Origin of the sequence: Roseibium litorale, from assembly GCF_014842915.1 — a bacterium.
GTDB classification, from domain to species: domain Bacteria; phylum Pseudomonadota; class Alphaproteobacteria; order Rhizobiales; family Stappiaceae; genus Roseibium; species Roseibium litorale.
In genome coordinates, this window is sequence record NZ_JACYXI010000006.1 from 57,392 (window position 1) to 113,512 (window position 56,121).

Here is a 56,121-nt window from a genome sequence, read left to right on the forward strand (position 1 = left end):
TCGGCCAGCTCATGCTCTCGCGGGACGGCATCTACGACGCCCGTCTTCAGGTCACCATCGGCACCGTCAACTACCACTGCAACGAAACCATCGGCGGCCGGATCTGATCCCAGATCTGATCCCGGTTCAGATCCGAAGATCACAAGGAGATAGTCCTATGAAAACCCTCACGATGCGCACCCTCGCCCTTGCGGCAATCGCTCTGCCCCTGGCGGCAGGCAACGCCAATGCCGGCGGAACCTTCTCGATCAGCATCGCACCCCAGTCGGCCGAGCAGGAGCAGGTCATGCGCGCCGGGCTGATGGTCTATGGGCTCGTCAATGAAATTCAGGGCAGCGGCATCCGCCAGCGCGGCACGGGCAACTCGGCAGGCTTGCGCCAGCTTGGGTCCGGCAATGCCGGCATCGTTCATCAGGAAGGCTCCGGCCACAACGGCACGGTCAGCCAGTCCGGCAACAACAATGCCTATGGCCTGTTCCAGTTTGGGCGGAACACCAATGCCCAAGTTTCCCAGTCCGGCAACGGCGCCACGGGAACAACCTTTCAGTTCGGCTGGTAAGCCTTAATCCGGAACCAGCAAGGCAGGCGCAATCGCCTGCTCCTCCGCATTCTGTCAAAAACGGAGAAATCTCAGGACCCAGTCTTCAACCGTTCCCGCTCCAGGAAGCTGAAGACATCCCGCACCTTCCCGAAGCGCGGATCGTCCAGCCCCAGCAGCTTGTGCATCAGGGCGTCAATGTCGCCCGCATTGAAGGGCTTCTTCAAAAATCCATCGATGCCGATAAAAGCCGCCGACCGCTCCAGATAGGTCGTGTCATTGGTCGACATCATGTAGATGGCGATCTTGCTGGACAGCTCGCGGATAGAGCCCGCCAATTCCAGACCATCAGCCCCAGGCATATTGAAGTCCGTAATCACCATTCTGAACTTGCCAGTCTTGATGGCCAGCAAGGCCGTCTCCGCGCTGTCCGCCTCCGAGATCTCGAAATCGAACCGGCTTGTCTCAAGGATCTTGCGGGTCAATTTCCGCATGGTTGCGGAATCATCGACGATCAGAACCGGATAGCATTCATTCATGGTGATGTAGCTGGAAATGATCTCCGCCACATTTTCCGCCCTGAACGGCTTCTGCAGAAAGTGATAGGCGCCGAATTCCTTCAGAACCGATTCCACCCGCGCATTCAAGCTGGAAGACATGACCACTGACGTGCAGCCCTTGGATTGTGTCTGCTGCATCGCAGCAACAACTTCCGGCCCGCTGGCCCCGGGCATGTTCACATCGACAAACGCAATATCAACAGGCTTGCTCTGTAAAATGTTCAGCGCCTGCTGGCCGTTTTCGGCGATGGTCACATCGAAATATCTTTTGGAGCCGAGCAGCTTGATACCGTCTTTGACGACTTCCCGCGCCACGGCGCTGTCATCGGCGACAAGCGCGCGAATCATTTTGTGTAGCATTGTCTGGGTCCCTGCAGTTCCTCACCTCTTTCCCCGAAAACCACTCCAGGTAAAGAACAACACTGATAAAAAACACAATTTATAAAATAACCATTTATGGAGGATGAATCGTTTCTTTACGGAAGACGATCAACCCAGAAAGGAATTAAGTAAGAAAATACATTTAATACAGCCACATAAGCCTGATACAACAGAGCAGTGCGAGAGCGTTTGTTCGTTGGGTATGGCGGTCTCTTTTCCTCCAAGTGAGGCAAAGATGGAATCAGCGCCGCTGAGAGGTTAGCTATAAAAATGACAGCTGGCCTGGCGCCAGACGGATAATGGAAAAACGACGGGGAAACCCTATAATGAATTTTTCGAAAATCGTTTTTGCGCTCATAATCGTTCTGTCCTTCGGCTTGAGCGCTCCCACGCAAGTTGACGCGTCTTACTTGACGGCCGGTTACTTGACGGCCGGAGAGGTAACCGGCGCCGCCACAGGCAACGAAGAATCAATTGTTGCGCAACGCTATCTGCCCCGGCGCTGCCGCGACATTATTGATGATATGAAGGACGATACTTATGCCCTTCTCTATATAGCCTCCTACTCAGATCTCGCCAAGGCATTCGGTAGAAACCCAGCACGGGGGCGGAAGCACTTTGAGGAATATGGCTGCGACGAGGGCCGGGATATCACCTTTGACGGGTTGGTTTACGTAGCTGGATACGGCGATCTCATTCGGGCGATTAGCATGGATGAACGGAAAGCTTTGGACCATTTCTTGTTGCACGGTGCAAAGGAAGGCCGGTCCAATGCAAAGTTCAACGCCGCAGCATATGCGAATCGGTACAGCGATCTCAGAGCCAAGTTCGGCAATAACAGGCGAAAGCTCGCTCAGCACTGTATCCGGTACGGATACCGGGAGCACCGGGAATTCTGCGGCTGATTGCCAGCTATCGTTCTTGATTTCACTTCGCAAGGCATCTGGTTTCCGGGGCAGAAATCCGGTTTCCAGATGTGCCAGATGCGAATTTGACCGGACGTCCAGCGGACTTTGGACGACATCCCGGATCCAGCAACGTACCGCTGAATTTCTCACGATGCGCCCAGATCTAAGCGTGTTAGGCATTTCCTGACAGGCGTACTGACCGACGTCGCTTTGATCCGGGCTGACCGGGATACATATAATTGATTATCCAAAACGAGCTGATAAGCTGGACTCAGCGCCCGAAAGTGGTGCCGCTGATAGGACTCGAACCTACGACCCCATCATTACGAATGACGTGCTCTACCAACTGAGCTACAGCGGCTAATCGGACTTTGGTGTCCGGCCGGGTGCCAAGGCGGCAACCGGTCCCCGGCGCGGCGAAGCGTCAGAGTGGGGGCTAGATAGCGGAGCAAGCCGCCTTATGCAAGAGCCTTCTCGCTCGCGCTGTTGAAGAACCTTCTCAGGCGCTTCAAAAGTCAGAAGGGAACGGGCACATAACCTGCACCCGCCCCTTGCAAGATCAGTTGAAGAAGCGCGGCTTCGGCACGGCCTCCGGCTCTTCCTCTTCGTCCAGGCCCGGATCATCCGGCATGCGCCCCAGAGGAAACGCGATCGGCTTATCCAGCTCTTCCTTAGCCTCTGTTGCCTTGGCCGCCGGCTTTTTTGCAGCAGCCTCAGGCGTCTTTTCCTTGGGCGTTGCCGCAGGCTTTGCATCAGTTGACGGCGCGGCTGGCGGAGAAGTCAGATCCTGAGGACGTTTCATGAACTTCACGTCGTCAGTCGTGCCCTCGTAGCCCTCAGGCTCAGGCAAATCCTCGGCAACGGTTTTCGCGGCCTCAGGTTTCTCTGCAATAGCCGCGTCAGAGACAGATGGCTCGCCCGGCTTGGTGCTGACAACGTCAATCACCTCAGCCCCGGCAGGCGTATCCTTCTTCGCGGAGGAAGGCTTTTCCGCATCCGGCTCCACACGCGGCCCATCGGACTTGCCCACCGGCACCGTGACCACTTGCGCCTTCAAAAGCGCGGGCGCTTCAAACAAGGCCTCTTCCAGAACAGGACCGCCATTGGCTTCTTCCAGTCCTGCCGGAACCTGCCAGACGAAGGCATCAAGCCGCCCGGTGACGGGAGACACCGCCTGCCACTCGCGCGAGACAATGCCATCGGCAACCCAGGCCGGATCCTGCGGAGCACGGACCGCGCGGGCCAGCCACTCCTGCATGCGGCCACGGTCACCGGTCTCTGCATCTTCCAGTTCGGCCATCAGCAGGAAGGCCTGCCGGGATGGCTCAGCCTGCAGCACAGTCTTCAACTGCTCACGGGCGTCAGCGAATTCGCGGGCCTCAAGCGCAGCCTTGGCCACGGCCAGAGCCCCGGTCATGGTGTTGGCCCGCATGGCATCAAGTGCCTTGACCCGCTTGAACCGGTCGGCAGCGGAATCCCCCGTGCGCACGTGGGCATAGGCTTCGGCAAGGTCCGGATGCGGCGAGACCTTCCAGGAGGTTTCGATGATCTTGGCAGCCTTGCGGATTTCATTTTTGCGGGTGGCAAGACGGGCGGCGACCACGGCAGCAGGCACCAGATCAGGCGCGAGGCTGTGCGCTTCCTTGGCGAGTGCAAAGGCGCGGTCAGGCTCACCATCTTCCAGAGACTGGGCAAGCGCGGTCAGGACGACGGCCTTGTGCCGCCGGTAGGTCTTCTTGCCGATCAGCTTGGAGGTGTAGTTTCGCTCAAGCGTCTGAAGGGCGTCTTCCCAGCGCAGCGCAATCGCCTGATAGCCGAGCACGGCCTTCCCGGCCCACTCCAGCTTCGGCGCTTCCTTCACCGCTTCCTGAGCATAGTGAAGGGCTGCCACCGGCTCGTTCTGCCGCTCAGCCTCGACGAAGAGGCCGTGGAGGCCCAGCGCACGGGTCTGCGGATTGTCGAGCATCGCCTCGAACCGGGCCCGTGCCTCATCATCCTTGCCCGACAACTGGGCGGTTTGCGCCAGAAGCAGCTGGGCCGCAGGCTCATGCCGCAGTAGCTTTTCCGCTTCCTGGCCAAATTTCCGCGCCTGCTTCACATCGCCTGCGCCAAGCGCGATCAGGCCCTTGGACAGAGCCGTGTAGCCCCGGTCCTTGCGGCGGCGGCGGAAGAAGCGCGAGGCAATCTTCGGCGAACGCAGAATGCTCAGGATCAGCCAGACAACCAGCAGGAAGGCGATCAGCACGATGGCCAGAAGTAGGGCCGCCACCACGGGCGGACGCTCCCAGACATAGCCAGCCCAGCTGATGGTGACGACGCCGGGCAAATCCGCCATCCAGGCAAACCCCGCCGCAACAACGAAGAGGAGACCAAAAAAGATCAGGACGCGGACCATGTTTCTCGCTCCCAGGTCAACCGGCGCTCAACGCCGGACAGAAAACAGCCGCCGGCAAGATGCCGGCGGAATTGAAATCAGTTGCTCTTCTTGCCGAGTGCGGAAAGGAGCTCTTGGGTGGCTTCCGCCGTCAGCTTGTCGGCAGCGATGCGCGCCTTGGTCTTGCTGACCCAGGGCTCACCGATGGTTCTTGCCGCCTCCGGAAGAGACGGAAACTCCGCGACAGCGGCTTCCAGATCGCCCTTGGCAACGGCATCTTCCATCCGCCGCAACACGGCCTCCGGACCAGTGCCATCCGCATCTCCCGGCCCACGGACCGCGATCAGCGACTTGGCACCCGAGAGCAGGTTGTCCAGCATATCGCCAGAGCGCTCCGGCGCACTGAACGCGTCAAACATACGGCGGGCAACACCCGGGAATTCCGCGATCAGGGCAGTCCGCGATTCAAGCCCCTTTGCCGCATAAGCATCAAGTGCGGAGAGGTCCGTTCCCTCCGGCAGACCTGCCTTCACTGCTGCCAGTTCCGTTTCGAACGGCTGGCCGGAGTCCACAGCAGACCGGAGCGCGGAAACGGAGAGCGCCCGCGCGGCCACTTCCCGCGCCGTAGCATCCCCCATGGTCTTTTCGACAGCTGCAACCCGGGCGCTCAGCGCTTCGATTTCGCCCTTGAGACCGGAGAGAGCTGAATTCTGTTCATCCGAGGACGACTTCAGGCTGGCGGAAAGACCGGACACTGTCTCACCAAGCTTGGCCTGGCTGTCGGCAATGGCCTTTGTGGCCGCATCCGAGGAGGCAACAGCCGCCTGGGCTGCCTTTGCAAGCGTCTCGACACTGGCAATGCGGCTTTCAAGAGCCGAAAGATCGGCTGCGGGCGCGCTTGCCGTCTCTGCAGGCTGCGCAGCGCCAGCTTCCTGCGGTGCCAATGCCTGAGCTTCACCACCCGCCTGGCTAATGCTGCTGCGCAGCTCGCCAAGTGCGCTTTCAAGACCGGACACGGCGCCACGGCTGGCGTTGTCGACGGTTTCAATCTTTTCCTGAAGCTGATCCAGCTTCTTTGCATTTTCGCTGACTGCCGCACCAGTGGTCTCGAGACCCTGAACCTTTTCTTCAAGCCCGGCGACGCGCGACAGAACCGCATCGACACGCTCGTCCGCGCCGCTGCCAAACTTCAGAACACCGGCGGAATGAAGCCCATAGGCACCAGCCAAAACGACAAGACCGCCGAACAGACCGGCAGAGATCATCGCCACAACGCTACTGCCCTGCTCACCGGTAGAGGCAGTGGCCACAGACGGTTTGGTGGCTGAACCCGAAGAAGCAGACGATCCGCTACCAGAGCTGCTACCGCTGCTGCTGGACGACGCCCCGGAGGAGGCGGATGCCGTTGAAGAAGACGCACTGGTGCCCTTGCCTGCCTCACCTGCAACGGCAGCAGCGAGTTTCTCGCCTGCCACAGTCTTTTCCGGCTCCGTAGCGGCGGCCTTGGGGGCACCTGCGCTCTTGTCGCCGGAGGTTGGCGGAACAGATGTCATCGCTGCGCCGGGGGCCGCGGGCTTGGCAGCCGAAGAGGGGGAAGAGGAAGTGGTTGCCTGAGCCTTTGCACCCGCCGTAGCGGCTCCCTGCCCCGTCGCAGAGGTCTGCGAACCGGCAGCAGCCTTGCCGCCAGCGACAGCTTCTGCCTTCAGGTCGATTGTCACCGGGCGCTTGCCTGCAGAGGCCGCGCTTGAAGTCGAAGATGCCGTCCCCGCAGACTTGGTGGCTGCGGGCTTCTCAGTTCCGGAAGCCTTGGGTCCGGTTCCGGTGCCTGCCGCGTCCTTGTCCGTTGCCATCGTGCGTCTCCTCAACCTGTCGCTGGAGCAAGCCAGCCGTCTTCATTCCTACCATACACACTGGCGCCGCGACGGGAACCTGATACGGCAGGTCTTTTTCGCGGTGCGAGACCAACGACTCGCCTGCTTCGGGTTAATTCCCGCTTAAGGCTAACGTCAGCAATGCTTCTTCAGTTGGGTGCGGTGCATGACCGGTCAAGGCAAGGTCGTGAAATACGCTCACCGATTGCCGCGAAATTCCGATAATCCGCATATGAGGCAGCAGAGACGCCAGTCCAGCCCTGTGCAGCGCGTCCTTGAAAATTTCAGCAGTACGGCCCGAATAAATCAGAACCGCATCGACACCACCCGCCTTCAGCTGCCTGATGCTTTCTTCCGGCAGATCTCCTTGCGGCGCCATCCGGTAGACCACCTCGACCCGGCAGCTCAGCCCCTTGGCGGCAAGCGCGCCTTCCAGATCTCCCGCCCGGTCTTCCGCTGCCGGATAAAGCACGGTCGCGCCGGAGACTTCTGCTCCGATCAGCTCCGCCAGGGCCTCAAGATCCCGGTCCGCAGAAGAAACCATAGAAAAACCGGCCTCCCGCAAGGCAGACGCCGTGCGGCCCCCGACAGCGTAGGCCGGCAGTTTGCGAAGCGCCTGGAGCTGAGGATGTGCGGCAAGGCAGGCGGCGGCGCGCACGCTTGTCACCGCAAGCGCTCCAACACCCGCAAGGTCGAACCTGGCGGGTACCGCTGAGACGAACTCCAGCATGGGCGCCAAAAGTGCCTCGTGGCCCAAGGCCTTAAGCTTGCCCGCTGTGCGCGTGCAGTCAGGCTCAGGCCGGGTCACGAGAAACCGCATGGTCAGCCTGCCAGAAAATTCGGTCCGGCCAGGTCCTTCAGCGCAAGCCCCGCCTCACGGCCAATGATTAGCGCATCAGAGGTAAAGCCCTCGCGGACAATTTCATGCACCTCTGACCCGTCCGGCTTCAGCACCTTGCCGCGGAAATGCAGCTTGCCGCCCTCGATGGTCGCCAGACCACCGATCGGCGTGCGGCAGGATCCGTCAAGAACAGCCAGGAAGGCCCGCTCCGCATCCAGCCGGAACTGCGTATCTGCATCATGGATCGGCGCGAGCAGCTCCAGCGTTTCCTCATCGTCCAGGCGGCTTTCAATGCCGATGGCGCCCTGACCGACGGCCGGCAGAAAGTCATCCGTATTCAGCAGACTGGTTACATGCTCCTCAAGGCCAAGGCGGCGCAGACCTGCATAAGCCAGCAGCGTCGCATCCACCTGGCCTTCTGCCAGTTTCTTCAGCCGGGTCTGCAGGTTGCCGCGATACATGACCACTTCGATGTCCGGACGCAGGCGCTTGATCATCGCCTGGCGGCGCAAAGAGCTGGACCCGACCACCGCGCCCTGGGGCAGGTCGGTCAGGGTCTTGGCCTTTGGCGACAGGAAGGCATCGCGCACGTCTTCACGCGGCAAAAAGGCTGTGAGACCCAGACCATCGGGCAGAACGGTCGGCATGTCCTTGGACGAATGAACCGCCAGATCGATGCGGCCATCCAGCATGGCTTCCTCGATCTCCTTGGTGAACAGCCCCTTGCCACCGGCTTCCGACAGCGGACGGTCCTGGATCTGATCACCAGAGGTCTTGATCACGACGATCTCGAACGCCTCCTCGGGAAGATCATGAGCAGCCATCAGACGGCTGCGGGTCTCATGAGCCTGAGCGAGGGCGAGAGCGCTGCCGCGCGTACCGATACGGATAAGTTTGGAAGCCAAGAACTCAATTCCCAGAAATTCGGACCCGGACGGGCCAAGAAACGTGACGACTTTTTGCTCGGTAGATGATAGGCCCTTGGCTTGCAATGGCCAATGCAGAAGCAAGAATGAATTCCGCCGAAACCCAATGCGACATGCAGTCGCTGACCGTTCTGGGCATAGAGACGAGTTGTGACGAGACCGCCGCCGCCGTGGTCCGGGGTCCGGCTTCGCCTGAAATCCTGTCCAACGTTATCCGCTCCCAGATCGACGAACACACCGAATTCGGCGGCGTTGTGCCGGAAATCGCAGCCCGCGCCCACATCGAGGTGCTCGACCGTATTGTCGCGGAAGCTCTTGCGGAAGCCAAGTGCAGCTTCGATGACATAGATGCCATTGCAGCAACGGCGGGCCCCGGCCTGATCGGCGGGGTGATTGTCGGCCTGATGACAGCCAAGGCCATCGCCATGGCGGCTGGCAAGCCGCTGATCGCGGTCAATCATCTGGAGGGTCATGCGCTCACAGCGCGGCTGACCGACGACCTCGGCTTCCCCTTCCTGCTGCTGCTGGTCTCCGGCGGCCACAGCCAGTTTCTGATGGTGCGCGGCATCGGCGACTACGAGCGCCTGGGCACCACCATTGACGATGCCATCGGCGAAGCCTTCGACAAGACAGCAAAGCTTCTCGGCCTGCCCTATCCCGGCGGCCCGGCGGTGGAACAGATGGCCCGCAAGGGCGATCCGAACCGGTTCCGCCTGCCCCGCCCGCTGCTGGACCGTCCCGGTCTCGACATGTCTTTCGCAGGCCTCAAGACCGCACTACGCACACAGGCCCAGAAGCTGGAGCCCGTGGACGACCAGACCGTCGCTGACCTGTGCGCCGCCTTCCAGAAGGCCGTCGCAGGCGTCCTGTCCGCCCGCACCCGCACCGCGCTGGACCTGTTCCGCGAGCGTTATCCGGACATTCAGCCTGCCATCGTCGTTGCCGGCGGTGTGGCAGCCAATCAGGAAATCCGCAGCGCCCTAACGGAAGCCGCAGAGCAGGCAGGCGCCCGTTTTGTTGCCCCGCCCATGCGGCTGTGCACGGACAATGCAGCGATGATCGCCTGGGCCGGGATCGAGCGTCTGCGCCTTGGTCCTGTCGATGACATGAACCTGTCTCCGCGCCCACGCTGGCCTCTGGACCAGATTTCCGGCAGTGTTCTGGGCTCTGGGAAAAAAGGCGCCAAGGTCTGAGCGTCCATTCACACCCGGTTCCGCATTGCTGCCAGACTTGATAGGGATAACCGCATCCAGCAAGAAACGGATTCGGTGATGAAGATTTACCACAAGGCCTATGTCTATCTCACCTGCGGGTCCCGCTTGCTGGTCTTCAGCGAACCGGATCACCCGGAAGTCGCCCTGCAGATTCCGGGCGGCACCATTGATCCGGGTGAAAGCTATCTGATCGGCGCCCGCCGCGAGTTCATCGAGGAAACCGGCCTCGTTCTGGACACGGCCTTCGAACATTTCGCCAGTCAGGACATTCCCTTTGAAACGCTGAAGGACCATCCTCAGTGCCAGACGCCGCCGGATCAGCCCCTGCGTGGCCGGCATATCCGCAAGCTCTTCCATGCGAAGATTGATAGGATCCCGAAGGAAGAGTGGGAGCATTTCGAAATGACGCCCAGCAATGGCGGCGACCCGATCCGGTTCCGGTTGTTCTGGCTTGATCTCTTCGGTGAGGAACTCAACCGTCCGGATGCCTTCTTTTCGTTTTTCAGCGATCCGCTCGAAGCTCTTCGGGCACGGATATCAGGAGGAACGGCATGACATCTGTCGAGCGAATCGGCGTTGCCGGTGGCGGCGCCTGGGGAACCGCGCTGGCTCTGACAGCAGCACGCGCCGGGCGGAACGTGACCCTGTGGGCACGGGATCCGGGCACCGTGTCCGACATCCGCTCCCGCCAGCAGAACAGCCGCTATCTGCCTGGCATCACCTTTGATGAAGAGGTTCGCGCCACCAGCGAACTGGCCGATTTTGCCGCCATGGATGCCATCCTTCTGGTGACCCCGGCCCAGACCACCCGCGCAATGCTGGCTGCTCTGAAACCACACCTGCGCCCAAATATTCCGGTCGTGCTCTGCGCCAAGGGCATCGAGCAGGGCAGCGGCAAGCTTCTGACGGAAGTGATGGCCGAGGAACTGCCGGACGCACAGCCTGCGCTGCTGTCAGGCCCCAGCTTTGCCGATGACGTCGCCAAGGGTCTGCCAACTGCGGTCACGATTGCGGCCGGAACTCAGGAGAAGGCCGACAGCCTTTCGCGCGCCATGGCCTCCCAGGCCTTCCGGCCCTATACCTCGACCGACCTCATCGGTGTGCAGGTTGGCGGCGCGCTCAAGAACGTGCTGGCCATTGCCTGTGGCGCGGTGGTCGGCCGCAAGCTTGGCGCCAGCGCGCAAGCCGCTCTCACCGCACGCGGCTTCGCAGAACTCACCCGCCTGGGTCTTGCCATGGGTGCCAAGCAGGACACGCTCACCGGCCTCTCTGGCCTCGGCGACCTCGTACTTACTTGCTCGACACCCCAGTCCCGCAACTTCTCCTTCGGCATAGAGCTTGGCCGCGGTAAGACGGCCCAAGACCTCATTGCCTCAGGCGGCAAGCTGGCGGAGGGAGCTCACTCAGCCCGCATAGCGGTGGAACTTGCCGAGCGGCTGAAGGTGGATCTGCCCATTTCCACCACGGTGGCTCAGCTGATCTCCGGTAAACTCTCCATTGATGAGGCGATCACGGCGCTGATGTCCAGGCCGCTGAAATCCGAAAGCGCCGGGGCCTGATTTCCCCCGCATTCGCGCGGCCGTCACGCACATATCTGCGCGAAAAATCTTTCCCGATTGAGTTTGCGGGCTGCCTGCTTCTAAAGTGCGCCAACTCAACATGGAGACCGCAATGCTCTTTGCTTTCCTTTGCACCGACAAGCCCGGCGCCCTTCAGCTCCGCCTGGACAACCGCCCGGCGCATATTGAATTCCTCAAAGGCCTCGGTGATAGCCTGAAGGCCGCAGGACCCTTCCTGGATGATGATGGCAATATGGCCGGGTCGCTGGTGATTGTAGACGCAGCGGACAAGGCGGCTGCTCAGGCCATCGCGGACCGGGACCCCTATGCCAAGGCAGGCCTTTTTGCGTCCGTTGAAATCCGCGCCTGGAACTGGGCCGTGAAGAACCCGGAGGCGAAGTAAGTGCGTTACTGGCTGATCAAGTCCGAGCCGGACAAATGGTCCTGGGAACAGCAGAAGGCCAAGGGCGCTGAAGGTGAACCCTGGGACGGCATCCGCAACTATCAGGCCCGGAACAACATGCGGGCGATGGAAATCGGCGACAAGGCGTTTTTCTATCACTCCAACATCGGCAAGGAAGTCGTCGGCATCGTCGAAGTGTGCAGCGGGATTCATCCGGATCCCAAGACCGACGATCCGCGCTGGGAATGCGTTGACTTCCGCGCCGTCCGCGACATGCCCAAGCCGGTCACCCTGGCCGATGTGAAGGCTGAACCGCGCCTCTCCGAAATGTCCCTCGTCACCTCCATGCGTCTGTCCGTCCAGCCTGTGACGGAAGAAGAATGGCGCATTGTGTGCGAGATGGGCGGCCTTAAAGACCCTGCCTAAATGGACCCAGTCAAAGATCCTGCTCACTTCATCCGGACCCAGACACGCATCAAACCAGTGCCGCATGCGGAGGAAATCCGCCTGCATCTGGCCGATGAAGCCATGGATCTTTGGCAATGCACCGAAGACGAGCTGGGCGAGATAGGCCTGCCGCCGCCGTTCTGGGCCTTTGCCTGGGCTGGCGGTCAGGCCCTCGCCCGGCACATTCTGGACAATCCCGGCATGGTCGCGGGCAAGCGGATTCTCGATTTCGCCTCCGGCTCCGGCATTGTCGGCATCGCCGCCATGATGGCGGGCGCTGCCAGCTGTTCCGCCGTCGACATCGACCGCTTCGCCAAGACAGCTGGCGAGCTAAACGCCGCGCTGAACAATGTGGCCGTCAGCTTTTCGACTGAAGACATCACGTCAGGTCCCGCGCCTGATGTGGACCTCGCCTTCTTCGGCGATGTCTTCTACGACAAGCCCATGGCGCTGAAAGTTCTGGCCTTTGCGGACAGGCTGCAGGCCAAGGGCACGAAGGTCTATGTCGGCGACCCCGGCAGATCCTATCTGCCCAGGGAAAGGCTGGAACTTCTGGCAACCTATGCGGTCCCCGTGGTCGGTGCGCTGGAAGACGCGGAAATCAAAAAGTCGAGCGTCTACAGACTCTTGCCCCGATAACAGGCGGTATGATCAAAATTCCGCCAGGACCAGGGATTGCGCGCGCCGGACCTTTTTCCTCTGCATTCAATCCGCTAGTCTGCACCTGACTTGCGGCTCTTTTGGGCCGCCACAACATGCTTCCCGTACGGCTTCAAGGAGCGACCGATGCCCATTCTCAATCGTCTTGCCGACCTTCAGGACGAGATCGCAATCTGGCGGCGTGACTTTCACGAGCATCCGGAACTTCTGTATGAAACCCACCGCACCAGCGCGAAGGTCGCCGAACTTCTGGAAAGCTTTGGCCTTGATGAAGTGACGACCGGCATCGGTCGGACTGGTGTCGTGGGTGTGATCCGGGGCAAGAACGGCGGCGCGGGCAAGACCATCGGCCTTCGCGCCGATATGGACGCCTTGCCGATCGAGGAAATCACCGGCAAGGACTATGCTTCCAAAACTCCGGGCAAGATGCACGCCTGCGGCCATGACGGTCACACGGCCATGTTGCTGGGCGCTGCCAAGTATCTCGCTGAAACCCGGAACTTCGACGGCACTGTCGTTGTGATCTTCCAGCCCGCGGAAGAAGGCGGAGCGGGGGCAAAGGCCATGATCGACGACGGCCTGATGACCCGCTGGCCGATTGACGAGGTCTATGGCATGCACAACATGCCGGGCATACCGGTCGGCGAATTCGCCATCCGCAAGGGCGCAATCATGGCCGCGACGGACGAATTTGTCGTCACGATCAAGGGCAAGGGCGGCCATGCAGCCAAGCCGCATAACACCATCGACCCCATTGTCATCGGCTCCCATGTGGTCGCGGCTTTGCAATCCATCGCAAGCCGGAACGTCAATCCGCTGCAGTCCGTCGTGGTCTCCGTTACCGCCTTTCAGGCAGGTAACTCCTTCAACGTCATTCCGCAGGAAGCCCGGCTTCAGGGCACCATTCGCACGCTGGACGGCGCCATTCGCGCTCAGGCGGAAGAGCGCTTCAAGGCAGTCGTGACTTCCATCGCAGAGGCGTTCGGCGCAGGGGTCGAGCTGGAGTTCCAGCGCGGATATCCGGTCGCCGTCAACCACGACAGCCAGACTGATTTTGCTGTCGAAATTGCCGAGAGCGTCGCCGGTCCCGACCGCGTCGAGCGGAATGTCGAGCCGATGATGGGCGGCGAAGACTTCGCCTATATGCTGGAAGAACGTCCCGGCGCCTTTATCTTCGCGGGCAATGGCGACAGCGCAGGACTTCATCATCCGCTCTACGATTTCAATGACGATCTCATCCCCATCGGCTCGTCCTTCTGGGTGAAACTCATCGAGACGGCTCTACCGGCCCGGTAGTGATCCTTTCCGGCAGGCCGCATGGAACCTTCCTGCGGCCCGCCTAGAACCCATTGATTAATTTAAGATATTATTCACTCGAACTGACGTAGCGTCATTAATCATGAAATAACCACGTCTATCGGCAGTTGTAAAACTGTCATAAATATCAAGGCTGTGATTGCTAAGCTCGTAGGCAGAAGAGAAACGTCCGAAGGACAGCTTACGTGGTTGATATTCAAAATCGCAGGACAAATGGCTACCGGCTGGACCGGAACCCTCAGCTGTTTCTCGTGAATGCCGGCACCGTCCTGGATTACGCCATTCAGCCAATCATCGACGCCCACACCGGCGACGTTTATGGCTATGAGGCGCTGCTGCGGAACGTCGATCAGCTCGGCTGCTCTTCGCCCATGGCCGTCTTTGATCTGGCCCATGATCTCGGTTGCCTTCCGGATCTGGAGCTTCTGCTGCGGCGCAAGTCAGTCGAAAAATTTGCCAGCCTTTCAACCCGCAAGAACGCCCGCCTCTTTCTCAACATCGATGTCCGCCTTCTGAACACTCCCGGATGCCTGCTGGCGGAGACCGCCAACCTTCTGGTCATGCATGGCCTCACACCCGCAAGCGTCTGTCTGGAGATCTCAGAAGCAACGGAGCCGTCGAAAGCCCATCTGATCCAGGACTTCATCGGGGACGCCCGCGCCCTCGACTTCGCGATTGCCATTGACGATTTCGGCAAGGGCTATTCGCATATGAAGAACCTTTATGACTTCGAGCCGGACATTCTGAAGATCGACCGTTTCTTCATTCAAAGTCTCCACAGTGACGGACGCAAACGCCTGCTGGTCAGTTCCATGGTGGATCTTGCCCATGTTCTCGGAATGCGTGTCGTTGCGGAGGGAGTGGAAACAGACGCCGAACTCTCGGCCTGCCGCCAGATCGGCTGCGATCTGATCCAGGGCTATCTGATCAGCCATCCCTTCATCCGTGTTGACGAGGCCGTGGCGCGCTATCCGCAGTTTGCGGCCAGCGCCAGCCACACACAGGGCGGCCTCAAATCCGACGAAGAGCTCATCAGACGCGAGATCCGGCCACTTGTCGCCCTGCGCGACGACGCCCGTATGGATGACGTCCTTGCCCTGCTGCGGGCTGGACGCGCCTATCCGTTCATTCCGGTAGTCAACGCCGCGGACGAACCCCGCGGCCTGATCCAGGAAGCAGACATCAAGAGCCTGATTTACATGCCATTCGGCCAGGATCTTTTGCGCAATAAGGCGGTCAACAATCAGCTGAAGAACTTCCTGCACCGCTGTCCTGTTGCCGATCTGCACTCCCGGCTCGACCATTTGGTGGCGATGATCGCCGATGACGATGACAAGACCGCCGGGGTCATCATCACCCGCAACGGCAAATACGACGGCTTCCTGACGACAAGCTCGCTGCTCAAGATCTCAAACGAGATCCGCATGCGCGAGGCAGAGGACCAGAACCCGCTAACCCGGCTGCCTGGCAACCTATCGGTGACGGCCTTCGTTTCGGATGCGGCTTGTGAAAGCGAAACTGACCGCTGTTTCTGCTACGTCGACTTTGACAACTTCAAGCCGTTCAACGACATCTACGGTTTCCGTATGGGCGACAGGGCACTGCTCATGTTCTCGGAATTGCTCAAGCGCATGCCTACGCGCCACCGCGATTTTGTCGGCCATATCGGTGGTGACGATTTCTTTATCGGTATCCGCAATCTGCCGGCCGGTGAGATCCTCCCGATCATGGCGAGCCTGCGCGGTGAGTTCCGCCATCAGGCAGAAAGCCTCTATGATCCGGAGCACAGGCAGGCAGGGGTGATTTTCGCCAAGGACCGCTCCGGTCATGAGAAGCAATTCCCCCTCCTCAACTGCTCTATCGCGATCCTGCACATGCCCAAGGGCGTGTCCGTCGGAAATCAGGAACTGCTGATGCGCCAGATCGCGGCTCTGAAGAAGGACGCCAAGGCCGCGGCCACCGGCATTGCTGCTGCGACCTTCGGCGAGCAGCAGGAGCACAAGGGTCAACGCGCAAGCGAACCCGCCGGGAGCGCACCCTCCTCCCTGCCGCGTCTGGTCGTGAACGGTATGTGATCCTCACGGCAAGTTCTGCTTGCGATGCCATTGCAGCCGGCCGATAAGAAGTCCTCCGGTTTCTGCTTGGCGACCTTCCATGTTTTCCGACCTTCTTCCGGCAGCCATTTCACCGCTCTCGGCGCTTGTGCTCATTCTTTCCAGCTTTGCGGCATCGGCACTGACTGCAGCCGTAGGACTTGGCGGCGGTGTAGCGCTGATTGCGGTGATGGCCAATCTTATGCCCCCGCTCGCACTCGTGCCCGTTCACGGCCTCGTCCAGCTCGGGTCGAACGGCGGCCGCGCGATTGTTCAGCGGCGCTATATTGATCCAGCCATCGCCGCCTGGTTTGCAGGTGGCGCCATCGTTGGAGCTGCCCTTGGCGGCTATCTCGCCGTCAGCATTCCCGCCGCCTGGCTTCGGATAGGGATTGCCGGTTTCGTGCTTTGGACCGTGTGGGGCCGGGTTCCAAAGCTTGGACATGCCCGCAAGCAAGCGATGGGAATTGCCGGTTTCATCGGCACCAGCCTATCGATGTTCTTTGGCGCAACCGGCCCCATTGGCGGCAGTGTTTTGTCCACTCTGGGTCTGACCCGGCATCAGTTCGTCGCCAATCAGGCTGTCACATCCCTGACGATGCATGTCTGCAAGGTTGCCGCCTTCGGCTTTCTCGGCTTTGCCTTTGGCCCGTGGATAGGCCTGATCGTGCTGATGATCACCAGCGGATTTCTTGGCACCCTTGCCGGCACCAGGATGCTCGGGCGCATGCAGGAAGAGACCTTCAGAAAGGGCTTCAAGCTGGTGATGACGCTGCTTGCGGCCAATCTGATCTGGCAAGCTTTGCCTGGCCTGTCCGGAAGCTAGAGGCGCTTCCACAGCCTGCAGCGCGGTCACCGTGAGCTTTGCTCTACGACGCTTGAACTCTTTGCAAGCCGTTGAACCTTGCCAGATCCCGGCCAAAGCGCTAACCCAACCCCATCAGTTTTTCTTTACAAGAACAGCAGGGCGGACACCCATGGCAACTCACAATCTCCTTCTTCTGCCGGGCGACGGCATCGGCCCGGAAATCATGGTTGAGGTGAAGAAGGTCATCTCCTGGTTCAACGCACAGGGCGGCGACACCTTCGAGACCGACGAAGGCCTCGTTGGCGGCAGCGCTTATGACGCGCATGGCCAGGCGATCTCCGAAGAAGACATGGCCAAGGCCATGGCAGCAGACGCCGTGATCTTCGGCGCGGTCGGCGGCCCGAAGTGGGACAGCGTTCCTTACGAGGTGCGTCCGGAAGCTGGTCTTCTGCGCCTGCGCAAGGACATGGAACTCTTCGCCAACCTGCGTCCGGCCATCTGCTATCCGGCTCTCGCCGATGCCTCCTCCCTGAAGAAGGAAGTCATCGAAGGCCTGGATATTCTGATCCTGCGCGAGCTGACCGGTGGCGTTTACTTCGGCGAGCCGAAGACCATCACCGACCTCCGCAACGGCCAGAAGCGCGCCATCGACACGCAGGTTTATGACACCTACGAAATCGAGCGCATTGCCAAGGCTGCCTTCGAATTTGCCCGCACCCGCAACGGCAAAGTGACGTCGATGGAAAAGCGCAACGTCATGAAGTCCGGCGTGCTGTGGAACGAAGTCGTCACCGCGACCCACAAGAATGGCTATGAAGACGTCAAGCTGGAGCACATGCTGGCCGATGCCGGTGGCATGCAGCTCGTGCGCTGGCCCAAGCAGTTCGACGTGATCGTCACCGACAACCTCTTCGGCGACATGCTCTCCGACGTTGCTGCCATGCTGACCGGCTCCCTCGGCATGCTGCCCTCCGCTTCACTCGGCGCTGCCGACCCGAAGACCGGCAAGCGCAAGGCCCTCTACGAGCCGGTGCATGGCTCCGCTCCGGACATCGCAGGCACAGGCGCTGCCAACCCGATCGCCATGATCGCGTCCTTCGCCATGGCCCTGCGCTATTCCTTCGAGAAGGTCGCGGAAGCCGACATGCTGGACAACGCCATCGCCAACGCCCTGGCCAAGGGCCTGCGCACCAAGGACATCGCATCCGAAGGCTCCAAGGTTGTTGGCACCTCTGAAATGGGTGACGCAATCATCGCCGAACTGGACGCCCTGAGCGCCTGATTGGCCCCTTTGAAAATCAGAACGGCCGCCACTGGGTCTTGCCCAATGGCGGCCGTTTTTCCTTTATAATGCCGCACACTTTCAAGCATCAAAGGCAGTACTCATGAGCGACAAACTCGGCCCGTTCCTCGGCACCTGGATCCTCGATGCGGATGAAAGCGAATTCGATCAGGGCGAGCCGCCGAAAAGCGCGACCCTTCGCATTGAAGACAATTTCGGCATGGCCCGCTTCATCATGAACAGCGTGTCTGCTGAAGGCGAAGTCACCAACGACAGTTTTGAGGCCCTGCCCGATGGGCCAGAGGTCAAGCTGGGCAAGAGCGGCCTGGTCGATGCCATGCGCCTGGTCTTTGATGGTGACCGGAACCTTGTGTCCGAGGCCCGCCGCGGTGGCCTGACCCTGATGAAGGCGGAACGCGAACTTTCCGAAGACGGCACCACCCTGACCGTGACCCAGACCGTTCACCTGCCGGATGTCGCCAGCTTCACCAACACCTCGGTCTACCGCCGCGCGCAATAAAACGCCCGGAAGACCGCTGTCTTCCGGGCGTTCGAGGTCGGTCTTGGGAGGACCGGATCAGTTCAGCTGGGAGGCGGCCCCGAGATCGAAGAACTCGGTTTCGCCCGGTGCGTCGTCCACGCCGTCATTGTCGGTCACCAGGAGCAGGCGGCCGTCGGCGGTCACGGTCAGGCCTTCCGGCTTGTCCAGCACCCAGCCCTTGGAAGCGGAGAGCGCCGGCAGAATGTCCAGAGCCTTACGCTTTTCAACGACCGGCAGGTCTGAGCCGTAAACCGCCGGAGTGATGCCCTTCAGGGAAATCCGGGTCACCTGCTTGATGGTTGCAAATTCACCGCCCTGATTGTCGCGTTCCAGAACAGCGAACTCTTCACCGCCCAGAGACACGATTTCAGACAGGCCAACCCAGCCGCCAGCCGCGCTTGCCGGCTTGTCGAGCGGATAATGGACAAAGCCCCAGGTCTTGGCAGCGGGGTCATAGACCGCCAGCTTGACCATGTTCTTCGGATCGTCCTTCCAGTTGCGCTGAACAGGCAGGATCACGAGGGTCTTGCCGTCCTTCTCGAACTCGGCAACGCCTTCAAAGGAGAAGCGCGTGGACTGGGCAACCAGCTCCGCCGGAAGCTCGATTTCCTGCTCAACCGTGCCATTTGCGGCTGCCTTGATCAGCAGGTGCTTCATGTCCTTGTCCGGATTGCCTTCACACGCCAGCCAGAAGCCGCCATCCTTGGAAACGGCAATGCCTTCCAGGTCGTACTTCGGCGTCTCGGCACCGTGCAGATTGACGTAGGACTTGATCTTCACCGGCATGGACGAAACGTCCAGGGTGTAGATACGGGCCTTGTCGTAGAAGCTGTCGGAGACCGCATAGACCTTGCTTGCGTCCTTAGGATCAGCTGCAAGCCCGGACAGGGCACCCCAGCCGATCGGAGCACCCGTTTCCGGATCAGCTTCGGAGACGACCATCGGATAGGAAGGCGCATCTGCGCCGAAACGGTAGACAGAGACCTGCGAGCGGAAACCATCTTCCGCATTGTCGGCTTCGTTGGCGACGACGAAGAGGCCACGCTGCGGCAAGGCGATGGAGCCTTCCGGAGCAATATGGGTGGGCAGGAACTGGACGAATTCCGGCTCGGCGCCCGTGTCCTTGTAAACAACGACGAAGTTGCCGCGCTCGGAGTTCACGAAGATGTACTTTTCGCCGTTGAACTCACCAACGGCGACGCCTTCCATCTCGGTGCCCTTCTTGGCAGCACGCTTGGCCGGATAGTGGCCATAAGACATGGCCATATGCTCGATCGTGTTGCCTGTGTCGAACAGAACCTCACCCTTGGTGTTCCAGATGGTGAAGCCGCGCGAGCCGCCTTCATAGTCGCCTTCGTTGGCGGTCACGAAGCGGCCGGCATCGAGCCATGCAACCGCGTCCGGCTCCCGCTTGACGTTTTCCAGGCTGCCGGATGCGTCGCTCATCCGCGCCTTGGCAACCGGAATATTTTCAAGATTGACGGTGCCTGCGGAGAAATTCGCGGTGATCTTGCCCGAGGCCAGATCAACCACCACAAGATGGTTGTTCTCCTGAAGCGTCATGACGACCTGATTATTCGCATTGATCGAAACGAATTCCGGCTCCGGGTCGTCACCACCGATTTCGGCAAGGCCAGTGACATCAACGATGCGGGCTGCATCGCAGTTGACCGGCTTGCCATCTTCACCCAGATCGAAAATCGCCAGGTGACCGGCAGGCATCTGCGGCAGCTTGCCGTCATTGAGCTCTTCGTCGCGCTCGTTCTCGACCGCAACAGCAACGAACTTGCCATCGGCAGACATGGCAACGCTGTCCGGCTGGCCTTTCACGTCACACTTGGCAACGGTCTCCAGGGAGCCCAGATCCACCACGGCCAGATGGCCCGACGGAGACACATAGCTTTCTGAGGTGTTCACGCCGGTATAGGCGAAAGACGCGCCGACGGTCACGGAGGTCGGTTCACCGCCAAGCGCGATGCGTGCCTTAGGGGCCAGGGCTTCCGGATTGGAAGCATCAACGAACACCAGGGATTCAGCCGGGCTGTCGGTGAAGACCAGCGTCATGCCGTCCTTGGTCGCGGAGATGATTTCAGCGGAGGTTTCGGTCTTGGGATCGGCGCCTTTCTCAAGGGTCTTATAAACCGGGAAAGTGCTGACCCGCTCAAAGAACGAACCGGCCTGAGCCGATGCGCCAAACCCAATAGAAACGCCCAGGCTGATGCCAGCCAGAAGAATATTACGCAATGTCATTGCAAACCCCCAATCACGGAATAATGCCGGTATTAAATTTGGCGGGACGCTAGGCAGGTCTGATGGAGGCAGGATGACGGTTTTGCGAAGCTTTCATGACGGAGACTGGCACCAATCGAAATTTCCCATCAAAACCAGCCGCGATTCCGCAAGATCTTATGTTGACATCCTGCCCATTCCGCGCAAAAACCACCCCGGTTTCGTGACAACCGGAGAGACGGAAATGGTTCGGCGCATCGCCGACATCGCGGGCATGATGATGACGGCGGCTAAAACCGGCGGCATGATTACGCGCGTCACCACGACCCCGGCCACTACCCTCAAAACCACGACCAAAACCACCGCTTGACGGTGCTGCTCGTCCCGCACTCCCCGGGGACGGGGAGCGCCAGAAAGCCGGCTCGCCCGCACCTTGGGCAAGGCCGGTGAAGCGGGGAGCCGGATGAGGAAAATTCAAGATGGGTTATAAGATCGCAATCGTGGGTGCCACGGGCAATGTGGGCCGGGAAATGCTCGACATTCTTGATGAGCGCGGGTTTCCGGCTGACGAAGTCGTCGCCCTTGCCTCCCGCCGGTCCCAGGGCACCGAAGTGTCCTTTGGCGACCGGACGCTGAAGGTTCAGGCGCTGGAAAACTACGACTTCTCCGACACCGACATCTGCCTGATGTCCGCCGGCGGCACCATTTCCAAGGAATGGTCTCCGAAGATCGGCGCCAAGGGCTGCGTTGTGATCGATAACTCCTCCGCATGGCGCTACGATGCGGACGTTCCGCTGATCGTTCCGGAAGTGAATGCCGACGCTGCTGCGGGCTTCACCAAGAAGAACATCATTGCCAACCCGAACTGCTCCACCGCGCAGCTCGTTGTCGCACTGAAGCCGCTCCACGAGGCAGCCGGCATCAAGCGCGTCGTCGTTTCCACCTACCAGTCGGTTTCCGGCGGCGGCAAGGAAGCGATGGAAGAGCTGTTCAACCAGACCCGCGCTGTCTTCGTGAACGACCCGATCGAACCGAAGAAGTTCACCAAGCGCATCGCCTTCAACGTCATCCCGCACATCGACGTGTTCATGGAAGACGGCTACACGAAGGAAGAGTGGAAGGTTCTGGCAGAAACCAAGAAGATGCTGGACCCGAAGATCAAGGTCACCTGCACCGCCGTGCGGGTGCCGGTCTTCATCGGTCACTCCGAGAGCGTCAACATCGAGTTCGAGCGCGAAATCACGGCCGACCAGGCCCGCGACATCCTGCGCGAAGCTCCGGGCTGCCTCGTCATCGACAAGCATGAAGACGGCGGCTACATCACCCCGTACGAAAGCGCCGGTGAAGACGCCACGTACATCTCCCGTATCCGTGAAGATGCGACCGTCGAAAACGGCCTGAACCTCTGGGTCGTGTCCGACAACCTGCGCAAGGGCGCTGCCCTGAACGCCGTGCAGATCGCCGAGGTTCTGGTGAACCGCGGCCTAATCAAGCCGAAGAAGCAGGCTGCCTGATTTGATCTTGCGGAGCGCGTGTCCCATGCGCTCCGCTTTTCTGCAGCTCCGTCTTTCCACCCCTCGAGCTTCGGCCGCCTGCGCCTGAGGCGGAGACACGGGAGCGGCCCGGCCAGATCCGGCACCCCATTACAAATCCGTAAGATTCTCTTTTTGCACCGCCGGTGAAAATTCGGGGGCGAAGAGTTTTGGAAGGATTCCCGCTCGATTTCTCAAGCGCTTGCAAGTTTTTGCATCTGCGAACGCCTCTTCCGCTCCGGTCGATACCCCCCTACTAAGGTGGCGCCTGCTCTCTCCCGGCACCGGTGCTACCGTTCCTCCGCATGTTGATCTGAGGAGGAATGAACATGAAGACCTGGAAAAAGCCTGCAATGACCGCCGTTGAAGCCGGTTTCGAAATTACCCGCTATATGCCGGCAGAAATCGGCACTTGCGGCCGTAAGAAGTAAGTCTCTCCCTTCCAAAAAGGGGGAAGACCCGGTGGATATCAGGATCCTGGGATCCGCGGCAGGCGGCGGCTTTCCGCAGTGGAATTGCAACGCGACCTACAGCCGGGCTGTGCGCACCGGTTCACCGGGCTTTTTAACCCGAACCCAGTCCAGCCTGGCGGCAAGCGCCAACGGCAAGGACTGGGTTCTCTTCAATGCCTCTCCCGATATCCGCGAGCAGATTGCCGCAACGCCAGAGCTGCAGCCGCGGCCAGATGGCCCCTTGAGAGATAGCCCGATCCGGGCCGTCGTTCTGACCAATGCGGATGTGGATCATATCGCCGGGCTTCTGTCCCTGCGCGAACGCCAGCGCTTCACCCTTTACGCCACAGCCCGCGTTCTGAAGACCCTGGCGGAGAACAGTATCTTTCAGGTCCTGAACCCGGAGCTGGTTCCAAGGCGCGAACTACCGCTTGGGGGCATAACCCATCTGGAGGGACCGGACGGTCCGCTCGGCCTCAGCATCGAAACCTTTGCTGTCCCCGGCAAGGTTGCGCTGTTTCTTGAAGATGCCAGCAAGGACGGTTTCGGCACCAGCGAGGGCGATACAGTCGGCCTCAGAATCACGCAGTCTGACGGCCAATCCGCAAATCTCTTCTATATTCCCGGCTGCGCCGCAATCGACGCGACTTTACGCGCAAGGCTGACAGCCAACGGTACGCTGCTCTTCGACGGCACGGTCTTCACAGACACGGAAATGCCGGACGCATGTGTGGGCGAAAAGACAGGTGCCCGCATGGGGCATCTTGCGATCAGTGGCGAGACGGGAACCCTGGCTCAACTGCAGGACCTCCCGCTGAAGCGCAAGATCTTCGTTCACATCAACAACACCAATCCCATTCTAGATCCGTCTTCTGCGGCATCAAAAGCAGTCCGGGACGCCGGATGGGAGGTCGGATACGATGGTATGGAGCTGACACTATGACCATGCATGCCACCTTGCCCCAAGCGCACGCCGGGACTGCCCCAATCGGCAGCGGCGTTGCTCCGACGCTCGCGGATGATATCCGGAAAGCCGGCCGCCTGCTGCCGCCAAAGGAGCTTGAGGATGCATTGCGGACCGCGGGTTTCGCGCGCTATCACATCCACCATCCCTTCCACAAGCTGATGAATGCGGGCGAGCTGACCAAGAACCAGATGCGGGCCTGGGCACTGAACCGCTATTGCTATCAGTCCGCTATCCCCAAGAAGGATGCCATCATCCTCTCCCGGTCGGAGGATCCCGAGTTCCGGCGGGAATGGCGCAAGCGGATCGCCGACCATGACGGAGAGGATGGTGCCCCGATCGATGGCGGGATCAAGCGCTGGCTGAAGCTGGCGGAAGGGCTGGATCTGGACCTTGAGATGGTCAAGTCGCGCCGCTACGCGCTGCCTGCCACACGCTATGCGGTCGGCGCCTATATCGATCTGGTCTCCTCCTCCTCGCTTCTCGTCGCGGTCGCCTCCTCCCTGACGGAGCTCTTTTCTCCCATCGCGATCGGGGAACGTGTCCCCGCCATGCTGGCGCGTTATGCCTATATCAACGAGGAAACGCTCTCCTATTTCACCCCGCGCCTGCATCAGGCCCCGCGCGACGCGGAGCACGCCCTTGCCCTGGTGACCCTCTGGGCGGACACACCGGACAAGCAGGCAGATGCGATCGAAGCCTTGCTGGCCAAATGCGACATTCTCTGGGCGATGCTGGATGCGCTTCATTCGGCGTACGTTACGCCGGGCAGGATCCCTCCTGGGGCTTTCGTCCCACCGGAGCAGGAGTGAACCATTGCTCTTGAAGGCCCCATTCCGGCCCCCGGCAAGACAAAAGCTGATCATCGGTCCGCACACGCGGCCGGTCCTGCCGAGACATGTGCGCCTGCAACAGGATGAAACGCGTGGCAAGTGGGTTGTCCTTGCGCCCGAAAAGGTCCTCTGGCCAGACGAGATCAGCGTCGGCATTCTCTCAAGGTGCAAGGGGAACCGGTCTGTCGCTGCGCTGTCTCAGGAATTGGCCGCGGCCTATGACGCTCCGATCGATCAGGTCGAAGCGGATGTCATCGAGTTTTTGCAGGAATGGGCGGACCGGCTGTTGATCCGGGAGGAAAGGGAACCGTCATGACCCGCATCGGCCCGCCTCTTGGCATTCTGGCTGAACTGACCCACCGGTGCCCGCTGCAGTGCGGCTATTGTTCAAATCCGCTGGAGCTCCTGAAAGCAAACCGGGAGCTGACCACTCAGGATTGGATCAGCACCTTCCAGCAAGCAGCGAACCTTGGCGTGTTGCAGGTTCATCTGTCCGGCGGTGAACCCACCCTGCGCAAGGATCTCGATCAGATCATCGCCTGTCTGGCCGGAAACGGGATTTATTCGAACCTGATTACCGCGGGAGTTTCCTTCTCCAGAGAAGATCTCGCCCGCTATCAGCAGGCCGGGCTGGACCACATCCAGATCAGCTTCCAGGGCGCGACCGCTGAAACGACGGAGCTTGTCGGCCATCTCAACGGCGCACATGAGAAAAAACGGAACGCTGCGGGCTGGGCCGTAGAGCTTGGCCTTCCCCTCACCATCAACGCTCCCATTCACAAGCTGAACATTCACGAAGTTCCGGACTTCGTTGCCCTTGCCCTGGAGCTGGGCGCGGAGCGGCTGGAGATCGCGAATGTCCAGTATTACGGCTGGGCGCATCTAAACCGTGCGGCGCTTCTGCCAAGCTATGACGCAGTCATGGCGCAGGTTGATTATGTCCATGACATCCGTGAGCGGCTGACAGGTATTCTCAACATCGACTTCGTCACACCGGATTATTACGCTGATTATCCCAAACCCTGCATGGGCGGCTGGGGGGCGGATGCCATGGCGATCACGCCGGATGGACAGGTTCTTCCCTGCCACGCAGCGCAGACCATCACGTCCTTGCAGTTCGAGCGGGTGACAGAAAAGAGCCTGTCAGACATCTGGCATCACTCGGACGCCTTCAACCGCTACCGCGGTGACAGCTGGATGCCGGAAACCTGCCGCAGCTGTGAGCGCAAGGATATCGATTTCGGCGGGTGCCGCTGCCAGGCTTTCGCGGTTACGGGCTCGGCAGCAGAAACGGATCCAGCCTGTGTCAAGTCTCCCTTCCATGCGGAGCTGCGCCGGTTGCCGGAGGAAAAGCCCATCCAGCGCAGAGTGATCGGCAAAAGCCCTCAGCCGGCATAAAGCAGCTCAATCCGGCGGCCGGCTTGCCGATCAAAGGGTCAGGCGCTCTGAACGTTGAGCGCCAGAGCGTCTTCGCTGACAGAGAAAACTTCCGTTTCCGGGTCCATCACGCGCAACTCGCCGGAGCCAATGTCGAACCAGGCGCCGTGCAGTTCAAGCTCGCCCGCAGACACCTGCTCAGCCACGAAGGGGAAAGTCACCAGGTTCTTGAGCGACTGGCGGACACCGGCATATTCCATTGCGAGCTGCGGATCATCGATCTTGTCGACAGGCATGCAAGCCAAGGAAATGGCAGCCGGCTCCAGAAGCTTGATCCATCGGCCAATGTAATCGCCCTTCAGCGCCGGCGCATTTGCGCTCTCGCGGAAGGCCAGAACCCCGCCACATTTCGCGTGGCCCATAACCACGATATGCTTCACTTTCAGTGCGCGCACGGCATATTCAATCGCCGCACTGGTGCCGTGAAGGCTGGTGTCATCTTCTGCTGGCGGCACCAAGTTCGCCACGTTGCGCATGACGAAAAGTTCGCCCGGTCCAGCGTGAAAAATACCTTCCGGAGTCACCCGGCTGTCGCAGCACGATATGACCATCACTTGCGGCTTCTGGCCATAGACGGCCAGGTGCTCGTGGGTTTCCTTGTGACGGACAAAACCCTTCTGCAAGTATTTGCCATATCCGCCCAGCAGCTCTTTAGGAAAACTCAAGTCCGGCCCCCAACTCATCCGTTACCAATCACGTCGGCGGTTATAGGGTATCGGTAGCCAACTGCCTAGCGGCACTCGTATCAGGCCTTTTTGGACGGACATATCTCCCGCACACGCCTTCCCAAGCAGCCGCGCCGGTCAGGTCGCCACATTGACTTCGTGATGCTCGATCTCACCGCCATGTTCCTCATAGGCGTGGCGCACCACCGACGGCGGCTGGACATCCCCGTGAGGCCCTGCCCGCTTCTGATCTGCGGGCTGAGGAACGGGATCCAGCACCTTATGTGCGGTCGCCCTATAGGCAGCGACACCATCAAGGCGATGATCCTCGAAGTGTTCGGTCTCCAGAACCACTGCGGGGTCTTCGTCCTGCGGGCCGGATGTCTCCTCGCGGGCTTCCCTGTCATGGCCTCCGGCATCCTCTGGCCGGGGGAAGGCATGCCTCTGCCGTTCCCGGTCAGGGGGATATTCTGTGGCATGCGGCACGACTTGCGCGCCCTGCGGACGATCTACGGACGTTGGCATGGCGGCCCTCCTGGCCCTTGAAGCTGCACCGCCCTTCTGGCGGTAGGGAATCGTCTCAATAAAGAGTTAACGATTCTTTACGCAAGGTAAACATCCGCAACCATAAGGAGGCCAGAATCGCAATTGCCCATGAAAAAGGCCTCCCGGATGCGCCGGAAGGCCTCGAAATACCGATAGAGACAGAGCCTAAGCGGTTGCAGGGTCCGAATAGGTTCCGATGAGCGCCATCACCATCCGGTAAGGCGCTAGAAGAACCATGGACACCAGGAGCTTGACCATAAAATCACCGAGAGCCCAGGAAATCCAGCGCGGCACATCCAGCGCAAAGGCACCGAAGAGCGGAGCAACTTCCGTGGCAAAATCGTCGTGATAGCCAAGAAGCCCGGAGAACACCGGCGCGAAGGCCAGCGAAAAGAACAACACGGTATCCAGGACCGAGCCGAGCAGCGACGAAATTACCGGCGCCTTCCACCAGCTGCGGCGGCGCAGGCGGTTGAAGACCGTAACATCGAGAAGCTGCGCCGATAGGAAAGCGGTTCCCGACGCAATTGCGATGCGCGGGGTAGCCAGCCAGACCGACAGGACAACGGCGAAGATGAAACCGGTATAGACCACCAGCCGGGCAGCAGACGCCCCGAACCTGCGATTGGTCAGGTCGGTCACCAGAAAGGCGGCCGGATAGGTGAAGGCACCCCAGGTTAAAAGGTCAGCAAGAACCACCGGCCCGAGCGTACCGCTCACCGGGAACTGCACCAGATAATTGGATGCCACAACGACAGACGCCATCGCGGTGGCCGCGATGGCGAACTGTGCCGCGGAGTAACTCCGGGTCTTCATATTTTTCAGTCCCTTGAAGGAGACTTAGGCAGCGGCGGCTTCAGCCTGCTGACGCTTGATGCTTGCCTTGATCTGCAGAGCCTTTTCAGAAAGACCAGCGTCAGAAGCCTTCATCAGGTATGCGTCCAGACCACCGCGGTGCTCAACAGAGCGCAGGGCATGGGCGCTGATGCGCAGCTTGAAGGTCTCACCCAGCGTGTCGCTGATCAGCGAAACGTTGCACAGGTTCGGCAGGAACCGGCGACGGGTCTTGTTGTTGGCGTGCGAAACGTTGTTACCGCTCATCACGTCTTTGCCGGACAGTTCGCAACGGCGTGCCATGATATCACCTTTTATCTTGTCGCAGGTTCGCGTTACTTCGAACCCGTCTGTTGCAACCGGAAGGGAGCGGACCCAAGGCCCCGCTACAGCATTTCCGGCGGTTTACGGAAAAAGTTGGCCTGCTATACTGGCAGCGGCGGCCATCGTCAAGGCTTCTCCGCATCTGAAGGCCGATTCCGTGTTTTTCGTCACCTGGCCCGCCTTTGTTAACGACTGAGTTACCATACCGGCCAACAATTGGCTCGATTTAACTCACAGGCGTCTCACTGATTTGCCCCTCCCCGGAGCAGGCATACCAGAGCGGGACTGTGCTGGAACCAGGTTTGCCGGTGCCGGATTTCCGAAACGGCGCGGAGGGTTTGATAGTGTCACGTTTGCAGTCATTCGGCCGTCTTCTGGCCTTGCCGTTGCTGGCAGGCGCTTTGCTCGTCTCGCCCGCAGAGGCAAAGAAGAGCAGCGTCGGCGGCCTTTATTCCATCAGCGTCGGCGGCTTCACCGTCGGGCGGGGCACACTCTCCCTTGTCCTCCAGGGCAATGCTTATTCGGCCAAGGTCGGCCTTGAGCCGGCTGGCATCGGCACGCTTTTCACGACCGGCAAAGGCGGCGCGGAGGCTTCGGGATGGCTGGTCGGCTCCAAGGTGGTGCCCTCGACCTATCTCATGACCTCCCGTGCGGCAGACCGTGATTTCTTTGTCTCGCTGAAACAGGGATCCGGCAACATCCGCTCCATGGAAGTCACCCCCCAGTTCAAGCCGAACCCCGAGCGGATCAAGGTTACAAGCCGCCATCAGAAAAACGCCATGGATCCCCTGAGCGCTGCGCTGATGCCGGTTGCCTCCGCCAAGGGCGACCTTGGCCCGGACGCCTGCAAGCGCAAACTTCCGGTGTTTGACGGCTGGACCCGGTTCGACATCAAGATGAACTACAAGGAGATCAAGCAGGTCTCCGGGCGCGGCTATGACGGCCCTGTCGTCGTCTGCACCGCAAAGTGGGTTCCGGTTGCCGGCCACCGCCCGTCCAAGAAGTCCGTCAAGCAGATGGAAAACGCCAACATGGAAGCATGGCTGGCTCCGATGGGACAGGATAACGTGCTGATTCCCTACCGGATTGCCATCGACACGGACACCGGCCAGCTGGTCGTTGAAGCCTCGAAACTCAACGTGGAAAGCGGCCAGCGGGACAGCGCCTCCCGTTAACCGCAAGGTCCTGGTGTCGCCCGGCACTCTTGCGCCGGTCCCCTTCTCTTGCTAGAGCCGACACACGGCAGGCTGGATGCCGCAAGATCTTGCCGTCCAGTCTCCTCCTGATGCGGGCCCGCGTTCCGGCGGGCCGGCGCTTTTAAGCGGCCTGGCCAGGTGTACGAGTACATGCACAGCTATTTGGAATTCGAAAAACCCGTTGCCGATATCGAAGGCAAGATCCAGGAACTGCGCGCCCTTGCAGCAGACGGAGAAGCCGTCAACATCGAGGACGAGATCGAACGTCTGAAGGCAAAGGCGTCCCAGACCCTCAAGGACCTCTATGCCAAGTTGACCCCGTGGCAGAAGACCCTGGTGGCCCGCCATCCGGACCGTCCCCACGCGCTCGACTATATCTCCGGCCTGATCGAGGATTTCACGCCTCTCGCCGGTGATCGCAATTTCGCTGAAGACAACGCCCTGATCGCAGGCCTCGGCCGGTTCCGTGGCCAGTCGGTTGCGATCCTTGCCCAGGAAAAGGGTGCGGACACCCAGTCCCGCCTGAAGCACAATTTCGGCATGGCCCGTCCGGAAGGCTACCGCAAGGCAGTCCGCATCATGGACATGGCAGAACGTTTCTCCATTCCGGTGATCTCCCTCGTCGACACCGCCGGCGCCTATCCGGGCCGCGGCGCGGAAGAGCGCGGCCAGGCGGAAGCCATCGCCCGCTCCACCGACAAGGGCCTCGGCCTTGGCACGCCGACCATTTCCGTCATCATCGGTGAAGGCGGCTCCGGCGGGGCAATCGCTGTCGCAACGGCCAACAAGGTCCTGATGCTCGAGCATGCGATCTACTCGGTGATCTCTCCGGAAGGCGCGGCCTCCATCCTGTGGCGCGACAGCACCAAGGCGCAGGACGCGGCGACCAACATGAAGATCACCGCACAGGATCTGCTGCAGCTCGGCGTGATCGACGGCATCATCAAGGAGCCGGTTGGCGGCGGTCACCGCGCCAAGGAAACCGTCATCAATGAAGCGGGTGGCGCCATCGAAGGCGCGCTTGCAGACATGGCAGGCATGTCTCCGCAGGACCTGCGCAAGGCCCGCCGCGAGAAGTTCCTTGCCATCGGCCGGACCCTCGGCTGAACCGTTTTGCGGTAAATCTCCCCCATGGGGACATTTCTTTGATAGGGGCGCCCGCAAGCGCCCCTTTTGCCGTGTTTCGGACAGATTTTCAGGGCATTGAGCGGTTTAAAAATGTGCGGCACTTGCCTTTACGGCAAGCTTTTGATGAATTTGAACGACCAGGTTAACAAGCCGTCAACCATAACGGCCTAGCCTCGACCCGCAGGCCCCCGGCCTGACGCCCATGCCGTTGGGCGGCCTTTCCGGGAACTGTCACCGAAGCCGGTTTATGCAAATGCCCGGCGCCAATGGATAGACGACATGGCAAACTGGCACAGACCGTCCGGGCGCGGAACCGCTGCCCACGGCAAGTTTCTGAAAGACTTCCGCCCGTCGCGCAGAATTCGCGGCGCGGCAGCAGCGATTCTGCTCGCCGCCGCGCTTGCCGGATGCCAGTCTGACGAATTCGTTGCCAGCGCCAACAAGGCCAAGGCCCCGGTTTCCGCGTCTATCAAGCGCAAGATGACCGAACTGGACATGCCTGCCCAGTCGCCGATCATGATCCGGATCTTCAAGGAAGATTCGACCCTTGAGGTCTGGAAGGAAAAGCGGAACGGCCGCTACGCCCTTCTGGATACGTTCGAGATCTGCAAATGGTCGGGAGACCTCGGTCCCAAGATCAAGGAAGGCGACCGGCAGGCTCCGGAAGGCTTCTATGAGATCACGCCGGGCCTGATGAACCCGAACTCGAACTACCATCTGGCCTTCAACATGGGCTTTCCGAACGCCTATGACCGCTCGCTCAACCGCACTGGCACGAACCTGATGGTTCATGGCGCCTGCTCTTCGCGCGGCTGCTACGCCATGACCGACAAGCAAGTGCAGGATATCTATGCCCTTGCCCGCGACAGCTTTGCCGGTGGCCAGCGCTCCTTCCAGGTTCAGGCCTTCCCGTTCCGCATGACGCCGGAAAACATGGCCAAGCACCACGACAGCGAGCACATGGACTTCTGGCGCATGCTGAAGACCGGTTATGACCATTTCGAAGTCACCCAGGTGCCGCCGAAGGTTTCGGTTTGCGAAAAGAAATATGTTTTCGACGCAACCACGCTTGTGGAAGGCGTACCCTTCCGCGCATCGGCCAAATGCCCGGACTATAAGGTTCCCGAGCCTCTGGAACGCCTCGTTGCCAAGAAACAGGCTGAAGACAACAAGGCCTTCGAGCAGCAAGTCGCCCGTTTGGAAGCCCGCAAGGAACGCGAACGCCGCTGGGCCGAAACCCAGTCAAAGATCGCCAGCGCGATCACCGGCGGCGGAGATCAACCTCAGCACGCCTCTCTGACCGCGCCCGTCGAAGCGCCGAAGACCGGGACAGCTACCGCAGCGGCCGCGCAAAGCAACGAAGCGGCAACCTCCACGCCGGTCGAAACCGCATTCGCAGCCGAACAGCCGGCCTCCTCCAGCTCGTCTCCCGGCAGCTTCCTGAAGCGCTGGCTGCCTTTTGGCGGTCCGGATGAGGACAACACACCGTCCCCCGAAGTGGGCCAGATCTCATCTGAAACGCCACCCGCCGCAAAGCCCCAGTAAGCTAGTAATGTGAGCTGGAAAGCCTTGGGTTTCTATCGTCGCTGACGGACCCTATCCGGTCTCAAGCCCAGATCGCCATCCTGAGCCCCTTGCCATCTCTCTGATAGTCCTTGGGAAACGGCTCGGCCTGTCCCTTTGAAAGGCGGAGGGCAATCAAGGCGTTGGCGGAAGCATCAATCAGGTCGTCCCGTCCGCAGCCCTTGGGCAGCGGCTGATCAAGAAAAGCAGCTGTGAAGCCATGGGACATCAGCAGATCCCTGCGCTGATCGAGGCCAGGTCCGCTGGCCCGGCTTTTGACTTTCTTCGGCAGGCTCATGGCCCGCCCGCCATTCAGGCGCCAGAAGGCAAGTTCTGAATGAACTTCATATATCTTGCTCTCCAGGCCAGGCATCATGAGAGCATCAATCTCCCGGACCTTGGGGAAAAGCATAAACCCTTGTTTGGAAACCTTTCTGGATGGGCGTGACGTTGCCTGCGCTATCCTGCAGGCTTCCCAATAGTCCTCAGCATAGACAGCAGCACGCGATGGCATAGAGAATACTGAGGATTGGCGGCCGGCAAGGAGAGGGCGGATAGCAGCTTCGCAAAGACGTCCCCCGGCCTCGATCTGCTCAGGCAGACCAATCGGCATGTCGACCGTCAGAACCGTGCTATCCTCAACAGCTTCAAGAAGTAATGAAAACGCGGAATAGTGCAGAAGCTCGGCTTCAAATTCCGCTTCCCCGCGCAGTCTAACCCCAATCCAACCGGATCTGCATCCATCGACCCCAACCACACTCATAACGAGACCCCCCCCAGATTAGCTCTTCTGAGTGGTAATCTCCATCACCCGGCGGCTGGAGACAAGGGCCATGGGGCGGCCAAGAGACATCTGCTCTTCGGCAAAGAGCAATTCGTCCGCTCCCTTCTTCACGCTGCGGGCAACCATTTCGAAAGTCGACCCGGCAGAGCGGACAAGCGCCTCCTCATCCGGCAGACCGTCCAGCAGACGGCTCAGGAACAGGGCGGACATCAGGTCGCCGGTTCCCTTGGGCGGGTTGGCAATCACAGCATGTTCCGCCGCCACCGCCCCGCGCCGCATGACCAGCAGGTTGGAGATGGCGTTCCGGCGCAAAGCCGGCGCGGAGGTAACCAGAACCCGTTCGACACCCAGAGACCGGGCAGCGGCAACCGCCTGCATCTCGCTGGTGATGTCCCGGTCCGTCATCCAGCCCAGCTCAAACGAATTGGGCGTCACGATATCCGCCAGCGGCACCAGTTTGTCCCGGATGGCCGCAGCCGTTGCCTTGGGCACATAAAGGCCGTTGCGGTCCGGGCTGAAATGATCACCCATCACCGGATCGCACAGGTAAACCGCATCCGGAGACGCTTGTTTCACCGCCTTGACCAGCCCGGCAATGGCCGGCGCCTGATCCGCATCCCCCAGATATCCTGAGATGATGCCGCCAATCTCGGAAAGCTTGCTCGAGGCTGCCAGATCTGCGGCAATCGCCGCAAAGTCCTGAACCGGAGGGGTGATGCGCGTGCCGGGCCCCTGCCCGGGATGCCAGGGCAGCAGGACGGTCGGCAGGAACCACACAGGATGGCCCAGACGCTCCAGCGTGAAGACCATACCCCGTCCGCTGATCCCGCCCCGGACAACCTGAGAGGTGATCACAAGAATGGTTTTCTTCGCCGGGCCGGGCACGGCGGGTGTCTGGTTCATGATGTCCTCTTTGCTCAGGACCTGCTGGCCTGAGAGGCCTTGCCGGGAGCGCCGAAACGCCGCTCGATATAGTCGAGGACCATTTGCTTGAACTCGTCGGCAATGCCTTCACCGCGCAAGGTGGTCACCTTCTCCCCGTCGATGAAGACCGGTGCAGACGGCGTTTCCCCGGTCCCTGGAAGCGAGATGCCGATATCCGCATGCTTGGATTCGCCGGGGCCATTCACAATGCAGCCCATCACGGCAACGTTCAGGCCTTCGACACCCGGATACTGCTCCCGCCAGATGGGCATGGAGACGCGGATATGATCCTGAATGTCCTGGGCCAGTTCCTGGAAGACGGTCGAGGTCGTGCGGCCACAGCCGGGGCAAGCTGCGACGACGGGCACAAAGGCCCGGAAGCCCATGACCTGCAGCAGCTCTTGCGCCACCTGCACCTCGCGGGTGCGGTCACCGCCAGGCTCCGGCGTCAGGGACACGCGGATCGTGTCACCAATGCCCTGCTGCAGCAGGATGCCCATGGAGGCCGCCGAAGACACAATGCCCTTGGTGCCCATGCCCGCTTCCGTCAGGCCCAGATGCAGCGCATAATCGCAGCGCTCAGCCAAGTCCGCATAGACCGCGATCAGGTCTTGAACCTGGCTGACCTTGGCCGACAGGATGATCTTGTCCCGGCCCATGCCGAGATTCTCGGCCCGCTGCGCGGACAGAAGACCCGACTGGATGATCGCTTCTCGCATCACCGCGGCTGCCGAGACCGGCGTTGCACTGACCGCGTTTTCATCCATCAATTTGGTCAGAAGCTCCTGATCCAGAGAGCCCCAGTTTACCCCGATCCGCACGGCCTTGCCGTGCTTCATGGCGATCTCGATGATCTGCGAGAACTGCGTGTCGCGCTTGGCCTTGAAGCCGACATTGCCCGGATTGATCCGGTATTTATCAAGCGCGGCAGCGCAGTCCGGATAATCGCTCAGCAGCTTGTGGCCAATGTAGTGGAAGTCCCCGACCAGCGGCACATTGATGCCGATCCGGTCCAGACGCTCGCGGATCCGTGGCACCTGGGCCGCGGCCTCCGGCCGGTCCACCGTAATGCGGACGAGTTCCGATCCGGCCCGGGCCAGCGCTGCCACCTGCGCAACGGTGGCATCCGCATCGGCGGTGTCCGTATTGGTCATGGACTGCACCACGACAGGAGCATCGCCCCCTACCGTCACGCTGCCAACCTTCACCGCAACCGAATGGCGCCGGGTCTTGGGTTTTGCAAAATTGTCGATCATAGGATCTGCCGTCTTGTTGCGTCCTTGGGTCAGGAACAGGAGATTTCTTCCGCCCCCGGACCTTACCGCCTGATTAGTGCCCCCGCGCCAAAAGGGCAATGGCGCAGGCTGTGGCCAGACATTTCATATGGACGCACAATCAGAGGATTGCCAGCAAGGATCTTTGATTTATACACCTAGAGAGACCTGATCACCGATCAGAGCACGTCATAGCTGCATTGGGCCACTTGGGCAGAACAGAAGGACTCCTCCTTGTTCAAACGCATTCTCCTTGACGCATTCCGTCTTGTCTTCTGCAATCTGAGCATTGTTTTCCGCATCTGCAGCACATGGCTCGTGGTGCTCCTGATTTGCCAGGTTGGCATCATTCAAATGACACCTTCACTTTCCGAATTCCACTTGGGAGGGCTGACCGGTCACTTCTACGCATTGCAGCTCCTCTATTTCACGAAACAGCTGCTCCCGGCGGTCATGCAGAGTGTCTACGAGTTTGCCGCATCCGCCTCCATTGCCGTGGCTTTCCACCGGTACGCATTGTTGGGAGAGAGACCCAACCGCCTGCATTTTAAGTTCCGCCGGAGAGAAATAAAGTTCACGGGAAAGCTGCTTGTGCTGAGCGCCATCCCCGCAGCCTTCATTGTCCTTCGTGTCATGGCGATCATGATGATGGAGGACATCGAACTTGTCTTTACCGTTGGAGATCCGCTCCGCCTGGCTGTGTCATTCCTGATAGCCCCTCTTCTTCTCCGGGCCGCTCTTGCTCTGCCGGCAAGCGCCATTGACCATCCAATCGGGTTCCGGGCTGCTTACAACTACGGCAAGGGCCTTGGCTTGCCGATGTTCGGCGCCACCCTTGTGTTGCTCATACCCGTCTTTCTTACCAATTACGCTCTTCCTCGGTCCGTTTCGTTGCTGGATCAGGGTTCAGCCACAGTCTTCCCGCAGATCAAAACCATGCTGCTTCCCCCAGTGCTCCTTGTCGTCAAATGCCTGGTCACCACCGCCGTCATTACCGCTGCGTACCGCATTGCCGCCGAGCGCCTCCGGCCAACCAATGTTTCCCTCTGAGGGGCAGCCTTGAGGAAAACAAGACTGCAAGACCAGCAAAAAATTTGTACTCACAGGAGCTGCAAGCCATAGTGGCAGCTCTGTTTTCTCGAACACTCTCAGGATCAACCGGTTGTTCAAACGCATTCTCTCCGACGCATTCCATCAGACGTTCAATAATCTAGATGTGGTCTTCAAGATGTGCGGCGCCTGGTTCGCTTTGCAGTTCACGCTTTCGGTGATTATCTTGGCGTTTCCTTCAAGCCCAGGAGAGACATCTGCACCCGCATTTTTTGCGTGGCTGGCGGCAATCATAACCATGGTGCTTTCTTGGTCTTCCATCGCAGTCGCCTGGCATCGTTTTGTTCTTACCGGGGAAAAGCCAAACACCATTCATCTGCGCTTCGGCAGCTTGGAGTTCTGGTTTCTGCTGCGAGCCCTGCTGATCGGACTGATCGGCTTGCTTATGTTCCTTCCAGTTGCGGCAATTGGCCTTACCCTTAGCACCGCCTCTTCAGGCATCCTGATGCCGCTTCTGGCCACAGGCATCGCCTACCTTTTCCTCAGCCAGTTCCTGATGCGTTTCAATCTGGCACTGCCTGCAACAGCTATAGATCAGCCCTTGGGAATCGGCGAAGCCTTCACGCTCGGCGAAGGCGTAGGCCTTCAGATGGTATTTGCAAGCATCGTGCTGATACTGCCATTTACTCTGGCGACGGAATTCATCGAGTATCTGCTCAATCTGGCCGCAGCAAGTCTGCCGCTCATTCTCATCCAGATCAAATTCGCGCTGTTAGAAATACTGCTTCAAATCATCGTCACCGTCTTGGGCATTGCCGTCATCACCGCGGGTTACCGCACCGCCATCGAGCGTGAGCAAGATTCGAACGCTTGAGGGATCAGGGTACCATTCCCCTTGATAAATCTCACGTAAGGGTCTCCCGAGCAGCAGGTATCAAAACAAGCCACTTCGAAGGCAAGTCACACCGAACAATCATTTGAGCAAAAGACTGCTCACTCAAAAAATTAGAGGAAGTTTCTCTTGTTCAAGCGCATTCTCTCCGACGCCTTTTCCCTTGTTTTCAGCAGTCTTGACGTGGTTTTCAGGGCTTGCGGCGCCTGGTTCCTGCTGCTTCTGGTATTTCAGATCTGCATCATGGTCTTCGTGCCGGAACTCACGAGTGCCGGGGCCTCCAGTACCAGCGGCCCCAGCACCTCCGCGCTCTTCATGACCCTTGTCAGCGGCATTTTCAGCCTGGTTTCTTCCGCCTCCATTGGCGTTGCCTGGCATCGCTATGGCCTGCTTGGCGAGGTCCCGGATCTGATCCATCTGAAGGTCGGCGGACTGGAACTGAGCTTTATCGGTAAATCCCTGCTGATCATGCTGGTCACCGTAGCGGTCTTCCTTCCGGTCGGTCTCGTCGCTTTCGGCCTTTCGGCTCTGATTGGGTCCGGCATCGTCGCAGTGATCATCTACGGGGCCGCCTTCATTTTCCTGGTTCCGCATTTGATGCGGCTGAATCTGATGCTGCCAGCAACTGCGGTCGAACGGCCGATCGGTCTGAAGGAAGCCCATGCCTTGGGTGTCGGGCTGGGCTGGCCGATGATTGGCGCTGGCATTGTCCTGTCCTTACCCTTCATCCTCGCCAGCGTTGGACTTCAGATGATCCTGACCTTCGTCGCGGCAGGCCTTCCCCTGGTGCTGATCCAGTTCAAATTCATGCTTCTGGGCCTGCTGATCCAGATCATCGTGACCGTGCTGGGCATTTCAGTCATCACCGCCGGATACCGGCTGGCGCTGGAGCGGCAAAATCAGGGCACGGCCTGACACTGCGTCGAACTGTCCGGCAGTATTCTCTGCCGGACTTAGTCCTTCGGGCTGGAAATTGCTGCTACGCACACCAAGTATCTCGTGGTCAGACAGCAAACGGGACCAGACCTGACCTCACGCTCCGGCGTGGATCAAACCGATCAATTTCCTGCATAATTTGCCAATCCTTCCAGGCCTTTTCCCGCCTGCTGCCTCCCGGTTAAAGATTTTGCACGACGACAAGCCCCGCCCTTCCAAAGGCAGCCTTCATTAAATATCCGCAAGGATACAAAAGTGATGTTGCAGTGCGGATAAACATCGGAAAAAGTCGTCCTGCCCATTGAAGAGGAGATTTTGGAAATGCTCTCGAAGAAAACTGCCGTTATCACGGGTTCGACTTCCGGGATCGGTCTTGCCTATGCCCGCGCTCTGGCGGAGCAAGGCGCAAACATCGTCATCAACGGGCTGGGCGACGCGGACGAGATCGAGAAAACCCGCGCCGCCATTGAAAGCGATTTCGGCGTCCGCTGCGCCTATTCCGCTGCCAACATGATGAAGCCGGAAGAAATCGCCACCATGATCGGCAATGCCGAGAACGAGTTCGGCTCCGTCGATGTTCTGGTCAACAATGCCGGCATTCAGCATGTCGCTCCCGTCGATGAATTTCCGGTCGAAAAATGGGACGCGATCATCGCCATCAACCTGTCCTCCGCGTTTCACACCATCCGCGCCGCTCTGCCGGGCATGAAGCAGCGGGGCTGGGGCCGGATCATCAACACCGCGTCGGCTCACGCCCTGGTCGCGTCGCCCTACAAGGCCGCATACGTCTCGGCCAAGCATGGCATCGCCGGCCTGACCAAGACCGTCGCACTGGAGGTCGCGGAAAAAGGCATCACCGTGAACGCCATCTGCCCGGGCTATGTCTGGACGCCGCTGGTCGAAAAGCAGATCCCGGACACAGCCAAGAGCCGGGGCATCTCCGAGGAAGAGGTCAAGCGTGACGTCATTCTGTCGGCACAGCCGACCAAGAAATTCGTGACGGTCGAGCAGGTTGCCGCTCTCGCGGTGTTCCTCTGCTCCGATGCAGCGGCCTCGATCACCGGCTCGCTGCAATCCATCGATGGCGGCTGGACGGCGCAATAACCCACGCCAAGGCCCATCCTTCATAGACATCCAGAAAGATCAGGCGATGACGAGCACAACGCCCAAGCGCATCAATCTTGGCCTTCAGGGCGGCGGAGCGCATGGCGCCTTCACCTGGGGTGTTCTCGACAGACTGCTGGAAGATGACCGGCTCCAGATCCACGGCATGACCGGCACCTCAGCAGGTGCCATGAATGCCGTGGTTCTGGCCACGGGATATCACCACGGCGGGGCTGCCGCCGCACGGGAGGCTCTGGACGACTTCTGGAGCGAGGTCAGCAAACAGTCCTTCTTCAGCCCGATCCGCCGCTCGCCGCTGGACGTGGCCCTCGGGCAATGGAGCCTGGATTTTTCACCCAGCTACATCGCCTTCGATCTCATGTCGCGCCTTGCGTCGCCTTATGAATTCAATCCCCTGAACGTGAACCCCTTGCGCGAGGTCGTCGAAAAAATCGTCGATTTCGATTCCGTGCGCGATTGCACGGCGCTCAAGGTCTTCGTCGCGGCAACCAATGTCTTCACCGGCAAGATCAGGGTGTTCAGCAAGGACGAGTTGACCGTGGATGCGGTGATGGCCTCCGCCTGTCTGCCCCATGTGTTTCAGGCCGTTGAAATCGATGGCGAGCCCTATTGGGACGGCGGATATATGGGCAACCCGCCGCTCTATCCGCTCTTTTATGAGACGGACACGCCCGACATTGTTCTCATCCAGATCAACCCGATCGAGCGCAGGGAGGTCCCCAAGACCGCCCGCGAGATCGTCAACCGCCTCAATGAAATCACCTTCAACTCCAGCCTCCTGCGGGAAATGCGCGCGGCCCATTTCGTCGGAAGGCTGATTGAGGAGGGCAAGCTGCCCGACGAAAAATACATGAAAGTGCGCATGCACCGGATCGACGGCGACGACTTGAAGCCGCTTCAGGCATCTTCGAAAAGCAACGCCGAATGGGCTTTCCTGACCGAGCTGAAAGCCATTGGCCGGAGGGCGGCGGACACCTGGCTCGAGACGTCCTTCGATGCAATCGGCAAGAACTCGACCATTGATCTCAAGACCGAGTTCGATTGAGCGGCCCTGGAAGGGCTTAACACCGCTTAACCTTCACATCGCAAGCCGCCTTGCAATTTGCAATGCGCACATCCTTAGCAAAGCCTGAACAAAATCAATATATTGCTAAATCATCAGTGCAGCACCCCACATATCGCTCCATTCGCGTGCCAATAAACTGGCAAGGGTCTTGCGATAGGTTTGGCACGCTGATTGTCAGGTTGTGCGTCGTCAGCGACAGTAGATGGAAGAGGCAGGCAACTGCGACCCCGCCTGTCTCTTCCCTCCCCTCAGTCTAAAATCCCCGGCAGCAATCGCGTACCGTCAGACAGGGTCAACGAGTGATCACGATCTCCGCGTTCTGCTTGCCGTTCTGATTGATCAGTGAAAACAGCGTTCGCGCATTTTGCGGGTGCAGTCTGACACAGCCGTGGGACGCTGGGCGGCCGAGGCGCTTGAGGTCATTGGTCCCGTGCACCGCATAGCCGTGATAAAAGAACACCGAATAGGGCATGGGTGAGTTGTGATACTTCTTCGAGAAGTACCGCTTGTGCAGCCGTTGCGCCTTGAACCGGCCAACGGGTGTGCGGTAGCCGGGCCGGGCGGTTGAGACAGGCCAGCTGTATTTCAGCACGCCATTGACCCTGACCTGCATGGTCTGAGAGGAAAGATCCACCCGCGCCTGCACAGCCGCCGCCTCCGCGAGACCGGCAGACATCCAGCCGGATACAGCGACCAGAGCGGCTATTCTTGCCAGAAAATTCAACGCCCTTCTCAACATCTGCGGCCTCCTATCGGTCATCATCTCAAATTGCCTGGAATTTGACACAATTGGCAAGTGACCCTGCGCTAAGAGTAATTTCGCAAATCGGGAATAGGCTGCCCTAGGAATCGGCACCCGATGTGCCTACCTATCGTGAAAGCCCAAATCAGGATCCCTGCCATGACGATGAAGTCAGCCCGCATGCCCTCTTCCAGAATGCTCCGTCTTGCTACGGCTGTCATGGGCGCCGCTGTCTTTGTCTTCCCAGCTCATGCACAGGACCGCCAGAAGATCGAAGCCGACAACGGCTGCCCGAAATGCGACCTGAGACTGTCCGATCTTCGCGACCTTACGATTAATGGCGCCAATTTCGAGCGCACGATTCTCCGGGAAGCCGATTTGAAAATGGCGCGGCTGCCCAAGGCCAACTTCAAGGGTGGAGATTTGCGCCGGGCCGAGTTGGAACGCGGCTTCATGCCCGAGTCCGATTTTACCGATGTCTCCATGCGCTCAGTCGATCTGGAAAAAGCCGACTTGAGCGGCAGTGTTTTCAATGGCGCAGACATGCGGAATGCGGATCTGAGCCAAACCAGGCTGACAGGCGCAAACTTCGCGGACACGGATCTCCGCAATGCAAGCTTCATCCGGGCCTCCGCCGCCAAAACCAACTTCCAGGGCGCCAAGATGGATCAGGCGGATCTGGAGCGGGCCAATCTTGAGGGCGCCAACCTGTCCCAGACCCGCCTTCAGCAGGCCGATCTCGACAGAGTATCTGCCGCTGGCGCGAATTTTCAGGACGCAGATCTCAGCGGAACGCGGCTTTCCAGCGCGGACTTCACAGGTGCCAACCTGTCCGGCGCCGATCTCACGGATGCCCTGCTCCGCCATACGCAATTGAAGGGGGCTGATCTGACCGGCGTCACCGGTCTGTCCCAGGAACGGATCATTGACGCGTGTGGTGACGAGAACACCAAGCTGCCTTACGGCATCACGCTCAAGCCCTGCTCATAAAAGCAAGGCCTGGGTGCGAACCGCCCGGGCCTTATGTCTCTCAATAACAGCTTGCTATGCCCGTCAGAACAGGTCGAAGCGGAACTTGTAGGTGACGCCAAGGCCCACGGTGAACTGGTCCTTGGAGCCGTTCTTTGCCAGCGGGCTCTTGGCCGCATCCCCGATCAGACGGTCGTAGCCGCCCTGCAGATGCACGCGCACATCATCCGTCCAGTCGTAGCTGATGCGGGTTTCCAGCCCGACAGACTTGAAGCCGCCGTCAGGATTATAGGCAGACAGACGACCACCACTTGCGGCGGCTTCCGCTGCGGTCACGCCGAAGTAGGTGTCCATGTAACTGCCCGAGACAAAATCCGCACGCGGACCGAAGCTGACTTCCACCCGGTCCATCGGGAAGATAATCGCATCGGCCCCAAGACGGCCCACCTGACCATGGTGGCCATTGATCCCCTGGCGCAGTTCTGCAAAGACCCGCCAGTTTTCAGCGCGGTACCCGCCGCCAAGACCAAGCTCAAGCGCCCAGTTGACCTTACGCGTACCGGTCAGGTCAGCGCTGTCGGACGGCTTGCGCTCACCGATAAAACCAAAGCTCGGATAGAAAAACACGCCTGTCTTGCGCTTTCCGTCCACAACCTGGCCCAGACCCGGCACGTAGAAACGTCCGACGGAAATCAGCGGGAACGGGCTGAGAAGATAGGACTCAGCGGTCTCGTATTTCGGAGCCAGGCTGACACCGACGCCGAGATCCACTTCATACTGGCGCTGGGTCTCTTGCGCGCTTGCAGCCTGGGTCACGGCAGCCGCAGCCAGAAAGGCCAGTCCAAATCGCTTCAGGAATTCACTCATCATCAGCCCACGCATCTTCAGAATTTGGGCTCAACCTTATCACTCAGTCCAAAACCAAAAGTGCACAAAAGGCTCATTTTTCTGCGCCAAGGCATTTTTCCGCGCCCCTGTGGCCCATTTGCAAGCCGGTTTCCGGACCTTTGTTAAACAAAACCGCTGATCCTGAAGGCTTCCCGCCCTTCCCCGTCTTGCGGATGGGAGAAGAGAAAGCTACATGAAATCCAGTAATTCAGACCGGCAACCCATGGATGGATCCCGATGCGCGCAATCCTCGACGTAGTTCTCCTGGTGCTTCAGCTCTACACCTACGTGATCATTGCCAGCGCGATCTTCTCCTGGCTCTATGCTTTCAACATCATCAACTCCAGCAACCAGCTCGTCTACAGCATCGGCCAGATGCTCTACAACTTGACCGAGCCGGCACTGCGGCCAATCAGACGCGTGATGCCCAACCTCGGCGGTATCGATCTGTCCCCCATCGCCCTGCTGCTGCTGATCTTCCTGATCCAGAACGTCATCATCCGATACGTCTATCCGAACGTCTTTTGACGCCGGATAATGACCGGAACAGCAGTCCCCTGGCGACGCTCAGGTCAAGACGTCTTGATTGATGTCCGCCTGACGCCGAAGGCTGCCAAGGATGGTGTTGACGGTTTGGAGGTCCTGTCCGACGGGCGGCCGATACTGAAGGCGCGTGTCCGGGCCGTTCCCGAAAAAGGCTCGGCAAACAAGGCGTTGACCCAGTTGATCGCCAAAACGATTGGCGTCCCCAAGTCTGCCGTCTCGCTCGAAAGCGGATCAACCTCCCGGATAAAGACCTTGCGTGTTTCGGGCGGCAGCAGCGAAATTGAAACGGCTCTTGCCAGGCTCGCGAACCCGGCAAAGGACTGATCACTGTGCGGGAGATCCGGTCAGATGTCGATTGGCCGGGCTTCGTCCGCCAGCATGATCGGAATCCCATTTCGGATGGGGTAGGCCAATTTGGCAGCCCGGGAAATCAGTTCCTGGTGTTCCGCATCATATTCCAGAGTGGTCTTGGTCACCGGACAAACGAGAAGCTCAAGAAGCCTGCGGTCAACCTTGCGCTCTGACTGGGGCTGCGGATTGTCTGTCATCTAAAATACCTTCGTTGGTCTATTGCAGCGTCGTGCCGCCCTCGCCGCCTTGGGAACGAGCAAGATCAATTTCAGTGATCGCAATCAACGTGTCAGCCCGGGTTTTCAGATCCGGAGCCTCAAGCAGCGCCTGCTTTTCCTGCGCCCCATAGGGGCACATCATGCAGAGCGCATTGACAAGGATTTCCGTCTCGGCTTCCGAAACGCTCTTCCAGTCAGCCTCCAGATCATTCGCGTCGAGATAGGCCCGAAGTGTGTCCAGGAGCGCAGCCCGGTCCACATCTTCCTCACCCTCACCGGACGACAGATCCGCCGCGAAAGGTGCGAAGTCGCATTCCACCTGGCGGTAGCTCGTCACCGCTTCAATCTCACGGACCACAGCAAACCGGGCAACACCCTGAAGGGTTACGAGATAGCGGCCATCACCGGTTTCCTGAAAACTGGTGATGCGCCCGACGCAACCGACCCGGGCCAGCGCCCCGCCTTCCGATTGTGTGTCGTTTCCGGAGAGTTCAGGCTGGATCATTCCGATCAGCCTGTTCCCGGCCAGCGCCGCGTCGAACATCGCGATATAGCGCGGCTCAAAGATGTTCAGCGGCAATTGGGTCCGCGGCAGAAGCAAGGCTCCGGTCAACGGAAAAACCGGCAGAACCGGTGGCAGATCCGCAATCGTTTCATAGATGGCGTTTCCTGCCTGCATGACGCACATTCCTTTCCAGTGGCTGCTTTCTCACAGTGATAAAACGTATCTGTGGCGCGGACCCGGCAAGGTCAAGAAAACAGCACGGACGACAGCTTCCGGCGGCCATAGTTCGTGGCAGGTTCTTTCGGCCCCCAAGCCTCGAAAAACTGAAGCAGCTGCTTGCGTCCGCCGTCCTCGTTCCATTCACGGTCACGCCGGACGATTTCGATCAGCTGGTCCACAGCACCCGTCCGGTCTCCTTTGGCGGACAGTCCCAGCGCAAGATCAAGACGCGCCTGGAGGTCCTTGGGGTCGTTTTCGATCCGGCTCATCAGCTCGCCCAGGTCGCCAAGCGCCTCAGCCTGCTCGGCAAGCTCCAGAACCGCCTTGGCAGCGCCGTAGATATCGTCACCCTGCTTGTCCTCTGAAACGAGGGCAAGGGTTTCGCGGGCACGCTCCAGTTCACCAGCGCCAGCATAGCACTGGGAGAGACCGCAAATGGCCCGCACATTGTCCGGCTCCATCTGCATCACCGCGGCGAAAAACTGCGCAGCCTGACCATAGTCCTTGGCCGCCAGCAGCTCAGCCGCCTGCTCCAGATATTCGTCAGCCGGATTGGCCGGAGCCTTGCCGCCGAGCCGTTCGATGAAGGCTTTGATCTGGCCCTCGGGCTGAGCGCCCATGAAACCGTCGACCGGCTGGCCGTCCTTGAACGCAATGACCGCCGGGATCGACTGGATCCCAAGCTGCCCGGCGATTTCCGGATAATCATCGATGTTCATTTTGGCCAGCTTGACCGCGCCCTTGGCAGCCCGCACGGCAGCTTCGATCACGGGGGTCAGCTGCTTGCACGGCCCGCACCAGGGAGCCCAGAAATCAACCAGAACCGGCTGCGTCCGGGATGCTTCCATTACATCCGCCATGAAGCTCTGGGTGGTGACGTCCTTGATCAGGTCGTCGGCGCCCTGACCGCCCGAGGGGCCGCCTGCACCGTTGCCGCCACCGAAACCGCCGCCGCCCATGCTGCCACCAAATCCGGCGCCAACCTGGCCACCCATCGAAAAACCACCGCTGCTCATTGACTTTGCCTCGTTCCGATCCTGCTGCCGCAGCCGCTGCGGCGCTGCCGCTATTGCGGCTCAATTTCACTTTCCCATAACATGGCGCCCGGCATCCGGAATTACAAATCCGATCTCGGGCAGTTTTCCATCGGAAGACGCAGACGGCTTTCCGCACCGAACCCGTAAGAGAGCCCCTTAGAGCGCCTGCGCTTCCTCGCTGACAGCAAGCACTTGCGGCTCGTGTCCGCAGGCGCGCACAAAAGCAAGCAGATCCTGATTAGATATGGCCGTCGTCGCGTCATTGCTGAGCGGATGATAGTTCAGCACTTCATGCTGCATCATGGCCGCATCCAGGACAGGTGTCACGCGCTGCGCATCCCGGTCATTGATCAGGGCAAAAGGCGTAACAGAGCCCGGCATCACCCCCAGCACCTCAAACAGAAGGTCGCCATTGCCGAAGGACACACGTCCCTGGCCGCCGATCACCTCGTGGATCTTCTTCAGATTGATTGTGGCGTCATGCAGAGCAACGACAAGAAACAAACGCCCCTTCTTGTCCTTCAGGAACAGGTTCTTCGTGTGGCCGCCAGGAATGCGGTCATGCAGATCACCGGATTCCGCCACGGTGAAAACCGGCTCATGATCCACCGTCGATACCTTGAGACCGTGGGCCTCAAAAAATTGCATGAGCTCGTCTCTAGCCGCCGGCATGTCCGCACCTTTTTTTAGTCGTCTTGCGCTCTGTCTTGCCGCAAATCGAATTTTGCCACAAGCTGAAATCCATCCTAAACATTGCAGAAATCAGCGCTTTTTCCGTTTTAACCCACAGACATTATCCACAGACCGAAGCCAATTTCTGACCCCGAAAAAAGCCTATTGCAATCCTTCTCGCCATGGTCCATATACTGCGCACCTCGCCGACGCAGGCAGCCAACGAGCTTCCGGGTCGGACACAAAATGCGGGCGTAGCTCAGGGGTAGAGCACAACCTTGCCAAGGTTGGGGTCGTGGGTTCGAATCCCATCGCCCGCTCCAGTTTCCCAGAAACTGGAAAGCTGAATAAGCGTCCTCCGGGGCGCTTTTTTTGCTTTATGGCCTTCTGCTAAGGCTGCGCACACATCTCCGAACGGCCGTTGTTAAACACCGTTCCGCAGATTTCAGATCCCACCAATCCATCCGGGCAAAAGACTGCCGCAAAAACACGCTATAAGTGGCCTGCCCTCTTGCGAGGGGCAACCGCAGTCGATTGGCGTTCAACAATGTGGCAGGCAAGTTCGATCCGCTGCGCAGGACCAGCCAGAGAGCTGGCCGCACCGAAAAGAAGATCGAGTGCCGCCGCTCCGATCTCGCGCATCGGGACATGGATTGAAGTGAGGGGCGGATTGTAAAAACCTGCTTGCGGCAGGTTGTCTATGCCCATGACTGAGACATCGTCAGGCACCCGATACCCGGCACGCGAGATGGCCTGCATGGCCCCGGCAGCAAGACTTTCGCCTGCGGCCAGAATCGCCGTGAAGTCAAGTTTCCGGCTCGCGATACGCTGCTCAACGGCCGCTGCAGCCAATTCCGGAAGCCAGTCCTCGACCACAATCACCATGTCGTCCGCACCGGAGATTTTCTGAGCCAGCATCGCATCCCGCCAGCCCTCCAAGCGCCGTTCGATGGTGCTGCGTCCCCGCCGCATCACGAACAGGATCCGCTCATGACCAAGCCCTTGCAGATAAGCCGTGGCCATATGAGCAGCTGAGCGGTTGCAGGGCGACACACTCGACAAGCGCATGAGGGGATCTTCGCCGTTGATAAGCACCACCGGTTTGCCGAAGCCGCTGGTGAGGGCGAGCAAGTCATCATCGTCAAGGCTGAGAAACAGAAAGCCCGCAACGCTCTCGTCTGCGGCAGCGGTCCTCAGCATGCCGATATCCTCCGCAGCGCTTGCGACCGGCTGGGTGACGATCTCGACGCTCAAGGTCTCTGCTCTCTGATGGAGACCTTCGAGCACATGTGCCGTGAACTGATTGCGCACATAGTCGATCATCGCGGCGCTGCTGGCCGCCAGAATAACCTTGCGCCCTGCCAGTGAGGCGGCAACCTGATAGTTCAGGCTGCGCGCCACTTCGGCGACCTTGGCGCGGATGTCCGCGCTTACCCCCTTCTCTCCAGCCAGAGCCCTCGAGACTGTGCTGAGCGATACGCCGCAGCGTTCGGCGATGTCCTCAAGACGCACCTTACGGCTTGGCTTAACCTTCTTTCCCGCAAGGATTGTCATCAGCAGCCTATCCACCTAGATTGCGCCATTACGCAAAAATTTTTCATATTGCGCAAGAAATATCCCTATGCCACGATTTTTGACAATTGTCGCTCAGCCTTTTTTTACAATCAACGAAGCGGCTCAAACGGGAGGAACAGGAACATGGTTCCTGACGGACGCGCGGTTCGCGAACGCTTGAAGCTGCTTGTCGATGGCATGACCAGCCTGCGTCACGACGGCCAGTATGATGAGCCCAACCTGGATGGCACTCCGGGCGACTACATCAGCTTCACCTCTTGGGAATGGCCGCAGGGCATCGGCCTCTATGGGCTCGTGCGCTTCTGGCTGCAAAGTGGCGATGCGGAACTGAGAACGCTGGTGGAGACCTGGTACGCCGGCCGGATCGCCGAAGGTCTGCCGGGCCTCAACATCAACACAACTGCCCCCATGCTCGCCCTTTCCCTGCTGTGGCGTGAAACCCGTGATCCCCGCTGGGCCGATGTGATGGACAAATGGGCTGACCGGATTCTGCACGAGATGCCGCGCACGTCCGAGCGCGGTCTGCCGCATATTGTGTCGGACAAGATCAACGATCAGGAACTGTGGGACGACACGCTGGTCATGGTCGGCCTGTTCCTCGCCTCCTATGGTCAGGCAAGCGGACGCCGCGAGCTGGTGGACGAGGCCTGCCACCAGTTTCTGCTGCACACCCGCTATCTCGCCGATCCGCACAGCGGCCTGTGGTTCCACGGCTGGACCTTCGACGGGCGGCACAATTTCGCCCGCGCCCTGTGGGGCCGCGGCAATTCCTGGATCACACTCGGCATTCTTGATCTGGTCGAGCTGGCCGAGATCCCCGCCCCTGTCCGCAGCTTCCTTCTTGGCGTTCTGGAGACCCAGATTGATGCGCTGCTGAAGCTTCAGGCACCTTCCGGCGCCTGGCACACGCTGCTGGACGATCCAACCTCTTATGAGGAAATCTCCGCCACCGCCGGGTTCGGCTACGGCCTGCTAAAGGCCGCAAGGCTCGGCATCGGACCAAAGGGCTGCCGGGACGCGGGACTGCGCGCGGTCAAGGCCGTCATGGACAACATCGACGAGACCGGAACCGTCGGCAATGTCTCCTATGGCACGCGCATGGGCGGCACGCTGCAGTTCTATAAAGACATCCCGATCGAGCCGACCGGCTATGGCCAGGCCCTTGCAATCCTGTGCCTGAGTGAAGCGCTGCTTCATTCCGGAGAAAAGGAACAGGCGGCATGACCGGTGAAAACCAGGCCCATACCGGCGTGTCTCCTGTTCCGGTGGCTGATCTGAAATGATCCTTCGCGCGGCCTCTCCTGCAGAGAAAGACCACCTGCGCCGCCCGCTGGCGCACGGCGCACCGGTGACCTATTGGCAACTGGGGCGGACGAACGAGGCCCGCTACGATGTGCCGGACCAGCCGATGAAGGGGGAAATGGACCCCTTCTTCTTCCTGACCAAGCACAAGAACTTCATTCCGCATGAGTACCCCTGCCGGACCGCCTTTGCTGAAGAGCGCCGGGGCAAGCGGCCCGAAGTGGCGGGAGTCTTTGATCTGGACCGGTTCTGGCTGCCCTTCGGGTCGCCGCGGGTAGACATGTCAGGCTTCTGGTTCAGGCCCACCGTCATCGGCACCTGGGGACGGACCTGCATCAGCGTGACGGAGGCCGGGACTGCCGTACTGCGCCTCGGCACATGCGGCGGCGCGGTGCTCTTCGTCAATGGCGAGGAAGCCGGATGGATGGCGGATTATGTCCGCAATCTGGAAGCCAAAGCTGAGTTCGCCGTGGAGCTCGCTGCCGGAGAGAACGAGATCGCGATCTTCTTCGACGATCTGGCCGAACGTGACGCCCGTTACTTCTTCCAGCTGGACTACGTGTCCGGCCCGCGAGCAGAGCAGGCGCTGCCCGTTCCTGTCGAGGCTGGAACCGCCGCCTCGATGGAACTCGCCCTCGACCGGATGCACTTTGAAAAGCCGGTCTACCGTTCGGGAGAGGTTGCGCTCATCACATCTGCTCCCCTCCAGGCTGAGGTGGAAGCCAAGGTGACGGTCGCAGGCGATTTCATTTCCCGGGAAGAGCCCGTACAGATCCGCCAGCAGCTCGCACCGGGGGAAGCCCGGATTGGCGTGGGTGAAACCAGCGTACTGCCGTCCGACTTCAGGCACTTTCACGTCGCTCTCAGCACAGGCGGCTTCACCGCTTCGCGCGTCTTCGGCGTCGAGATCTGCCATGCGGAACGTCAGGGCAAGGCACCCGCCGCTCAGGCGGACCGTATCCGCGAGGCGCTGAACGAGATCGCCGACTATGGCGAGCCGGACAATGTGACGGCTTTGGCACGCTTCGGCGCAGGACGCTCCGGCCCGGAAACCGACCGGATGATGGCGGATACTCTGCCCGCGATCGACGATTGCCATGACTGCGCGGACTTTGCCCTGGTGCCGTTGCTCTGGTGCCGGACGGTCTTCGGCGCGCACATTGGAGCGGACACCCGCACCAGCATCGACAAGACCATTCTGTCCTTCCGCTACTGGATGGATGAGCCTGGCAATGACGTGCAGTGGTATTTCTCGGAAAACCACGCGCTGCTGTTTCATACCGCGGCCTATCTGGCCGGGGCGCTTCTTCCTGACGCCACGTTCACGCGCTCCGGGAGATCCGGCCGGGAACAGTCTGCCACCGGGCTGGCGCGGGTCCGTGCCTGGCTGGACCATTTCGAAGAATGGGAGATGGCAGAGTTCAACTCGGCCCCTTATTTCCCCATCGACCTCAAGGGCCTGACCGCCCTCTTCGCCCTGGCACCGGACGCCGATGTGCGGGAGCGCGCCCGCAAGGCAATCCAGCGGCTCGTGCTGATCGTTGCCCGTTCCGCGCACCATGGTCTTTTGACCGGGGCGCAGGGCCGTTCCTATGAACACACCTTGCGCGCTGCCGGATCCCTGGAGCTCTCCGGTATCGCCCGTCTGATCTGGGGCACCGGAAACTACGGCCGCCGGGTCCATGCCCTGCCGCAGATGGCCCTGTGCCTGCGCGATCACGGGCTGGAAATCCCCGAAGATCTGTCTGCCGTGGCCGACTGGCACTCGCCCGCCGCGCAGGAATGGTGCTTCGCGCAGGGCCAGGACCGTATGGCCCGGCTCTATCACTACAAGACCAGCGACTACGCCATGGGAACGGCGGCCGGCTACCGCTGGAACGAATGGGGCTATCAGGAAACGGTTATCCATGCCCGCGTGGGGGATAATCCGGACGCACAGGTCTGGATCAATCACCCGGGCGAGGTCATTCACTCCGGCTATGGCCGCCCGTCCTATTGGGGCGGTTCGGGCACCCTTCCGCGCGTCTGGCAATACCGCGGCCTGGCCGTGCTGATGTTCGATTGCGCGGCGGAACAACCGGACTTCACCCATGCCTGGTTCCCGCACCAGATCTTCGACGAAACCCGTCTCATGGGTGAACTCGCTGCAGCCCGGTCGGACAATGGTTTTCTGCTCTTGAAAGGCAGTGGCCCGCTTGAACTGGTGGGACAAGGGCCAACCACAGGCAGCGAATTGCGGCTGCCCGGAAGGCTGGGTGTCTGGCTTGTCAGACTCGGCAACCTGCAAGACGTTGACACGATTGACGGATTTGTATCCAGATACAAAAGGCTTGGCGTTATGCCGGGATGTGAAGATACGTTCGAGGTGACCGACCCTGATTATGGCACCGTGGTTCTCCACGCGGATGGGCGTGTTTCGGCCGAAGGCCGGATGATCGATCCAGCGGACTGGAGCATTGCGGGACAGGCCACGGAGTTCCCATCCGGCGGGTAGTCCGGCTGGATGGCAAAGGTTTTGTGCGGGAAGGAGGCCTGCACCGGACTGCAAAATGGCGGGATCACCCGCCGAACGAAGGAGGAGGATGTAATGAACTGTAAGGCACTCTTTGCGGCCGCCGGTCTGGCGCTGCTTTCGGCGTCCACCGCTCTTGCCGGCGATGTCCGCATCATGTGGTATTCCGACGGCAACGAGGGCGAAGTCCTCAAGGACCTGATCAGCCGGTTTTCCAAGGACAATCCTGACATCAACGTGATTGTTGACGAGGTGGCCTATTCCGTCATCAAGGAACAGCTTCCGGTGCAGCTTGCCGCAGGCAACGGCCCGGACATTGCCCGCGTCACGGACATCAAGAACCTGGCCCAGTATTGGCTCGACCTGACCCCGTATCTGTCTGATCCGGTCAGCTGGGTGAAGAACTATGAAGACCAGGCCGACTGGATGCGCCTGGACGGCTCCCCGGCCATCACCGGTTTCATGACCCAGATCACGCTCACTGGCGGCTTTGCCAACAAGACGCTGTTCGAGCAGGCCGGTGTTCCGCTGCCGGGCCCCGGCGCAACCTGGTCCGACTGGGTGGAAGCGTCCAAGAAGGTGGCCGAAAGCCAGCAGCTTCCCTATGCCTTTGCCATCGACCGCTCGGGCCACCGGATCGCCGGTCCGGCCATTTCCTATGGCGCCGGATTCATCGGCCCGAAGGGCCTGCCGAATGAAGTTGACGACGGCATGAAGGCTTTCATCGCCGACTTCGTGAAGTGGAACAACGAAGGCCTGCACGCCAAGGACGTCTGGGTGTCTGCTGCCGGCACCACCTACCGCCCCGCTGCTGATGACTTCATCAACGCCCAGGTGCCCTTCTACTATTCCGGCTCCTGGCAGGTCGCCAACCTGGCCACCAAGATCGACGATGCCTTCGACTGGGTTGCAACCGGCAGCCCCTGCGGACAGGCTGCCTGCACCGGCATGCCGGGCGGCGCTGCCGTGGTGGCCATGAAGGACACCAAGAACCCGAAAGAAGTGGCGCGCGTGATGGAATACCTGGCGTCCACTCCGGTCGCCAAGGAGTTCGCCGAGCGGACCCTGTTCCTGCCTGCCAACAAGGAAGTCATCGCCGGCGGCCTGAACTTCCAGACGGACAGCCAGACGGTGAAGGACGTGCTGAACACCTTCGTTCAGGCCTCCTCCACCACAGCGGTCGAAGCGCTCAAGCTTCCGGCATGGAAGTATGCAGGTTCCTACTACGGGGCCCTGGTCTCCCGCGTGAGCCAGGTGATCGCAGGCGAACTGACGCTTGACGATGGCTATGCGCGCATCAATTCCGACATGGCCGAGAAGGTCAAGGAAGCGCAGTAAGGCACTGCCAGACGCAACACCATGGAAGCCGGCGCCCATTGGCGCCGGCCTCTCTGGAGGGACCCCCGTATGAGCGCGAACATAAAGAGACACCGGACAGGTCTGGGCGGGATCGCCTTTGCCGTGATCCGCCCGGTCATGAGCCTGATCGACATCCCCCTGCGCGCCTTGCAGAGGGCAACCGGTCAGGGCGGCATGGCGTCGTTCTTCATCCTGCCGAACATGGCCGTCTTCACCATTTTCGTGCTGATCCCCTTCGCAATCAATTTCGTCTACTCGATGACCGGCGGCATCGAAATCTTCCTCAACCAGCGGGATTTTGTCGGCGCCGAGCACTACAGGGACATTTTCACCTGCGGCAGCTATCTGGACCCGGCCTCCTGCCGCAGGGACGGATTCTGGACCGCCGCGCAGAACACAACGCTTTTCGTCATCCTGCAGGTGACCCTGCTGATCATCGTTTCGCTGATCACCGCCCTGATCCTGAACCGCCAGATCATCGGGCGCAGCTTCTGGCGCGCCATGTTCTTCTTTCCGGTTCTGCTGTCGCCGGTGGTGGTGGGCCTGATCTGGCGCTGGATCCTGCAGCGCGACGGGCTGCTCAACTTCGTTCTGCTCGAGGCCTTCGGCGCCGAGCAGTTCAACTGGCTGACCGACCGCACGGCCGCCTTCGCCGCGACGATCGGCGTGTCCATCTGGGCGCATATGGGCTTTTACACCCTGATCCTGCTTGCGGGCCTGCAGGCGATCCCGAAGGATCTTTATGAGGCCGCCGAAATGGATGGCACGTCCAAGTCGCGGGTCTTCCGGCGCATCACGCTGCCGCTTCTCATGCCAAACCTGATCGTGGTGCTGGTTCTGGCGCTCATCAAGGCCGTGCAGGTCTTCGACGAGGTCTATGTGCTGACCGGCGGCGGGCCAGGCACCAGCACCATGTACCTGGTGCAGTATATCTACGAGAAGGGCTTTGCCTCGGAGCTGCGCAATCCCGGCTTGGCGGCTGCGGCCTCAATCATCATGGGCGCCGTTCTGGTGGTGCTCACCCTGATGCAGATGGCGGCCTCCCGCCGCAACGAGAAGAAGGGGGAGCGCTGATGGCCGGTGTCGTTTCCTTCCTGACCCGCCGCCGCGGCGGAGACCGCTGGCATTGGACCGATGTCGCCACCTGGGTGTGGCTGATCGGGGGACTGCTGATCATCTTCGGCCCCGCCGTCTGGCTGGTGCTGTCCTCCTTCAAGACCCCGGCGGCCCTGTCGGCCTTCCCCCCGTCCATCCTGCCCTATGTCACCCAGGAGGTGCAGGTGGAGGGTTTCGACAAGCCCCTGCCGCTCTATGAGGTGACCTTGCCAGATGGCACCACCGCCCAGATGGCTGAAAAGCGCCGCGTGGGCGTCATTGCGCAGATGATCGACCCGAAAAACCCGGGAGAGGTGGTGAAGGTCAACATCAAGGACCGCAAGCCGGTAGAAATGGTTGAGTTCGCCACTTCCAACTATACCGAGCCGTTCCTGCAGTTCGACTTTCTGCGCTATCTGTGGAACTCAGTCTTCGTCACGGTCATGGCCACGATCATCACCTTGATCGTCAACTCCATGGCCGCCTTCGCGCTGTCCAAATACAAGTTCAAGGGCCGGGACCTGATCCTGCTCGTCATCGTCGGAACGCTGATGGTGCCGCTCGGCGTCATCACCGTGCCGCTCTATTCGATCATCTCCACGCTGGGACTGTTCAACAACCTGTGGGGCGTGATCCTGCCAACGGTGGCGACCCCGACCGGGGTGTTCCTGCTGCGCCAGTACATGCTGACCATTCCGGACGAGCTGATCGACGCCGCCCGGATGGACAAGGCGTCCGAATGGCAGATCTACTGGCGGATCGTGCTGCCGCTTTCCGCGCCGGCGCTTGCGGTTCTGGCAATCTTCTCCGTGGTCTGGCGCTGGAATGACTTCCTTTGGCCGCTCATCGTCTTGAGCCGGTCGACCGCGTACACGCTGCAAGTCGGACTGAACGTCTATGCGGGCCAGCTGAACGTGCAATGGCACTACATCCTGGCCATGACGGTGGTCACCATGATCCCGGTCGTACTGGTCTTTGTGTTTCTACAGCGGTTCATCACCCGCGGCATTGCCACATCGGGTCTGAAGTAGGGAGTTCGGCATGGGCCGCATCACACTTGAAAAGCTGACCAAGTCCTATGGCTCGGTCGAAATCCTGCACGGCATCGACCTGGACATCCAGGACGGGGAGTTCGTGGTCTTCGTTGGCCCGTCCGGCTGCGGAAAGTCGACACTTCTGCGCCAGATCGCCGGTCTCGACAAGCCCACCAGCGGCGAGTTGAAGATCAACGGCAAGCTGGTGAACGACGTGCCCGCCGCCGACCGCGGCCTGGCCATGGTGTTCCAGTCCTATGCGCTCTATCCGCATATGAGCGTGCGCCAGAACCTGGCCTTCGGTCTGGAAAATGCCCGCATGCCAAAGGCGGAGATCGACAGCCGGATCGCCGAGGCGGCCCGCATGCTGGAAATCGGCGACTATCTGGACCGGCGCCCGGGCCAGTTGTCCGGCGGCCAGCGCCAGCGTGTTGCCATTGGCCGTGCGATCGTGCGCAATCCCACCGCCTTCCTCCTCGACGAGCCCCTGTCCAACCTGGACGCGGAGCTGCGCATCTCCATGCGCGCAGAGCTGTCCGCCCTGCACCAGCGCCTCAAGACCACGATGATCTATGTCACCCATGACCAGATCGAGGCGATGACGTTGGCGAACCGGATCG

The 56,121-nt window shown here is 60.2% G+C and carries 58 protein-coding genes and 2 tRNA genes (2 of these 60 only partly in view); 39 read left to right on the forward strand and 21 right to left on the reverse strand.

Going from position 1 to position 56,121, the window contains the following annotated elements; all coding sequences use genetic code 11:
- A protein-coding gene (gene csgH, locus IG616_RS10680) for a curli-like amyloid fiber formation chaperone CsgH (RefSeq protein ID WP_192148151.1) crosses the window boundary here: on the forward strand, window positions 1-107 show its 3' portion. The gene continues 304 nt to the left of window position 1, outside the view; only the last 107 of its 411 coding nucleotides appear in the window; the start codon falls outside the window, past its left edge; the stop codon is at window positions 105-107.
- A gap of 50 nt (window positions 108-157) precedes the next feature.
- Window positions 158-559 (forward strand): curlin, encoded by a 402-nt coding sequence (locus tag IG616_RS10685; protein WP_246476196.1) that lies wholly within the window; start codon window positions 158-160, stop codon window positions 557-559.
- 71 nt (window positions 560-630) lie between these two features.
- Here the strand turns inward: IG616_RS10685 and IG616_RS10690 are convergent, their stop codons facing one another.
- Complete coding sequence (locus IG616_RS10690; protein WP_209007443.1) at window positions 631-1,458, reverse strand: response regulator; 828 nt, start codon at window positions 1,456-1,458, stop codon at window positions 631-633.
- Between the two features lie 347 nt (window positions 1,459-1,805).
- Between IG616_RS10690 and IG616_RS10695 the strand changes: the two genes are divergently transcribed.
- Window positions 1,806-2,384 (forward strand): hypothetical protein, encoded by a 579-nt coding sequence (locus IG616_RS10695; protein ID WP_192148152.1) that lies wholly within the window; start codon window positions 1,806-1,808, stop codon window positions 2,382-2,384.
- Between the two features lie 288 nt (window positions 2,385-2,672).
- On the opposite strand, the gene IG616_RS10700 is transcribed toward IG616_RS10695, so the two are convergent.
- The 5 genes from IG616_RS10700 to hemC all read right to left on the reverse strand — a co-directional run bounded on the left by IG616_RS10700 (window position 2,673) and on the right by hemC (window position 8,378).
- A tRNA-Thr gene (locus tag IG616_RS10700) sits at window positions 2,673-2,748 on the reverse strand.
- A 198-nt stretch (window positions 2,749-2,946) separates the two neighbouring features.
- The gene (locus IG616_RS10705) at window positions 2,947-4,782 is read right to left on the reverse strand and encodes a heme biosynthesis HemY N-terminal domain-containing protein (protein ID WP_192148153.1); all 1,836 of its coding nucleotides are present in this window, start codon (window positions 4,780-4,782) and stop codon (window positions 2,947-2,949) included.
- A 77-nt stretch (window positions 4,783-4,859) separates the two neighbouring features.
- The gene (locus tag IG616_RS10710; protein ID WP_192148154.1) at window positions 4,860-6,611 is read right to left on the reverse strand and encodes a COG4223 family protein; all 1,752 of its coding nucleotides are present in this window, start codon (window positions 6,609-6,611) and stop codon (window positions 4,860-4,862) included.
- Between the two features lie 133 nt (window positions 6,612-6,744).
- A complete protein-coding gene (locus tag IG616_RS10715) occupies window positions 6,745-7,452 on the reverse strand; it encodes a uroporphyrinogen-III synthase (RefSeq protein WP_192148155.1) in 708 nt (235 codons plus the stop codon).
- Between the two features lie 2 nt (window positions 7,453-7,454).
- Window positions 7,455-8,378 carry a hydroxymethylbilane synthase gene (gene hemC, locus IG616_RS10720; protein WP_192148156.1) on the reverse strand — a complete coding sequence of 308 codons (924 nt, stop codon included), beginning with the start codon at window positions 8,376-8,378 and terminating at the stop codon, window positions 7,455-7,457.
- A gap of 143 nt (window positions 8,379-8,521) precedes the next feature.
- Between hemC and tsaD the strand changes: the two genes are divergently transcribed.
- From tsaD to IG616_RS10775, 11 genes are all read left to right on the forward strand, one after another.
- The gene (gene tsaD / locus IG616_RS10725; protein WP_192148342.1) at window positions 8,522-9,592 is read left to right on the forward strand and encodes a tRNA (adenosine(37)-N6)-threonylcarbamoyltransferase complex transferase subunit TsaD; all 1,071 of its coding nucleotides are present in this window, start codon (window positions 8,522-8,524) and stop codon (window positions 9,590-9,592) included.
- Window positions 9,593-9,670: 78 nt separating this feature from the next.
- A complete protein-coding gene (locus IG616_RS10730; RefSeq protein WP_192148157.1) occupies window positions 9,671-10,168 on the forward strand; it encodes an NUDIX domain-containing protein in 498 nt (165 codons plus the stop codon).
- Entirely contained in the window at window positions 10,165-11,172 is a 1,008-nt protein-coding gene (locus IG616_RS10735; protein WP_192148158.1) for an NAD(P)H-dependent glycerol-3-phosphate dehydrogenase, read from the forward strand. Before IG616_RS10730 ends, IG616_RS10735 begins: the two co-directional genes overlap by 4 nt.
- 112 nt (window positions 11,173-11,284) lie before the next feature.
- Window positions 11,285-11,575 (forward strand): YciI-like protein, encoded by a 291-nt coding sequence (locus tag IG616_RS10740; RefSeq protein WP_192148159.1) that lies wholly within the window; start codon window positions 11,285-11,287, stop codon window positions 11,573-11,575.
- Entirely contained in the window at window positions 11,576-12,001 is a 426-nt protein-coding gene (locus IG616_RS10745) for an EVE domain-containing protein (protein WP_192148160.1), read from the forward strand.
- Window positions 12,002-12,661, forward strand: coding sequence for a class I SAM-dependent methyltransferase (locus IG616_RS10750; RefSeq protein WP_192148161.1), 660 nt, complete (start codon window positions 12,002-12,004; stop codon window positions 12,659-12,661). It begins immediately after the preceding gene.
- 147 nt (window positions 12,662-12,808) lie between these two features.
- The gene (locus IG616_RS10755) at window positions 12,809-13,978 is read left to right on the forward strand and encodes a M20 aminoacylase family protein (protein ID WP_192148162.1); all 1,170 of its coding nucleotides are present in this window, start codon (window positions 12,809-12,811) and stop codon (window positions 13,976-13,978) included.
- 206 nt (window positions 13,979-14,184) lie between these two features.
- Complete coding sequence (locus IG616_RS10760) at window positions 14,185-16,074, forward strand: EAL domain-containing protein (RefSeq protein WP_192148163.1); 1,890 nt, start codon at window positions 14,185-14,187, stop codon at window positions 16,072-16,074.
- 79 nt (window positions 16,075-16,153) lie between these two features.
- Entirely contained in the window at window positions 16,154-16,918 is a 765-nt protein-coding gene (locus IG616_RS10765; protein WP_192148164.1) for a sulfite exporter TauE/SafE family protein, read from the forward strand.
- 151 nt (window positions 16,919-17,069) lie between these two features.
- A complete protein-coding gene (gene leuB, locus IG616_RS10770) occupies window positions 17,070-18,182 on the forward strand; it encodes a 3-isopropylmalate dehydrogenase (protein ID WP_192148165.1) in 1,113 nt (370 codons plus the stop codon).
- Window positions 18,183-18,285: 103 nt separating this feature from the next.
- Entirely contained in the window at window positions 18,286-18,702 is a 417-nt protein-coding gene (locus IG616_RS10775; protein ID WP_192148166.1) for a hypothetical protein, read from the forward strand.
- 57 nt (window positions 18,703-18,759) lie between these two features.
- Here the strand turns inward: IG616_RS10775 and IG616_RS10780 are convergent, their stop codons facing one another.
- Entirely contained in the window at window positions 18,760-20,973 is a 2,214-nt protein-coding gene (locus IG616_RS10780; RefSeq protein WP_192148167.1) for an esterase-like activity of phytase family protein, read from the reverse strand.
- 73 nt (window positions 20,974-21,046) lie between these two features.
- Between IG616_RS10780 and IG616_RS10785 the strand changes: the two genes are divergently transcribed.
- From IG616_RS10785 to pqqE, 7 genes are all read left to right on the forward strand, one after another.
- Entirely contained in the window at window positions 21,047-21,322 is a 276-nt protein-coding gene (locus IG616_RS10785; RefSeq protein ID WP_192148168.1) for a hypothetical protein, read from the forward strand.
- 109 nt (window positions 21,323-21,431) lie between these two features.
- Window positions 21,432-22,466 (forward strand): aspartate-semialdehyde dehydrogenase, encoded by a 1,035-nt coding sequence (locus IG616_RS10790; protein ID WP_192148169.1) that lies wholly within the window; start codon window positions 21,432-21,434, stop codon window positions 22,464-22,466.
- A gap of 347 nt (window positions 22,467-22,813) precedes the next feature.
- The gene (pqqA, locus tag IG616_RS23060) at window positions 22,814-22,915 is read left to right on the forward strand and encodes a pyrroloquinoline quinone precursor peptide PqqA (protein WP_139251197.1); all 102 of its coding nucleotides are present in this window, start codon (window positions 22,814-22,816) and stop codon (window positions 22,913-22,915) included.
- Between the two features lie 31 nt (window positions 22,916-22,946).
- Window positions 22,947-23,879: a pyrroloquinoline quinone biosynthesis protein PqqB gene (gene pqqB, locus IG616_RS10800; protein ID WP_192148170.1), complete on the forward strand. Its 933-nt coding sequence runs from the start codon at window positions 22,947-22,949 to the stop codon at window positions 23,877-23,879.
- Window positions 23,876-24,712, forward strand: a complete 837-nt coding sequence (gene pqqC / locus IG616_RS10805) for a pyrroloquinoline-quinone synthase PqqC (protein ID WP_246476197.1) — start codon at window positions 23,876-23,878, stop codon at window positions 24,710-24,712. The genes pqqB and pqqC overlap by 4 nt, the downstream gene beginning before the upstream one ends.
- 4 nt (window positions 24,713-24,716) lie before the next feature.
- Window positions 24,717-25,049, forward strand: a complete 333-nt coding sequence (pqqD, locus tag IG616_RS10810; protein ID WP_246476198.1) for a pyrroloquinoline quinone biosynthesis peptide chaperone PqqD — start codon at window positions 24,717-24,719, stop codon at window positions 25,047-25,049.
- Window positions 25,046-26,131 carry a pyrroloquinoline quinone biosynthesis protein PqqE gene (pqqE, locus tag IG616_RS10815; RefSeq protein WP_192148172.1) on the forward strand — a complete coding sequence of 362 codons (1,086 nt, stop codon included), beginning with the start codon at window positions 25,046-25,048 and terminating at the stop codon, window positions 26,129-26,131. Before pqqD ends, pqqE begins: the two co-directional genes overlap by 4 nt.
- 38 nt (window positions 26,132-26,169) lie before the next feature.
- On the opposite strand, the gene IG616_RS10820 is transcribed toward pqqE, so the two are convergent.
- The 4 genes from IG616_RS10820 to rpmB form a co-directional block, all read right to left on the reverse strand.
- The gene (locus tag IG616_RS10820) at window positions 26,170-26,835 is read right to left on the reverse strand and encodes a carbonic anhydrase (RefSeq protein ID WP_246476199.1); all 666 of its coding nucleotides are present in this window, start codon (window positions 26,833-26,835) and stop codon (window positions 26,170-26,172) included.
- 138 nt (window positions 26,836-26,973) lie between these two features.
- The gene (locus tag IG616_RS10825; protein WP_192148174.1) at window positions 26,974-27,360 is read right to left on the reverse strand and encodes a hypothetical protein; all 387 of its coding nucleotides are present in this window, start codon (window positions 27,358-27,360) and stop codon (window positions 26,974-26,976) included.
- 186 nt (window positions 27,361-27,546) lie between these two features.
- Window positions 27,547-28,197, reverse strand: a complete 651-nt coding sequence (locus IG616_RS10830; protein WP_192148175.1) for a queuosine precursor transporter — start codon at window positions 28,195-28,197, stop codon at window positions 27,547-27,549.
- A 24-nt stretch (window positions 28,198-28,221) separates the two neighbouring features.
- Window positions 28,222-28,518, reverse strand: coding sequence for a 50S ribosomal protein L28 (rpmB, locus tag IG616_RS10835; protein ID WP_192148176.1), 297 nt, complete (start codon window positions 28,516-28,518; stop codon window positions 28,222-28,224).
- A 365-nt stretch (window positions 28,519-28,883) separates the two neighbouring features.
- Between rpmB and IG616_RS10840 the strand changes: the two genes are divergently transcribed.
- From IG616_RS10840 to IG616_RS10850, 3 genes are all read left to right on the forward strand, one after another.
- A complete protein-coding gene (locus IG616_RS10840) occupies window positions 28,884-29,714 on the forward strand; it encodes a DUF3108 domain-containing protein (protein WP_192148177.1) in 831 nt (276 codons plus the stop codon).
- A gap of 171 nt (window positions 29,715-29,885) precedes the next feature.
- Window positions 29,886-30,842 carry an acetyl-CoA carboxylase carboxyltransferase subunit alpha gene (locus tag IG616_RS10845; RefSeq protein ID WP_192148178.1) on the forward strand — a complete coding sequence of 319 codons (957 nt, stop codon included), beginning with the start codon at window positions 29,886-29,888 and terminating at the stop codon, window positions 30,840-30,842.
- 300 nt (window positions 30,843-31,142) lie between these two features.
- The gene (locus IG616_RS10850; RefSeq protein WP_209007445.1) at window positions 31,143-32,408 is read left to right on the forward strand and encodes a L,D-transpeptidase family protein; all 1,266 of its coding nucleotides are present in this window, start codon (window positions 31,143-31,145) and stop codon (window positions 32,406-32,408) included.
- Between the two features lie 61 nt (window positions 32,409-32,469).
- Here IG616_RS10850 and IG616_RS10855 read toward each other — a convergent pair whose 3' ends face one another.
- From IG616_RS10855 to ispG, 3 genes are read right to left on the reverse strand one after another with little or no spacing between them, the layout of a single operon-like run.
- Window positions 32,470-33,189: a DUF429 domain-containing protein gene (locus IG616_RS10855; RefSeq protein ID WP_192148179.1), complete on the reverse strand. Its 720-nt coding sequence runs from the start codon at window positions 33,187-33,189 to the stop codon at window positions 32,470-32,472.
- An 18-nt stretch (window positions 33,190-33,207) separates the two neighbouring features.
- A complete protein-coding gene (pdxY, locus tag IG616_RS10860) occupies window positions 33,208-34,113 on the reverse strand; it encodes a pyridoxal kinase (RefSeq protein ID WP_192148180.1) in 906 nt (301 codons plus the stop codon).
- Window positions 34,114-34,127: 14 nt separating this feature from the next.
- Entirely contained in the window at window positions 34,128-35,390 is a 1,263-nt protein-coding gene (ispG, locus tag IG616_RS10865; protein WP_192148181.1) for a flavodoxin-dependent (E)-4-hydroxy-3-methylbut-2-enyl-diphosphate synthase, read from the reverse strand.
- 372 nt (window positions 35,391-35,762) lie between these two features.
- Between ispG and IG616_RS10870 the strand changes: the two genes are divergently transcribed.
- The 5 genes from IG616_RS10870 to IG616_RS10890 all read left to right on the forward strand — a co-directional run bounded on the left by IG616_RS10870 (window position 35,763) and on the right by IG616_RS10890 (window position 40,456).
- Complete coding sequence (locus IG616_RS10870; RefSeq protein WP_192148182.1) at window positions 35,763-36,458, forward strand: hypothetical protein; 696 nt, start codon at window positions 35,763-35,765, stop codon at window positions 36,456-36,458.
- A gap of 112 nt (window positions 36,459-36,570) precedes the next feature.
- Window positions 36,571-37,332, forward strand: coding sequence for a hypothetical protein (locus IG616_RS10875; protein ID WP_192148183.1), 762 nt, complete (start codon window positions 36,571-36,573; stop codon window positions 37,330-37,332).
- A 147-nt stretch (window positions 37,333-37,479) separates the two neighbouring features.
- Window positions 37,480-38,265 (forward strand): hypothetical protein, encoded by a 786-nt coding sequence (locus tag IG616_RS10880; RefSeq protein WP_192148184.1) that lies wholly within the window; start codon window positions 37,480-37,482, stop codon window positions 38,263-38,265.
- Between the two features lie 342 nt (window positions 38,266-38,607).
- Window positions 38,608-39,390: a 3-hydroxybutyrate dehydrogenase gene (locus IG616_RS10885; RefSeq protein WP_192148185.1), complete on the forward strand. Its 783-nt coding sequence runs from the start codon at window positions 38,608-38,610 to the stop codon at window positions 39,388-39,390.
- Window positions 39,391-39,436: 46 nt separating this feature from the next.
- Window positions 39,437-40,456, forward strand: coding sequence for a patatin-like phospholipase family protein (locus tag IG616_RS10890; RefSeq protein WP_192148186.1), 1,020 nt, complete (start codon window positions 39,437-39,439; stop codon window positions 40,454-40,456).
- 313 nt (window positions 40,457-40,769) lie between these two features.
- Here the strand turns inward: IG616_RS10890 and IG616_RS10895 are convergent, their stop codons facing one another.
- Window positions 40,770-41,216, reverse strand: a complete 447-nt coding sequence (locus IG616_RS10895) for a L,D-transpeptidase (RefSeq protein WP_192148187.1) — start codon at window positions 41,214-41,216, stop codon at window positions 40,770-40,772.
- Between the two features lie 162 nt (window positions 41,217-41,378).
- Here IG616_RS10895 and IG616_RS10900 point away from each other — a divergent pair, with 162 nt between their 5' ends.
- Window positions 41,379-42,209: a pentapeptide repeat-containing protein gene (locus IG616_RS10900; protein WP_192148188.1), complete on the forward strand. Its 831-nt coding sequence runs from the start codon at window positions 41,379-41,381 to the stop codon at window positions 42,207-42,209.
- A gap of 63 nt (window positions 42,210-42,272) precedes the next feature.
- Here IG616_RS10900 and IG616_RS10905 read toward each other — a convergent pair whose 3' ends face one another.
- On the reverse strand, window positions 42,273-43,058 hold the full coding sequence (locus tag IG616_RS10905; RefSeq protein ID WP_209007447.1) for a MipA/OmpV family protein: 786 nt from the start codon (window positions 43,056-43,058) through the stop codon (window positions 42,273-42,275).
- Window positions 43,059-43,313: 255 nt separating this feature from the next.
- Between IG616_RS10905 and IG616_RS10910 the strand changes: the two genes are divergently transcribed.
- The gene (locus IG616_RS10910; RefSeq protein WP_192148189.1) at window positions 43,314-43,604 is read left to right on the forward strand and encodes a YggT family protein; all 291 of its coding nucleotides are present in this window, start codon (window positions 43,314-43,316) and stop codon (window positions 43,602-43,604) included.
- 9 nt (window positions 43,605-43,613) lie between these two features.
- Complete coding sequence (locus IG616_RS10915; RefSeq protein WP_192148190.1) at window positions 43,614-43,946, forward strand: DUF167 family protein; 333 nt, start codon at window positions 43,614-43,616, stop codon at window positions 43,944-43,946.
- A 20-nt stretch (window positions 43,947-43,966) separates the two neighbouring features.
- On the opposite strand, the gene IG616_RS10920 is transcribed toward IG616_RS10915, so the two are convergent.
- The 4 genes from IG616_RS10920 to IG616_RS10935 all read right to left on the reverse strand — a co-directional run bounded on the left by IG616_RS10920 (window position 43,967) and on the right by IG616_RS10935 (window position 46,624).
- Window positions 43,967-44,170: a Trm112 family protein gene (locus IG616_RS10920; RefSeq protein WP_192148191.1), complete on the reverse strand. Its 204-nt coding sequence runs from the start codon at window positions 44,168-44,170 to the stop codon at window positions 43,967-43,969.
- 19 nt (window positions 44,171-44,189) lie between these two features.
- Window positions 44,190-44,870 carry an LON peptidase substrate-binding domain-containing protein gene (locus IG616_RS10925; RefSeq protein WP_192148192.1) on the reverse strand — a complete coding sequence of 227 codons (681 nt, stop codon included), beginning with the start codon at window positions 44,868-44,870 and terminating at the stop codon, window positions 44,190-44,192.
- Between the two features lie 71 nt (window positions 44,871-44,941).
- The gene (trxA, locus tag IG616_RS10930; protein ID WP_192148193.1) at window positions 44,942-45,931 is read right to left on the reverse strand and encodes a thioredoxin; all 990 of its coding nucleotides are present in this window, start codon (window positions 45,929-45,931) and stop codon (window positions 44,942-44,944) included.
- A 177-nt stretch (window positions 45,932-46,108) separates the two neighbouring features.
- Entirely contained in the window at window positions 46,109-46,624 is a 516-nt protein-coding gene (locus IG616_RS10935; RefSeq protein WP_192148194.1) for a prolyl-tRNA synthetase associated domain-containing protein, read from the reverse strand.
- Between the two features lie 248 nt (window positions 46,625-46,872).
- Here IG616_RS10935 and IG616_RS10940 point away from each other — a divergent pair.
- Window positions 46,873-46,947: transfer RNA gene (locus tag IG616_RS10940), tRNA-Gly, on the forward strand.
- 169 nt (window positions 46,948-47,116) lie between these two features.
- Here IG616_RS10940 and IG616_RS10945 read toward each other — a convergent pair.
- Window positions 47,117-48,178, reverse strand: coding sequence for a LacI family DNA-binding transcriptional regulator (locus IG616_RS10945; protein ID WP_192148195.1), 1,062 nt, complete (start codon window positions 48,176-48,178; stop codon window positions 47,117-47,119).
- 144 nt (window positions 48,179-48,322) lie between these two features.
- Here IG616_RS10945 and bglB point away from each other — a divergent pair, with 144 nt between their 5' ends.
- The 6 genes from bglB to IG616_RS10975 all read left to right on the forward strand — a co-directional run.
- Window positions 48,323-49,423: a beta-galactosidase BglB gene (gene bglB, locus IG616_RS10950; RefSeq protein ID WP_192148196.1), complete on the forward strand. Its 1,101-nt coding sequence runs from the start codon at window positions 48,323-48,325 to the stop codon at window positions 49,421-49,423.
- 55 nt (window positions 49,424-49,478) lie between these two features.
- Window positions 49,479-51,995: a hypothetical protein gene (locus tag IG616_RS10955; RefSeq protein WP_192148197.1), complete on the forward strand. Its 2,517-nt coding sequence runs from the start codon at window positions 49,479-49,481 to the stop codon at window positions 51,993-51,995.
- Window positions 51,996-52,088: 93 nt separating this feature from the next.
- Window positions 52,089-53,351, forward strand: a complete 1,263-nt coding sequence (locus IG616_RS10960) for an ABC transporter substrate-binding protein (RefSeq protein WP_192148198.1) — start codon at window positions 52,089-52,091, stop codon at window positions 53,349-53,351.
- Between the two features lie 69 nt (window positions 53,352-53,420).
- Window positions 53,421-54,446, forward strand: a complete 1,026-nt coding sequence (locus tag IG616_RS10965; protein ID WP_192148199.1) for a carbohydrate ABC transporter permease — start codon at window positions 53,421-53,423, stop codon at window positions 54,444-54,446.
- Window positions 54,446-55,498, forward strand: coding sequence for a carbohydrate ABC transporter permease (locus IG616_RS10970; protein WP_192148200.1), 1,053 nt, complete (start codon window positions 54,446-54,448; stop codon window positions 55,496-55,498). The genes IG616_RS10965 and IG616_RS10970 overlap by 1 nt, the downstream gene beginning before the upstream one ends.
- Before the next feature lie 10 nt (window positions 55,499-55,508).
- Window positions 55,509-56,121, forward strand: the 5' portion of a protein-coding gene (locus IG616_RS10975) for an ABC transporter ATP-binding protein (protein WP_192148201.1). 476 nt of this gene lie beyond the right edge of the window; only the first 613 of its 1,089 coding nucleotides appear in the window; its start codon is at window positions 55,509-55,511; its stop codon lies off the right edge, out of view.

Excerpts from the sequence above, each read along its gene's own strand:
- IG616_RS10685 (WP_246476196.1), top strand. The coding sequence starts at position 158 with ATGAAAACCCTCACGATGCGCACCCTCGCCCTTGCGGCAATCGCTCTG.
- IG616_RS10690 (WP_209007443.1), bottom strand. The coding sequence starts at position 1,458 with ATGCTACACAAAATGATTCGCGCGCTTGTCGCCGATGACAGCGCCGTG.
- IG616_RS10695 (WP_192148152.1), top strand. The coding sequence starts at position 1,806 with ATGAATTTTTCGAAAATCGTTTTTGCGCTCATAATCGTTCTGTCCTTC.
- IG616_RS10705 (WP_192148153.1), bottom strand. The coding sequence starts at position 4,782 with ATGGTCCGCGTCCTGATCTTTTTTGGTCTCCTCTTCGTTGTTGCGGCG.
- IG616_RS10710 (WP_192148154.1), bottom strand. The coding sequence starts at position 6,611 with ATGGCAACGGACAAGGACGCGGCAGGCACCGGAACCGGACCCAAGGCT.
- IG616_RS10715 (WP_192148155.1), bottom strand. The coding sequence starts at position 7,452 with ATGCGGTTTCTCGTGACCCGGCCTGAGCCTGACTGCACGCGCACAGCG.
- IG616_RS10730 (WP_192148157.1), top strand. The coding sequence starts at position 9,671 with ATGAAGATTTACCACAAGGCCTATGTCTATCTCACCTGCGGGTCCCGC.
- IG616_RS10735 (WP_192148158.1), top strand. The coding sequence starts at position 10,165 with ATGACATCTGTCGAGCGAATCGGCGTTGCCGGTGGCGGCGCCTGGGGA.
- IG616_RS10740 (WP_192148159.1), top strand. The coding sequence starts at position 11,285 with ATGCTCTTTGCTTTCCTTTGCACCGACAAGCCCGGCGCCCTTCAGCTC.
- IG616_RS10750 (WP_192148161.1), top strand. The coding sequence starts at position 12,002 with ATGGACCCAGTCAAAGATCCTGCTCACTTCATCCGGACCCAGACACGC.
- IG616_RS10755 (WP_192148162.1), top strand. The coding sequence starts at position 12,809 with ATGCCCATTCTCAATCGTCTTGCCGACCTTCAGGACGAGATCGCAATC.
- IG616_RS10765 (WP_192148164.1), top strand. The coding sequence starts at position 16,154 with ATGTTTTCCGACCTTCTTCCGGCAGCCATTTCACCGCTCTCGGCGCTT.
- leuB (WP_192148165.1), top strand. The coding sequence starts at position 17,070 with ATGGCAACTCACAATCTCCTTCTTCTGCCGGGCGACGGCATCGGCCCG.
- IG616_RS10775 (WP_192148166.1), top strand. The coding sequence starts at position 18,286 with ATGAGCGACAAACTCGGCCCGTTCCTCGGCACCTGGATCCTCGATGCG.
- IG616_RS10780 (WP_192148167.1), bottom strand. The coding sequence starts at position 20,973 with ATGACATTGCGTAATATTCTTCTGGCTGGCATCAGCCTGGGCGTTTCT.
- IG616_RS10785 (WP_192148168.1), top strand. The coding sequence starts at position 21,047 with ATGACGGTTTTGCGAAGCTTTCATGACGGAGACTGGCACCAATCGAAA.
- IG616_RS10790 (WP_192148169.1), top strand. The coding sequence starts at position 21,432 with ATGGGTTATAAGATCGCAATCGTGGGTGCCACGGGCAATGTGGGCCGG.
- pqqA (WP_139251197.1), top strand. The coding sequence starts at position 22,814 with ATGAAGACCTGGAAAAAGCCTGCAATGACCGCCGTTGAAGCCGGTTTC.
- pqqC (WP_246476197.1), top strand. The coding sequence starts at position 23,876 with ATGACCATGCATGCCACCTTGCCCCAAGCGCACGCCGGGACTGCCCCA.
- pqqE (WP_192148172.1), top strand. The coding sequence starts at position 25,046 with ATGACCCGCATCGGCCCGCCTCTTGGCATTCTGGCTGAACTGACCCAC.
- IG616_RS10825 (WP_192148174.1), bottom strand. The coding sequence starts at position 27,360 with ATGCCAACGTCCGTAGATCGTCCGCAGGGCGCGCAAGTCGTGCCGCAT.
- IG616_RS10830 (WP_192148175.1), bottom strand. The coding sequence starts at position 28,197 with ATGAAGACCCGGAGTTACTCCGCGGCACAGTTCGCCATCGCGGCCACC.
- rpmB (WP_192148176.1), bottom strand. The coding sequence starts at position 28,518 with ATGGCACGCCGTTGCGAACTGTCCGGCAAAGACGTGATGAGCGGTAAC.
- IG616_RS10845 (WP_192148178.1), top strand. The coding sequence starts at position 29,886 with ATGCACAGCTATTTGGAATTCGAAAAACCCGTTGCCGATATCGAAGGC.
- IG616_RS10850 (WP_209007445.1), top strand. The coding sequence starts at position 31,143 with ATGGCAAACTGGCACAGACCGTCCGGGCGCGGAACCGCTGCCCACGGC.
- IG616_RS10855 (WP_192148179.1), bottom strand. The coding sequence starts at position 33,189 with ATGAGTGTGGTTGGGGTCGATGGATGCAGATCCGGTTGGATTGGGGTT.
- pdxY (WP_192148180.1), bottom strand. The coding sequence starts at position 34,113 with ATGAACCAGACACCCGCCGTGCCCGGCCCGGCGAAGAAAACCATTCTT.
- ispG (WP_192148181.1), bottom strand. The coding sequence starts at position 35,390 with ATGATCGACAATTTTGCAAAACCCAAGACCCGGCGCCATTCGGTTGCG.
- IG616_RS10870 (WP_192148182.1), top strand. The coding sequence starts at position 35,763 with ATGACACCTTCACTTTCCGAATTCCACTTGGGAGGGCTGACCGGTCAC.
- IG616_RS10885 (WP_192148185.1), top strand. The coding sequence starts at position 38,608 with ATGCTCTCGAAGAAAACTGCCGTTATCACGGGTTCGACTTCCGGGATC.
- IG616_RS10890 (WP_192148186.1), top strand. The coding sequence starts at position 39,437 with ATGACGAGCACAACGCCCAAGCGCATCAATCTTGGCCTTCAGGGCGGC.
- IG616_RS10895 (WP_192148187.1), bottom strand. The coding sequence starts at position 41,216 with ATGTTGAGAAGGGCGTTGAATTTTCTGGCAAGAATAGCCGCTCTGGTC.
- IG616_RS10900 (WP_192148188.1), top strand. The coding sequence starts at position 41,379 with ATGACGATGAAGTCAGCCCGCATGCCCTCTTCCAGAATGCTCCGTCTT.
- IG616_RS10905 (WP_209007447.1), bottom strand. The coding sequence starts at position 43,058 with ATGATGAGTGAATTCCTGAAGCGATTTGGACTGGCCTTTCTGGCTGCG.
- IG616_RS10910 (WP_192148189.1), top strand. The coding sequence starts at position 43,314 with ATGCGCGCAATCCTCGACGTAGTTCTCCTGGTGCTTCAGCTCTACACC.
- IG616_RS10915 (WP_192148190.1), top strand. The coding sequence starts at position 43,614 with ATGACCGGAACAGCAGTCCCCTGGCGACGCTCAGGTCAAGACGTCTTG.
- IG616_RS10920 (WP_192148191.1), bottom strand. The coding sequence starts at position 44,170 with ATGACAGACAATCCGCAGCCCCAGTCAGAGCGCAAGGTTGACCGCAGG.
- IG616_RS10925 (WP_192148192.1), bottom strand. The coding sequence starts at position 44,870 with ATGCAGGCAGGAAACGCCATCTATGAAACGATTGCGGATCTGCCACCG.
- trxA (WP_192148193.1), bottom strand. The coding sequence starts at position 45,931 with ATGAGCAGCGGTGGTTTTTCGATGGGTGGCCAGGTTGGCGCCGGATTT.
- IG616_RS10935 (WP_192148194.1), bottom strand. The coding sequence starts at position 46,624 with ATGCCGGCGGCTAGAGACGAGCTCATGCAATTTTTTGAGGCCCACGGT.
- IG616_RS10945 (WP_192148195.1), bottom strand. The coding sequence starts at position 48,178 with ATGACAATCCTTGCGGGAAAGAAGGTTAAGCCAAGCCGTAAGGTGCGT.
- bglB (WP_192148196.1), top strand. The coding sequence starts at position 48,323 with ATGGTTCCTGACGGACGCGCGGTTCGCGAACGCTTGAAGCTGCTTGTC.
- IG616_RS10955 (WP_192148197.1), top strand. The coding sequence starts at position 49,479 with ATGATCCTTCGCGCGGCCTCTCCTGCAGAGAAAGACCACCTGCGCCGC.
- IG616_RS10960 (WP_192148198.1), top strand. The coding sequence starts at position 52,089 with ATGAACTGTAAGGCACTCTTTGCGGCCGCCGGTCTGGCGCTGCTTTCG.
- IG616_RS10965 (WP_192148199.1), top strand. The coding sequence starts at position 53,421 with ATGAGCGCGAACATAAAGAGACACCGGACAGGTCTGGGCGGGATCGCC.
- IG616_RS10970 (WP_192148200.1), top strand. The coding sequence starts at position 54,446 with ATGGCCGGTGTCGTTTCCTTCCTGACCCGCCGCCGCGGCGGAGACCGC.